Origin of the sequence: Paracoccus wurundjeri (assembly GCF_030678915.1) — a bacterium.
GTDB lineage: Bacteria > Pseudomonadota > Alphaproteobacteria > Rhodobacterales > Rhodobacteraceae > Paracoccus > Paracoccus onubensis_A.
On record NZ_JAUUTZ010000033.1, the window covers coordinates 1 to 44,361 of the forward strand.

Annotated in this window: 45 protein-coding genes and 4 pseudogenes; 20 read left to right on the forward strand and 29 right to left on the reverse strand. The window is 59.0% G+C overall.

All coding sequences use genetic code 11. The features are described from left to right. The first annotated feature begins 168 nt into the window (after positions 1-168). On the forward strand, positions 169-777 hold the full coding sequence (locus Q0601_RS21765) for an HpcH/HpaI aldolase family protein (RefSeq protein WP_305292059.1): 609 nt from the start codon (positions 169-171) through the stop codon (positions 775-777). Next, complete coding sequence (locus tag Q0601_RS21770; RefSeq protein ID WP_305292061.1) at positions 774-1,439, forward strand: RraA family protein; 666 nt, start codon at positions 774-776, stop codon at positions 1,437-1,439. Before Q0601_RS21765 ends, Q0601_RS21770 begins: the two co-directional genes overlap by 4 nt. 7 nt (positions 1,440-1,446) lie before the next feature. Here Q0601_RS21770 and Q0601_RS21775 read toward each other — a convergent pair whose 3' ends face one another. Then, positions 1,447-2,157, reverse strand: a complete 711-nt coding sequence (locus tag Q0601_RS21775) for a FadR/GntR family transcriptional regulator (protein WP_305292063.1) — start codon at positions 2,155-2,157, stop codon at positions 1,447-1,449. Between the two features lie 165 nt (positions 2,158-2,322). On the opposite strand from Q0601_RS21775, the gene kdgD reads away from it, so the two are divergent. Continuing rightward, complete coding sequence (kdgD, locus tag Q0601_RS21780; RefSeq protein WP_305292065.1) at positions 2,323-3,228, forward strand: 5-dehydro-4-deoxyglucarate dehydratase; 906 nt, start codon at positions 2,323-2,325, stop codon at positions 3,226-3,228. A gap of 282 nt (positions 3,229-3,510) precedes the next feature. On the opposite strand, the gene Q0601_RS21785 is transcribed toward kdgD, so the two are convergent. The 6 genes from Q0601_RS21785 to Q0601_RS21810 all read right to left on the reverse strand — a co-directional run bounded on the left by Q0601_RS21785 (position 3,511) and on the right by Q0601_RS21810 (position 9,024). Then, the gene (locus tag Q0601_RS21785; protein ID WP_305292066.1) at positions 3,511-5,067 is read right to left on the reverse strand and encodes an ABC transporter transmembrane domain-containing protein; all 1,557 of its coding nucleotides are present in this window, start codon (positions 5,065-5,067) and stop codon (positions 3,511-3,513) included. After that, a complete protein-coding gene (locus Q0601_RS21790) occupies positions 5,067-6,119 on the reverse strand; it encodes a P-loop NTPase family protein (RefSeq protein WP_305292068.1) in 1,053 nt (350 codons plus the stop codon). Before Q0601_RS21790 ends, Q0601_RS21785 begins: the two co-directional genes overlap by 1 nt. 35 nt (positions 6,120-6,154) lie before the next feature. After that, positions 6,155-6,997 carry an alpha/beta fold hydrolase gene (locus tag Q0601_RS21795; protein ID WP_305292069.1) on the reverse strand — a complete coding sequence of 281 codons (843 nt, stop codon included), beginning with the start codon at positions 6,995-6,997 and terminating at the stop codon, positions 6,155-6,157. A gap of 78 nt (positions 6,998-7,075) precedes the next feature. After that, a complete protein-coding gene (locus Q0601_RS21800; RefSeq protein ID WP_305292071.1) occupies positions 7,076-7,339 on the reverse strand; it encodes a hypothetical protein in 264 nt (87 codons plus the stop codon). A 299-nt stretch (positions 7,340-7,638) separates the two neighbouring features. Then, the gene (locus tag Q0601_RS21805) at positions 7,639-7,887 is read right to left on the reverse strand and encodes a hypothetical protein (protein WP_305292072.1); all 249 of its coding nucleotides are present in this window, start codon (positions 7,885-7,887) and stop codon (positions 7,639-7,641) included. Between the two features lie 318 nt (positions 7,888-8,205). After that, positions 8,206-9,024: an alpha/beta fold hydrolase gene (locus tag Q0601_RS21810; RefSeq protein ID WP_305292073.1), complete on the reverse strand. Its 819-nt coding sequence runs from the start codon at positions 9,022-9,024 to the stop codon at positions 8,206-8,208. Positions 9,025-9,099: 75 nt separating this feature from the next. Between Q0601_RS21810 and Q0601_RS21815 the strand changes: the two genes are divergently transcribed. Further along, positions 9,100-9,396: an ArsR/SmtB family transcription factor gene (locus Q0601_RS21815; protein ID WP_305292074.1), complete on the forward strand. Its 297-nt coding sequence runs from the start codon at positions 9,100-9,102 to the stop codon at positions 9,394-9,396. Here the strand turns inward: Q0601_RS21815 and Q0601_RS21820 are convergent. Continuing rightward, positions 9,338-9,616: pseudogene (locus tag Q0601_RS21820) on the reverse strand (site-specific integrase); the annotation flags it as partial. The gene Q0601_RS21815 and the pseudogene Q0601_RS21820 overlap by 59 nt on opposite strands. Continuing rightward, positions 9,603-10,247 carry a glutathione S-transferase family protein gene (locus tag Q0601_RS21825; RefSeq protein WP_305292075.1) on the reverse strand — a complete coding sequence of 215 codons (645 nt, stop codon included), beginning with the start codon at positions 10,245-10,247 and terminating at the stop codon, positions 9,603-9,605. The pseudogene Q0601_RS21820 and the gene Q0601_RS21825, both read right to left, overlap by 14 nt. 140 nt (positions 10,248-10,387) lie before the next feature. Between Q0601_RS21825 and Q0601_RS21830 the strand changes: the two genes are divergently transcribed. Then, complete coding sequence (locus Q0601_RS21830; RefSeq protein ID WP_305292076.1) at positions 10,388-11,290, forward strand: LysR family transcriptional regulator; 903 nt, start codon at positions 10,388-10,390, stop codon at positions 11,288-11,290. Between the two features lie 98 nt (positions 11,291-11,388). On the opposite strand, the gene xylA is transcribed toward Q0601_RS21830, so the two are convergent. The 11 genes from xylA to Q0601_RS21885 form a co-directional block, all read right to left on the reverse strand. Then, complete coding sequence (xylA, locus tag Q0601_RS21835; RefSeq protein WP_305292077.1) at positions 11,389-12,690, reverse strand: xylose isomerase; 1,302 nt, start codon at positions 12,688-12,690, stop codon at positions 11,389-11,391. Positions 12,691-12,742: 52 nt separating this feature from the next. Next, positions 12,743-13,390: a ThuA domain-containing protein gene (locus Q0601_RS21840; protein ID WP_305292078.1), complete on the reverse strand. Its 648-nt coding sequence runs from the start codon at positions 13,388-13,390 to the stop codon at positions 12,743-12,745. Beyond that, positions 13,387-14,496: a Gfo/Idh/MocA family protein gene (locus tag Q0601_RS21845; RefSeq protein ID WP_305292079.1), complete on the reverse strand. Its 1,110-nt coding sequence runs from the start codon at positions 14,494-14,496 to the stop codon at positions 13,387-13,389. The genes Q0601_RS21840 and Q0601_RS21845 overlap by 4 nt, the downstream gene beginning before the upstream one ends. Then, positions 14,493-15,503: an ABC transporter ATP-binding protein gene (locus Q0601_RS21850; protein ID WP_305292080.1), complete on the reverse strand. Its 1,011-nt coding sequence runs from the start codon at positions 15,501-15,503 to the stop codon at positions 14,493-14,495. Before Q0601_RS21850 ends, Q0601_RS21845 begins: the two co-directional genes overlap by 4 nt. Before the next feature lie 32 nt (positions 15,504-15,535). Next, positions 15,536-17,173 carry a glycoside hydrolase family 43 protein gene (locus tag Q0601_RS21855; protein WP_305292081.1) on the reverse strand — a complete coding sequence of 546 codons (1,638 nt, stop codon included), beginning with the start codon at positions 17,171-17,173 and terminating at the stop codon, positions 15,536-15,538. Positions 17,174-17,177: 4 nt separating this feature from the next. Next, positions 17,178-18,008, reverse strand: coding sequence for a carbohydrate ABC transporter permease (locus tag Q0601_RS21860; RefSeq protein WP_305292083.1), 831 nt, complete (start codon positions 18,006-18,008; stop codon positions 17,178-17,180). Continuing rightward, the gene (locus tag Q0601_RS21865) at positions 18,005-18,931 is read right to left on the reverse strand and encodes a carbohydrate ABC transporter permease (protein WP_305292084.1); all 927 of its coding nucleotides are present in this window, start codon (positions 18,929-18,931) and stop codon (positions 18,005-18,007) included. The genes Q0601_RS21860 and Q0601_RS21865 overlap by 4 nt, the downstream gene beginning before the upstream one ends. 83 nt (positions 18,932-19,014) lie before the next feature. Continuing rightward, a complete protein-coding gene (locus Q0601_RS21870) occupies positions 19,015-20,277 on the reverse strand; it encodes an ABC transporter substrate-binding protein (protein WP_305292085.1) in 1,263 nt (420 codons plus the stop codon). 126 nt (positions 20,278-20,403) lie between these two features. Then, complete coding sequence (locus Q0601_RS21875) at positions 20,404-21,426, reverse strand: LacI family DNA-binding transcriptional regulator (RefSeq protein ID WP_305292086.1); 1,023 nt, start codon at positions 21,424-21,426, stop codon at positions 20,404-20,406. Positions 21,427-21,539: 113 nt separating this feature from the next. Then, positions 21,540-22,583, reverse strand: a complete 1,044-nt coding sequence (locus tag Q0601_RS21880; RefSeq protein ID WP_305292087.1) for a LacI family DNA-binding transcriptional regulator — start codon at positions 22,581-22,583, stop codon at positions 21,540-21,542. Further along, complete coding sequence (locus Q0601_RS21885; protein WP_305292088.1) at positions 22,583-25,039, reverse strand: beta-mannosidase; 2,457 nt, start codon at positions 25,037-25,039, stop codon at positions 22,583-22,585. Before Q0601_RS21885 ends, Q0601_RS21880 begins: the two co-directional genes overlap by 1 nt. 294 nt (positions 25,040-25,333) lie before the next feature. Between Q0601_RS21885 and Q0601_RS21890 the strand changes: the two genes are divergently transcribed. The 7 genes from Q0601_RS21890 (at position 25,334) to Q0601_RS21920 (ending at position 32,684) form a co-directional block, all read left to right on the forward strand. Further along, on the forward strand, positions 25,334-26,563 hold the full coding sequence (locus Q0601_RS21890) for an ABC transporter substrate-binding protein (protein WP_305292089.1): 1,230 nt from the start codon (positions 25,334-25,336) through the stop codon (positions 26,561-26,563). Between the two features lie 109 nt (positions 26,564-26,672). Continuing rightward, complete coding sequence (locus Q0601_RS21895; protein ID WP_305292090.1) at positions 26,673-27,575, forward strand: carbohydrate ABC transporter permease; 903 nt, start codon at positions 26,673-26,675, stop codon at positions 27,573-27,575. After that, complete coding sequence (locus tag Q0601_RS21900; RefSeq protein ID WP_370656163.1) at positions 27,568-28,464, forward strand: carbohydrate ABC transporter permease; 897 nt, start codon at positions 27,568-27,570, stop codon at positions 28,462-28,464. Before Q0601_RS21895 ends, Q0601_RS21900 begins: the two co-directional genes overlap by 8 nt. Before the next feature lie 3 nt (positions 28,465-28,467). Beyond that, positions 28,468-29,556: an ABC transporter ATP-binding protein gene (locus tag Q0601_RS21905; protein WP_305292091.1), complete on the forward strand. Its 1,089-nt coding sequence runs from the start codon at positions 28,468-28,470 to the stop codon at positions 29,554-29,556. Between the two features lie 16 nt (positions 29,557-29,572). Further along, positions 29,573-30,325 (forward strand): sugar phosphate isomerase/epimerase family protein, encoded by a 753-nt coding sequence (locus tag Q0601_RS21910; RefSeq protein ID WP_305292092.1) that lies wholly within the window; start codon positions 29,573-29,575, stop codon positions 30,323-30,325. Between the two features lies 1 nt (position 30,326). Next, entirely contained in the window at positions 30,327-31,457 is a 1,131-nt protein-coding gene (locus tag Q0601_RS21915) for a Gfo/Idh/MocA family protein (protein WP_305292093.1), read from the forward strand. Between the two features lie 216 nt (positions 31,458-31,673). Beyond that, positions 31,674-32,684, forward strand: a complete 1,011-nt coding sequence (locus Q0601_RS21920) for a Gfo/Idh/MocA family protein (RefSeq protein WP_305292094.1) — start codon at positions 31,674-31,676, stop codon at positions 32,682-32,684. A 60-nt stretch (positions 32,685-32,744) separates the two neighbouring features. Here Q0601_RS21920 and Q0601_RS21925 read toward each other — a convergent pair. Next, positions 32,745-33,008: pseudogene (locus Q0601_RS21925) on the reverse strand (IS5/IS1182 family transposase); the annotation flags it as partial. A 112-nt stretch (positions 33,009-33,120) separates the two neighbouring features. Then, the gene (locus tag Q0601_RS21930) at positions 33,121-33,243 is read right to left on the reverse strand and encodes a hypothetical protein (protein ID WP_305292108.1); all 123 of its coding nucleotides are present in this window, start codon (positions 33,241-33,243) and stop codon (positions 33,121-33,123) included. 35 nt (positions 33,244-33,278) lie between these two features. Here Q0601_RS21930 and Q0601_RS21935 point away from each other — a divergent pair. Further along, positions 33,279-33,578 (forward strand): annotated as a pseudogene (locus Q0601_RS21935) (aldehyde dehydrogenase family protein); the annotation flags it as partial. Between the two features lie 565 nt (positions 33,579-34,143). Here the strand turns inward: Q0601_RS21935 and Q0601_RS21940 are convergent. The 5 genes from Q0601_RS21940 to Q0601_RS21960 form a co-directional block, all read right to left on the reverse strand. After that, complete coding sequence (locus tag Q0601_RS21940) at positions 34,144-35,166, reverse strand: ThuA domain-containing protein (RefSeq protein ID WP_305292095.1); 1,023 nt, start codon at positions 35,164-35,166, stop codon at positions 34,144-34,146. 64 nt (positions 35,167-35,230) lie between these two features. Next, positions 35,231-35,875 (reverse strand): cysteine hydrolase family protein, encoded by a 645-nt coding sequence (locus Q0601_RS21945; protein WP_305292096.1) that lies wholly within the window; start codon positions 35,873-35,875, stop codon positions 35,231-35,233. Between the two features lie 203 nt (positions 35,876-36,078). After that, on the reverse strand, positions 36,079-37,353 hold the full coding sequence (locus Q0601_RS21950) for a TRAP transporter large permease (RefSeq protein ID WP_305292097.1): 1,275 nt from the start codon (positions 37,351-37,353) through the stop codon (positions 36,079-36,081). A gap of 10 nt (positions 37,354-37,363) precedes the next feature. After that, positions 37,364-37,870, reverse strand: a complete 507-nt coding sequence (locus tag Q0601_RS21955) for a TRAP transporter small permease (RefSeq protein ID WP_305292098.1) — start codon at positions 37,868-37,870, stop codon at positions 37,364-37,366. A 79-nt stretch (positions 37,871-37,949) separates the two neighbouring features. Then, entirely contained in the window at positions 37,950-38,945 is a 996-nt protein-coding gene (locus Q0601_RS21960; RefSeq protein ID WP_305292099.1) for a TRAP transporter substrate-binding protein, read from the reverse strand. Positions 38,946-39,149: 204 nt separating this feature from the next. On the opposite strand from Q0601_RS21960, the gene Q0601_RS21965 reads away from it, so the two are divergent. The 7 genes and pseudogenes from Q0601_RS21965 (at position 39,150) to Q0601_RS24780 (ending at position 42,619) form a co-directional block, all read left to right on the forward strand. After that, complete coding sequence (locus Q0601_RS21965) at positions 39,150-39,443, forward strand: putative quinol monooxygenase (RefSeq protein WP_305292100.1); 294 nt, start codon at positions 39,150-39,152, stop codon at positions 39,441-39,443. 69 nt (positions 39,444-39,512) lie between these two features. Next, positions 39,513-40,391 (forward strand): HpcH/HpaI aldolase family protein, encoded by an 879-nt coding sequence (locus Q0601_RS21970; protein ID WP_305292101.1) that lies wholly within the window; start codon positions 39,513-39,515, stop codon positions 40,389-40,391. A gap of 105 nt (positions 40,392-40,496) precedes the next feature. Then, a complete protein-coding gene (locus tag Q0601_RS21975) occupies positions 40,497-41,369 on the forward strand; it encodes a 2-hydroxy-3-oxopropionate reductase (protein WP_305292102.1) in 873 nt (290 codons plus the stop codon). Between the two features lie 60 nt (positions 41,370-41,429). Beyond that, positions 41,430-41,624: a DUF4147 domain-containing protein gene (locus tag Q0601_RS24765; RefSeq protein WP_370656164.1), complete on the forward strand. Its 195-nt coding sequence runs from the start codon at positions 41,430-41,432 to the stop codon at positions 41,622-41,624. Next, a complete protein-coding gene (locus Q0601_RS24770; protein WP_370656166.1) occupies positions 41,611-41,949 on the forward strand; it encodes a DUF4147 domain-containing protein in 339 nt (112 codons plus the stop codon). The genes Q0601_RS24765 and Q0601_RS24770 overlap by 14 nt, the downstream gene beginning before the upstream one ends. Next, positions 41,940-42,452 (forward strand): annotated as a pseudogene (locus Q0601_RS24775) (MOFRL family protein); the annotation flags it as partial. The gene Q0601_RS24770 and the pseudogene Q0601_RS24775, both read left to right, overlap by 10 nt. A gap of 62 nt (positions 42,453-42,514) precedes the next feature. After that, the gene (locus Q0601_RS24780; RefSeq protein WP_370656167.1) at positions 42,515-42,619 is read left to right on the forward strand and encodes an MOFRL family protein; all 105 of its coding nucleotides are present in this window, start codon (positions 42,515-42,517) and stop codon (positions 42,617-42,619) included. A 27-nt stretch (positions 42,620-42,646) separates the two neighbouring features. On the opposite strand, the gene Q0601_RS21990 is transcribed toward Q0601_RS24780, so the two are convergent. Both Q0601_RS21990 and Q0601_RS21995 read right to left on the reverse strand, forming a co-directional pair. Beyond that, positions 42,647-43,450 carry a FadR/GntR family transcriptional regulator gene (locus tag Q0601_RS21990; RefSeq protein WP_305292103.1) on the reverse strand — a complete coding sequence of 268 codons (804 nt, stop codon included), beginning with the start codon at positions 43,448-43,450 and terminating at the stop codon, positions 42,647-42,649. Between the two features lie 99 nt (positions 43,451-43,549). After that, a complete protein-coding gene (locus Q0601_RS21995; RefSeq protein WP_370656165.1) occupies positions 43,550-44,017 on the reverse strand; it encodes a ribbon-helix-helix domain-containing protein in 468 nt (155 codons plus the stop codon). Between the last annotated feature and the right edge of the window lie 344 nt (positions 44,018-44,361).

Genomic DNA, 44,361 nt, shown 5'->3' on the forward strand with positions numbered 1-44,361 from the left:
GCCTGCCCGCTCCCTTCGAGATCTCCTGGCGCTGTGCGCTTGCGGCGGCAAGCGTGTTGCGCAATTCCTTCTCCATCTGCGTCAGCTCGTCTTCGGCGGCGGCGCGGCGGGGGGGGGGGGGGGGGGGCGGCCGGCCCCCCAAAACCGAGGGGGGGGGGAAATAGCGCAATGGGGGGGGGGGGCGCGCGGGGGGGGGGGGGCCCCCCCCGGGCGGCCACCGGGCTGCGCAAGGCGCTGGAGCTAGGCGCCGAAGGCGTAATCATCCCGCAGGTTCACGACGGCGCGCAGATGCGTGCCATCGTTGCCGCGACAAAGTTTCCACCCCTGGGCCAACGTGGCGGTGACAGCTCTGTCAGATCGGCAGGCTATGGTGGACCGGGATTCGACTGGACCGAATATGCCGCCCGCACAAACCGCGAAACGCTGCTGATCCCGATGGCTGAAAGCTCTGTGTTTTTTGAGAATATCGATGACATCCTGTCGGTGCCCGGGATCGATGCGGTCCATTTCGGTCCCGCCGATTATGCCCTGTCCTGCGGCATCCCCGTCGATTATTCGATGCGCCATCCGCAGGTCCGGCAAGCCATGCGCCTGCTGATCAAGGAATGCCATGCCCGCGAGATCAAGGTGATGCTACCCTGTTTCCCCTATGAGCCGGAACAGGTCGAAGAACTGCTGGCAGAAGGCGGTGACATGCTTCTGGTCGGCAATGACATGGCGTTCCTCAACGCAGGCTGTCGCAGAGCGGCAGAGCTTATCCGGGGTGTGCGCGCATGATTCGCCATCCACGCACGAATGCTACGGCGATCGATCCGGCCATTCTGGATCAAATGCGGGTAATCCAGCCCGCCTCGCTGGGCCATTACCTGACCAGCGGGATCGTGTCGCCGCAGGTCAGACCGCTAACCGGAGGCAAGCTGCTGGGGCGTGCGGTGACTGTGCGCCAATCGCTGCCCGATGCGATCCCCGTGCATCTGGTTCTGGATGATCTGCAACCCGACGATGTGCTGGTCATCGACCGGGCGGGTGATCGTCACATCGCCTGTGTCGGCGAAATGGTGGCCCGCGCCGCGTTGACCGCCGGGGCGGCGGGGATCGTCGTGGACGGCGTCGTCACCGATATCGAGGAATTGCGCGAACTTGGCCTGCCGATCTATGCGCGCGGGCTGAACGTCGTTACCACGCGTGTTCTGGACGTTCCGGGGGCCGAGTTATTCGGGCCTGTCCTCATTGGCAATGTGATCGTCCGAACCGGCGATCTGTTGTTTGGCGATGCGAACGGGTTGTTATGCCTCGACCCCGCCAATCCCGATCTGTCAGCACTGGTCCAGCGTGCCGTAGCCGACGAGGCACGCGAAGTCGAATGGCGCAAGCGGCTGGCGCAAGGAGAATCTTTGGCGAAGCTGAACGGATCCGACAAATACCGCAGCGGACCCTGAGCGCAGGTCAGGCGCTTCCCATCTGCATCGCGCGGTAGCGGCGCTGGCTGTGGGTCAGATGATCGCGCATGGCGCGGCGCGCGGCTTCGGGTTCGCGGTTCTGGATGGCCTGAACCACTGCGACATGCTCACCATCCAGCGCCGACAGATAAGCGGGGTCCATCTGCGCCGCATCACCCACCCGGCTGCGCGGGATCAGGTCTGCGCCGAACATGGTTAGCATGTCGACAAAGCGCGGATTCCCCGAAGCAGCGGCGATCGATTTGTGAAAGGCGAAGTCGGCCTCGACCGCGTTCTTGCCTGCCTGCACCTCGGCCCGAAGATGCGCCAAAGCTGCCAACATCGCCTCTTCCTGATCGGGGCTGCAACGCTGCGCGGCCAGTGCTGCGGCCTCTGTCTCAACCGCGATGCGCAGTTCCAGCAGCGACAGAACCGATGACAGCTTGCTGCGATCCACCTCGGTCAGCATGCCGCGTTCCGTCCGCGTGGGTGCCAGAACGAAGACCCCCGACCCTTGCCGCGATTGCAGCAGCCCATCGGATCGCAAGGCCGCCACCGCTTCGCGGATGACGGTGCGGCTGACGCCGAATTCAGCGGAAAGCTGCGGCTCGGTCGGAAGCTTGTCGCCCGGCTGCACCTGGCCGCTATCGATTCGCGTCCGCAGGGCCGCGACGATTTCCGTCACACGACTTGGTCTCATCTTGGCTGTGTCGGACAAGCGGCACTCCATTGCTAATGCCTCTTTCTACGCGCTTTTCGAAGAATGCAAAGCGGCTCAATACGTCAGATGATCAATCCATTAAATTCATCGTATGTATATTGCAAATCATCATGTGATGAATTACGGATACCGCAGTCCCCTGAGAACCTAAGGATGTCCCCGATGACCCCCGAAAAAATCAAATCCGCCCTTGGCTCTGGCCTGCTGTCCTTCCCGGTCACACATTTCGACGAAGAGGGAAAATTCGCCCCCGAAAGCTATAAGGCGCATGTCGAATGGCTGTCCGGCTTTGACGCGCCGGTACTGTTCGCGGCAGGCGGCACGGGCGAATTCTTTTCGCTGCAGCCGTCCGAAGTGCCGACCATCGTCGCCGCCGCCAAGGAAGCCGCTGGCAAAACCGCCATCGTGTCGGGCTGCGGCTATGGCACTGACATCTCTATCGAAATCGCGAAATCTGCGGAAAAGGCCGGTGCCGACGGCATCCTTCTGCTGCCGCATTATCTGATCGACGCGCCGCAAGCCGGGCTTTACGCGCATATCAAGGCGCTCTGCCAATCGGTCGGCATCGGTGTCATGGTCTATAACCGCGACAACTCGGTTCTCCAGGCCGACACGCTGATGCGGTTGTGTGACGAATGCCCGAACCTGATCGGCTTCAAGGACGGCACCGGCGATATCGGGCTGGTCCGGCAGATCACAGCGCGGGCGGGCGACCGGTTGATGTATCTGGGCGGGATGCCCACGGCAGAGCTGTTCGCCGAAGCCTATTTGGGCGCGGGCTTCACCACATATTCGTCTGCCGTCTTCAACTTCGTTCCGGCGCTGGCGAATGAATTCTACACCGCGCTGCGGTCAGGGGATCGGGCGACCTGTGACCGTCTGCTGCGGGATTTCTTCTATCCGTTCATGGATATCCGCAGCCGTCAGAAGGGCTATGCCGTTTCGGCCGTCAAGGCAGGGGTGCGCCTGCAAGGCTTCGCCGCAGGCAAGGTGCGCCCGCCGCTGACCGATCTGACGAAAGAGGAAGAGGCGATGATGGAAAAGCTGATCGGCGATTACCGTCGCTGATCGCCACAGATCAAGTCACAACAGCAGCCCTGCCTTTGCGCGGGGCTGTCCCACGTTCAGGAAAGAACGAACCGATGAGCTTTACCCCCAAAGGGCAACCTGATCACTGCCGAATGGCTAGCCGGTCCCCGCATTTTCGCCTCTAGCCTCGCGCATGGGCCTGCACATGATTTCGCCTGCGGTCCGGTCGAATTGGTCGATCGCGCGGTTCAGGCCGCCGAAGAGGCGTTCTGCCGCGACATCGACTGGCGTCGAGCGCCCGCAAACTGCCCGGCCTGACCGCTATTTCAGACGTGACCGAGCAATCTCAACGCCACGCTGGAACAAAAGCGTTGCGCCGCAATGGTTGACCCAATTCATTATTGGATCTCGCGCGCCTGAGTCGAGTGTTACGATCTGGCTTTCCACCAGGATCAGGCGGGGTTTCAACTGTCTTGCCCGTACCAGGCTGACCAGCGCGCGCTCGGAAAACAACAGGTTTTGCCCTCCCTCGGACAGCTTGCCATCCAAGCCGCCCAAACGGGACAGCGCGTCGCTCAGCCCGGATGCTCTGGCGAGCGCCTCAAGGCCCGCATCGTCCAGGCGCCGCGATACACCGAAGGTCAAAGCCCGGCGAAACGATCCCTGAAGGATCGGCGGCTTGGCACTGATGGTCACGACGCTTCGGCGCAAGCTGCCCCGGCTAAAACGTCTGAGGCATACACCCGAAAGGGTGACAACACCTTCAGGTATCTTTTCAAGACCATTCAATGCACTGAAAAGAAAAGAAGAGTCCAGATCGTTCAACTCTGTCGCGCCGACACTCGCCGCCGCCAGCTCAAGATCGAGCCGTTTACCCGAGGGCAAGGCGAGATCTGATATGGCGATAGTGGCCGCCCCGCCGGGAAATGAACATCTATCCGTATAGGTTTCACGCTGCTGCCGGGACAGCGCTGCATCTGCCTTGATCGCGGCCGAGCGCCAGGCCGAGTGGAGGTTCCATACCGTCGCCAGATCACGCACGGGCGAGATCATCAGCCCGAATGCCGCGAGCCCACCTGCGATCACGCCGGGACTCTCTCCGGTGCGAAACCCGCCGAGAATGATGAGCATCGCGGCCAGCCCGGCGATTGCATCGGGAACCGCCTTCAGCGCCTCGGCCAGCCGAAGCCGCGCGATGGCGGCCCGGATCATGCGGCCGATCCGGTGGTCGAGCTGCCCCATCTCGGTGCGCCGCCGGCCCAGCCTGTCCAGTTCAGGCGCAAGCGGCATGCGTTCGGCCATGTCGACGGCGATCCGGGCACGGCGCGCGCGCAACCGCCGGTGCAGTGGTCGCAGGCGCAATCCGCCAAGACCGATCAAAACAAGCGCCAGGGTGACCAGCGGTAATGTCAGCCACGCGAAAACCGGAGCGAGTGACCAGAGTACGGCCAGCGTCAGCGGGATCAGGATTGCACCTGCGACAAGCCGGGGAAGCCCCAGTCCGATCCAGTTGCGAAACGCGGTCATGTCCCCCACGAAACGCAGGCTCATATAACCGTTGCGCCGCCTGGCGACATCGCTTGCCGCCATCCCGGCAGCGTGCTCGAACAGTGCAAGGCGAATATCGCGCGTATAGGACTGCCCAAGCCACTCACCCATGACGCGTGCCGAAACACGTGTCGCGGCTATTACAAGGCCGGAGGCCGCCAGCGTCACCAGCAAGGCAGCTGGGAGAGAGGCGGCACCATGCAGGGCCTCGAACAGCCCGCGCGTGGCGAATGCGGCGGCGCCGGCGGCGGCACCTCCTGCGAGCGCCAGCGCACTGACCGCCAGCAAGCCTCTCCCCCGGCCATTCGATAGTAGCCCGGGCAGTGCCATCAGGCAGCACTCCGCCATTCCGCCCCTGACCGGAGCGCGAAGGCGTTGGCCTCTGCGGGATCGGAAAGGTCGTTTTTTCCAAGCACCGGAACCCCGGTCGCACCGAGCGCCTCGGCCGAAGCCATCGGAGAGCAACTTAGCATACCAGTCAGAACGTCCGGCACGACGCCGTGGCGCCGCATTTCGGCAACGCCTCCGGCGGCGGCAACCGCATCGCCGCAGGCAAAGACAAGCCCGGAAATACGCCGCTGGAAAGCCGGATCAGCCAGAAGCTGCGCCGTTTCGCGCTGAAACAGGCCATCGGCTATTTCGAGAACAGCGATCTCGCAGCCTGCATCCTCGGCATGCGCCAGCAATCGGTTGATACCGGCGCGGACGCGTTCGAGCGGTTCGCGATAGGTGGAAACCATGCCGGCATCCGTGAAATCGGCGACCACATGCGCGCCGGTATCCCGGTATTCGTTGAAATCGCCGAATGCGCCCGTGCCGGTGCCCTTGAGCGCGGCCACCCGCCATCCCGCACGCCGCAACCCCAGGGCAAGCTGTGCCGTCGCAACTGTCTTGCCCGAATTCATGGCGGTACCGAATACGGCAATTACCGGGATCCGATCGCCACGCGCCGATACCCGCACCGCAAAATCATCAAGATTCAGGGCCGCGCCATCCGCCCGCAAGAGCCGCCCCTCGGGAATAAGACGCGTCGCCTGCTTGATCCGCTCGTTTCGCGCCACCATCCGCCCGATGCAGCCGCCGCCTGCCAGAAGATCGGCGCTTTGGGGCAGTATCTCGGCAAGTCCTTCGAATTGATCGGGCGCATAGCGGGCCCCGCAGGCAAGGATCACTGCGTCGCCTGGGTAGATGTCAGAATGCCGTCCGGATTCAAGCTGCACCCGTCTGTGCTGCCCGATCTCGGAAACATACGCCAGTATTAGGTCACCGGGACGGGCTTTCTCGAATGCCATATCCATGCCAGCGACCAATGTGCGATCTACCCGGCGCGTGGAAAAGGTCCATTTGGCGCTCGCAAGTTGGGTTTCGAATGCAGTCGTCATGTCTTCTCTCCTTGAAATTATGGGATGCGCCGGTCTTATCCGGCCGCGGCAAGTGCCGGTGTCATGTCAGAGGTTTCGGCCACCATCCGCGCCAGTCCGGCTTCGGTGATCGCCAGCTCGAAATCATGGCCACAGCCCGGCAATTCGATCAGGGCGATATCCGCCACACGCCCGTGGCCGAGCGCAGCGGCGCGCACTGCATCCACATAGGTCCGAGCCCGGTCGTGACGGTTCCGCCCCTGCAGGTCGTCCAAAGCAGAAGAGACGCGCAGGGCGGGATCGCGCTCCGTGTCGCGCGATCCCACATAGACACGGATTTTCAGTCCGAGATAGGCTGCAAGACCCGTCTGCTTGCGCCGGATCCAAAGTGCCGCGCCACGGGCATTGCTTTCGCCCAGCCCATAAGGATAGGGCATGGACATGTCGGGCAGACAATACCAGCCGGCAGCAACAAGGCTTAGCCGGGCGATGCGCTGCGGGTAAAGCATCGCAGTACGGTGGGCAAGTTGCGCGCCGCCGGAATGACCGACAAGGTCCACGCGGCCTCCACAATCGGGAAAGCGAATGGCTAGTCTGTTCAAAAGCTCGACCAGGGCCTGGTCGGCACGTGCCGGATGCCCGGGACGCTGGAAATGCGGCCAATGCGAGGCCGTGAAATGGGGTAGGACGATGAGGCGCCCGCCGTGCTCGGCCTCGGCGCGGAAATGCCGCACCAGCGACCGGGCGTTACGTGAAATTCCATGCAATACGACCAACGGGCGTGATGATACCATCCGGCGGGGCGTAATGACGAATGTCGCAAGCGGTCCAGCCTGCGTCGCGATACTGATGCGCTCGACGGTGCTACCGGTGGTCGGGGTTTCGAGTTCGAGTTCCATGACGGTTCTCCTTGAGTCGTGTTCCACACCTATTACGCGGCAGCTTCCGGAGTATTCCCGCTGTCTTCAAATTTTCATTTATTCATCTTGCCAGTACGGCCTGCCCAGCAACGCTGGGTTCGGACAAAAACCTGAAGGATACTGGGGTACTCGGGTGAGAACGGGTTCGACTACTTCTTCCTGCTCGATAAGGTAGAATATCTGAACAATTTCCACCTGATCCTGCCGTTCCTGATCCTGATGTGCTTTTTGCTCCCCCACCCTCAGGAGCCCCAACAGAAACATTCGTGTGGGCAGCAGCAAGGCGTATCCTTCGCGGGTGCAGCGGAAGGCATGGCCCATTCTTGCCGTTCAGCGTCCTGTGCGATGCCGAAGTGCAGCTTCACTGAACCGGTCATTCATGCCGGTTGCAGCGTGACCGATCAGTCAAACTGGTAAAATGCGGGACGAAGTAGTCAGTCAAATAATGTCGTACTGTTTTAGGAGAGTTCGCTCATCGCCTGATACCCAGCCAAAAACCCTCGGCTCCCCATTCAACATCTGAACCAGATAGTGAACGTCAAAATCTATTGCCACGTCCGGTCGGTCCTTGCCGGTGTAGGTCGCGGTCCAAGCAACATGAGCCACACAATGAAGTTCATTTATGCGGAGAGGCGGATACTGCGTATCCGCATTTCCTTCGCTCCGGTGGCTCGATAATGGTCATAGCCCTGTGCCATCACCTTTTTGAATTGATCGCCATTCTTTCCGGTCCGCACTCCTGCCGGGGCAGCGCCTATGAACTCGGAAGAATACAGCGATGTGAGTTCTTCCATATCGACCTCGCCATAGAGAGCCCGATTGAAAAAGCGCTCGTATCGCTCGAACAGCTTCCGCACCTCAATTTCCATCATTCCCCCCCTGCCCGGCTCGACTAACTTCCACGACCATCGTGATAAAGCAGGTGACGGCCGCCAACGTCTGCAATTGGGCTTTAGCCTCCATGGCCTGTCCACGACTGGAACGCAGTTTTTGGTCGGGAATCTGACTGATAGCCAGAAATACCTAACAGACGATAGCTGTGAAATGCCAGCAGCTTTTGACCCACGGGGCGCTATATTGCAGGGCCTGACGGTCAGGACCGCCCTGCATTTCCACCCCAATCGCGAACCAAAGCTAACCCACTGTGCCTAAGAGCGTGCGGCTGCTCTGTGGGACAAAGCGGACGGTCAGTTGCAGCCAAGGATTTTCAGAACAGCGCCCACCAGGATCTCCGGGCGATCTTCCTGCAGCAGATGCCCGGCCTCGGGGACCGGAATCAGCGGGCGATCCGAAATCATCGTGGCGAGAACCTTGCCTTTCTCATAGGGAATCCAATCATCCTGCAGCCCCCAAAGAACGGTGACGGGACAATCCATCCGATCATACCGCGCTTCAACCTCATCCGTGAACCGCTGGTCCATCTGGGCAATTTGTCTGTAAAACGCGGCCTGACCAACTGTCCCAAGCCACGGTGCGCTGTAAACGGTCAGAGCTTCCTCCGACAACGGATTATACGCTGCCGTTTGCAAATAGGAGCGCACCAGTGCTTTGTGCATGTAGTCTGGCATCCCCGTGAACGCGGCTTCATGCCTGCGCACATGCTGGACGAAAGGCGAACCCCAAGGGGCGAGGGCTACCGCATCGAAAATCGTCAGCGAGGCATAGCGAATCCCGTTCAGATAATAGGCGCGCAGCGCAGTCGCACCACCGAAGTCATGCGCCAGAATATCCGGACGTTCGAGGCCCCATTCCGCAAAAAGCGCGGCAAGAACCTTATTCTGTACGGCGAGCGATACGTCTTGCCCCTCATGCATCTCGGACAATCCATAGCCAACCAAATCAAAGTAGTAGACCGTTCTTCGATCGGCAAATTGCGGCACGATCCGGCGCCAGACTTGCGAAGAAAAGGGGGTGCCGTGGATGGCGACAAGCGGTGGTCCGTCCCCGATCCGGCCCCAACGGACGGCATTGCCTTCGATAATCGTGGTATTCGGAAGTTCCAGCATTGCGCCGCCCGTATTGTCATTTAGCTGAATGACTATATGATGGAACCCATGGACCGATCAATACAAATCAGGGCAATGGCCAGCGAACAGCGCCTGAGGATTCTTCAGTTGCTGGCCGAGCCGGGCAAGCACTTCGGCCGGCAGTGGTCGGCGGATCCTGTACAGTCCGGTGTGTGCATGACGCTAATCGCCGAGGCGCTTGCCGTTACCCAGCCCACCGCCAGCAGACATCTGGACATTCTCAGACAAGCGGGCTTCATCACGGTACAGAAGCACCTGAAGTGGTCTTATTGCAAGCGGGATGAGGCCACGATCAGCGGCTATCTGAATTGGTTGGGCCGGGAAATTTCTGCGGCATCGACCGGCAGTTAAAGGCTCGAGGCCGCCTTGCGGCAGCGAGCCTGGCCATGTGTTTCGCAGAGGTGAACGCCCGGTTGAGCTGCCACGGCGAGAGCGGGTTGATCTTCGATTTGCCCGGGAACAGCCAGCCTTCCGGGCGCGCCTCGCGCCAGTTGTCGCGCAAGAACTCCAACAGCCCCGGCGACAGTATTGCCTTGCGGCCCCGGCTGCCCTTGCCGTCATCCACGTGGATCGGCAGAGCGAGCCATGCCCACGAACCCCGGGAGTGCCTCGATGCGGCCAAGCCAGGCCCGGATCGAGGGGTAGGAGGACAGACTAACCCCACCCTCGGGCGCGTGGGCGATATAGCTGTAGCCCGCAATATCGGCGAGCGTCGGATGCGCCGCCGCCAGCCAGTCGCGACCCGTCAGATGCGTCTCCATCACGGCAAAAAGGGTATGTGCCCTGACCTTCGCCGCCTCGTGGTCGAGATTGGCGCCGAACAGCGTGACGAGCCGCGCCGCACAAGGACCTGCCGCGATCTCTCCGGCCGCGATGGAGAGCCAACGCTGCACTTCCGCCTTTTCGACCGGGTCGGCGCCCCGCCAGGCGGCAGTATCGCCGTAGCGCTCGACCAGATAGGTGAGAATCGCGCTCGAGTCCGACAGGGGCACGCCGTTATCCTCGATCGCCGGAACCTGCCCGAGCGGGCTGATCCTGAGATATTCGGGCGCCTTGTGCGCCCCGTTCCCCATGTCGAGATCAATGGTCTTGTACGGAATGCCCAGCAGCGAGAGCATCAGTTCTACCCGGTGGCAATGGCCGGATTTCGGATTACGGTAGAGGGTCACGGGCGCGCCGCTGCGTGCATTCGTATCGGACATGGGAAACTCCCTTCAAATCGAAAGATGAAGCTGCCGACGCAGCGCGTATCGATGGACGCGAACTTAGAGACAGGATAAATGTGAAAGAATGATCTTCCTTTGAAGGTCAGTATTTTGATTTTTGCAATAATTGAGAACGCATGGATCGCTTGCAAAGCCTGAGAATATTCGTTGCGGTTGCGGAGGCCGAGAACTTTGCCGCCGGCGCCCGCGCCGTGGGGCTGAGCGCACCGTCCGCGACGCGCGGCATCAACGCGCTCGAGGCCGCGCTTGGTGTCCGCCTTTTCACGCGCACGACGCGGCAGGTAAGGCTGACGGATGTGGGGCAGGTCTATCTGCAGGACGTGCGCGAGGTCCTGGCTGGTCTTCAGGCTGCCGACGAAGCGGCCACCGGTGCGGCCCGGACACCTGTCGGGCAGCTTCGCATCACATGCCCGCAGGAATTCGGTCGGATCTATATCACTCCGATCCTGACAGAGTTCCTCGACCGTCACCCCGGCGTAAGCGCGGATGTGCTGATGATCGACCGGATCGTGAACATCGTGGAGGAAGGCTTCGATATCGCCCTGCGTATCGGTCCGCTGCCCTCGTCCGGGCTTGCCGCCATCCGGGTCGGGCAGGTTCGCCGCGTCCTCTGCGGTGCTCCGGGTTACTTCGCAAGGCGGGGCTGTCCGCAGGAGCCGGGCGAATTGATCTCTCATCGCCTCATATCAGTCGCACCGCTCGATGCGGGCCGGCAATGGCGCTTCGGACCAGGGGGCGAACAGATGATCAAAGTGGAGCCTCGGCTCAGCGTAAGCAGCATGGCTGCCGCCATTGAGACAGTGCGGCGTGGCTGGGGCATCTGCCGGCCGCTTTCCTACCAGATCGCCCCCGATCTGGAAGCCGGCACGCTGCGCACGGTGCTTGAAGACTGGGAGCCTGAGCCGTTGCCGATCCATCTGGTCCATATCGAGGGACGCCGCGCCGCACCAAAGGTCCGCGCGCTCATAGACTTCGCTGCAGAACGCCTGCGGCAAACTATAGGGCTGAACTGGAAATAACGATGGATGTAGCGCAAACGGCGTGTGAGCTGCAATTGTGATATATTGGCTATGAGATGCTGAGGCCGCAAGCTGACCCGAACCGAGCCAGCTTACAGTCACAGGAACCGGTTCACCCGGTTCTCGAGCCTCTCCTGCTGCCCGGAGCACGGCTGCGGATCAAGATTGCCGGCCTCGACCTGCGCCGCGATCTCTTCCAGCGGAAGGTCGAGCATGGCTTGTGCCTGCGGTGTCTCCCAACCTGCATAGCGCTCGCTGCGCGCCTTTTCCAGGAAACCGTCCTCCAGCATGGCCGCCGCAGCTTTCAATCCGCGCGCACAGACATCCATCGCCCCGACATGCGCCAGAACCAGATCCTCGGGATCGAGGGATTGCCGCCGTAGCTTGGAATCGTAATTCGTCCCGCCGGTGGTGAAGCCGCCCGCCTTCAGAACCTCGTAATAGGCCAGTGCCACCTCCGGCACGTTGTTCGGGAACTGATCCGTATCCCAGCCCGATTGGTAATCGTTGCGGTTCATGTCGATCGAGCCCAGCAGGCCAAGCGAGGCGGCAAGGGCCAGCTCATGCTCGAAACTGTGCCCGGCAAGGATAGCGTGCCCTTGCTCGATATTCAGCTTGACCTCGTTTTCCAGCCCGAAGCGTTTGAGGAAGCCATAGATCGTGCCGACATCGTAATCATATTGATGCTTGGTCGGTTCCTGCGGTTTTGGCTCGATCAGGATCGTACCCTTGAAACCGATCTTGTATTTGTATTCCACGACTTTGGTCAGAAAACGGCCGGCCTGCTCGGCCTCGCGGCCGAGATCGGTGTTCAACAGGGTTTCATAGCCTTCACGCCCCCCCCACATCACGTAATTCTCGCCGCGAAGACGGTGGGTCACATCCATGCAGGCCTTTACCGTCGCGGCGGCATAGGCGAACACATCGGGGTTTGGATTGGTCGCCGCTCCTGCCATCCAGCGGCGATGTGAGAACATATTCGCCGTTCCCCACAACAAACGCGTACCGGTCTGCTCCATCCTGGCGGCGAATATATCAGCAATCTCGTCGAGATTGCGGCGGCTTTCGACGAAACTAGCACCTTCCGGGCGAATATCGAGATCATGGAAGCAGAAATAGGGCTGTCCGAGGATCGCGAACAGTTCGAAGGCAATCTCTGCTTTCAGCTTCGCGGCCTCCATGCCGTCGCCGAACCATGGCCTGTCGAAGCTGCGCCCGCCGAAAGGATCCCCGCCTTCCCAGGCAAAGCTGTGCCAATAGGCCACCGCGAAGCGCAGATGATCCTCCATCCGTTTACCCATGACCATTTCATCCGGGTCGTAATGGCGGAAGGCGAATTCATTGTCGCTATCCGTGCCTTCATAACGAATGGGTGCGATGTCCTTGAAGAAATTGCTCATGATGATCCCTTTGATGGTAGAGGCGACCGTCCGGCGGTCGATATTTTGCGTGTCAGCGCGCGGCCCAGATCAGGCCACGGCGCAAGATTTCCCGCATCTGCGGCACCTCGAACTCGGTGGCGACATGGCCGAGCGAGGAATAGAACACCCGGGCGGCGCCGTATCGATGTTTCCAGACCACCGGCATCACGGTGTCCCTGGTCCAGGGGGCGTGGGCGCCATCGAATGCCGTGGTGGCGAGAACCTTGATCGACGGATCGACATGCATGAAGTACTGTTCGGAGCGGTAGTCGAAATCGCCGATTCCTGTGACAACTGGATCGTCGGGCTTCACGATCTCGACCCGGTAATCGACGATATTGCCGGGATGGGCGACCCATTGGCCCCCGACCATGAACTGATAGGCCGGCTCCATGCGAAAGGTGTCGCCCATCGCACCGTGAAAACCGCCAAGCCCGGTTCCGCCCTCGACAGCCGCGATCAGGTTCTGCAATTCCTCTTTTTCCACCTGCACCTGCGTCATCAAGGGTACGATCAGATCGAAGAGGTTCAGATCGCCTTCGGCAAGCACGCGGGTGCCTTCTTCGCGTCTCACGGTAAAGCCTTCTTTCACCAGCATTTTCTCGATGACCTGCGAACAGGTCTCCGGCTCGTGGCCCTGCCAACCGCCCCAGAAAATCAGTGCTGTCTTGTTGCTCATCTTACCTCCGAAATATCGATCTGCCCGAACCGGTCGCCCGGAGCGAGCGCCTTGGGCCTTTCGTAGCTTGTGGAAAGCGTCACTGCCTTGCCGCTGTCAGCCGAGGAAAGAAGCGACTCGATAACGTCCAGAGCGTGCAGGGCCAATTCGCCATTGGCCTGATGCGGCCGTCCCTCGGTGATGGCGGCGGCCATGTCGGCCAGACCCAGCCCCCGATAGTTGCCGTCACCATGGGCATGGAGCATCTGTTGCGCTTGCCAATCGCCGTCGAACAGTTCCACATCACCGTCGAAACGGTTCGGATCCGGGATCAGCAGAGAGCCGTCGGTGCCGTAGAGCTCTAGCGGAGAATGGCGATGTGCCCGCACATCGAAGCTGGTGACGATCTGCACAAGGGCGCGATTGGTGAATTCCATGACACCGGCGAGATGGGTGGCAGCCTCGACAGGCACGCTTTCGCCCGCGCGAGGGCCTTGCGCGATGATCCGGTGGTCGCGCCCGCGCGAGGCCAGGGCACTGACCCGGCGAACCGGCCCGAGCAGGTTCAGCATCGCGGTGATGTAATAGGGTCCCATGTCGCATAACGGCCCCGCGCCCGGTCCGGCATAGTAGAAATCGGGATTGGGGTGCCAGCGTTCATGTCCCGGCAGCATTAATATGGCAGTGCCTGCCGTTGCCCGGCCAATCCTGCCATCGTCGAGCAATGCCCGAGCCGTCTGATGGGCGCCCCCAAGGAAGGTATCGGGTGCGCAGCCAAGCCGCAGTCCCTTTTCTTCCGCGGCCGTGACAAGCTGGCGCGCCTCGCGGACGCTGCCCGCAAGCGGCTTTTCGGAATAAACATGCTTGCCTGCGTCGAGGGCGGCAAGACCAACCTCAACATGGGCGGTGGGGATGGTCAGGTTCAGGACGATGTCGATATCGTCGCGCGCCAGCAGTTCGGCAGGCGTCATAGCGGCGACGCCATAGGCATCCGCCTTTGCCTGCGCGGCTGCCGGGACAAGATCCGCGACGGCACGTAGCGAGAGTTGCGGGAATATCGCGGTGTTCTGCATGTAGATGTCGCTGATGACACCGCAGCCGATGACACCTATGCCCAGCCCGGTCATTGCACCGCTTCCATCCGCGCTCCGTCATGCCCGAAGAAATGCAGGTTCTCGCGGTCAGCGGTCAGGGAAAGGCGCTCGCCTGCTTTCAGACGAATATTCCCGGGCAGCCGCACGGTTACGTCGCCGATACGTTCGACCTTCGCGTAAATCACCGTATCCGCCCCCAATGTCTCAACCACCTGCGCAATGGCCGGCCAGTCGCCGCCCTCGCCGGTGACGGAGATATGTTCAGGGCGGATACCCACGGTCTTCACCCCTTCCCGCCCGATGGTCGAGCCGGGCAGAAGGTTCATTTTCGGTGACCCGATGAAACCAGCGACGAATTCGGTCTGCGGGCGATCATAGAGTTCCATCGGCGCGCCCACCTGTTCGATGCGGCCGGCATTCATCACCACGATCTGATCGGCCAGCGTCATGGCCTCGACCTGATCATGGGTGACGTAGATCATCGTCGCGTCAAGTGACTGATGCAGTTGCGCGAGTTCGACCCGCATCTGGGTGCGAAGCGCGGCGTCCAGGTTCGACAAGGGTTCGTCGAACAGAAAAACCTTGGGATGGCGGACGATGGAACGCCCGATGGCCACGCGCTGGCGCTGACCGCCCGAGAGCTGGCCGGGCTTGCGGTCGAGATAATCCTCGAGCGCGAGGATCCGGGCGGCCTCGGCCACGCGGGTCTCACGTTCGGCTGTCGGCATCTTGGCCAGCCGCAAGCCGAAATCGATATTCTGGGCCACCGTCATATGCGGATATAGCGCATAGGATTGGAACACCATCGAGATCCCGCGCTTTGACGGCTCTTCCAGGGTCACGTCCTGCCCCCCGATCAGCACATTGCCGCCGGTCGGCATCTCCAGACCCGAGATGATGCGCAGCAACGTCGACTTGCCACAGCCCGACGGCCCCACCAGGACCGTGAAAGAGCCATCCGGAACGGTCAGGTTCAGGTCGGGAATGACCTTCATCGCGCCAAAGGATTTGGTGACGTTCTTCAGTTGAACTTCGGACATGCGATCCTCGCCTGTTTGCTCGCCGGGCTCGATTACCGCGGCTCGTAAAGGAAACTCAGGAAATCGGCGTGCCGGCCACGCCCGGAACTGTCATGCGCGCAGATCCCGATGAACGCCCCGGTGAAATTGTTGCCGGGACCGTTTCCTGCCTCGTCCGAGATCGCCGACTGATCCAGTTCGACCCCCAGATCCCGCCAGTCGTCGCCCTCCGTGGCATAGCGAAAACGCAACACCGCGCCGTCCACATCGCAGCCCAGCCTGACCGTGCCGGTTTCCGGCAGCGGGATCGGCTGGATCGGGTATTCCACCTGTGCATCGGGCCAGTTGGCCGGGCAGCTATAGACCGTCAGGAGCCGCGCGCCCGCCTCATCGGCGGTAACGGCGAGGTAATGGAACTTGAAGCGGCCATACCACGAGATCAGCCCGGCAAAATGCTGATAGTCACCGGGGGACATATCGATCTTGGTTTCGGCGCGGAAAGCGAAATCCGTCTGCCTGCGGGCGACCAGCGCGTGCTCGAATTGCGAACCCGGCGATTCCCGCCCGAAAAGCCGCAGCGCGCCCGGACGTTCGGACAGAGAGAAAAGTCGTTCGGGCTCGGGTGTGCGCAGCCACTGGAAAGCGGATGACAGCCCACCGGGCGAAAAGTGGCTGAGCACAGGCTCGGGCTCGAAGGGATGTGGCGGCAGATCCGGTGCGGGAACGGTATCAGCAGGGGCGTTGCCGCCATGCGCCAGCCGCGGAAACTCGCCCGACTCCCAGATCAGCTTCTGGATCGCGGTCTCGCGGCCAAGGGGAGAGCGCCGGACGTCATCGGCATGGATATCCTTGCCGTCCACCGGGATGCCGCGCGTCGCGTCCAGCGGACGGGAACAGAGATGCACCATGTAATGCTCGCCGTTCTGCGTCTCGACGATATCGGCATGACCGGCGCGTTGCAAATAAGATTGCGTGCCTCTCGCCGTCAGCAGATGTTTCGCGGGATCGGTCTTGTAAGGGCCGAAAAGATCGCGGGAACGCGCCATGGTCACGGCATGATCGTAACCGGTGCCACCCTCGGCGGTGAGCAGGTAATACCAGCCATCACGGCGATAGAGGTGCGGACCTTCGGTGAATTTGCGGTCGGTGCCACGATAGATATTGCGGATCGGTCCGACGAGACGGCGCTCCACGACCGAATATTCCTGTATCACGATCCCGCCGAACTTGTCGCCACGGGTCCGGTTGTGGTTCCAGATCATGTTGAGCAGGTATTTCCGCCCGTCCTCGTCATGGAAAAGCGAGGGATCGAAACCCGACGAGTTCAGGTAGACCGGATCCGACCAAGGCCCCTCGATGGCGGGGGCGGTCACCAGATAGTTGTGGCTGTCTTTCCACGCTCCGTCGCGGCGCTTTACATCGGTGTAGATCAGCCAGAACACCCCGTCGGACCATGTCAGGCATGGTGCCCAGATGCCGCCGGAATCGGGGTCGCCGCGCATGTCCAGTTGCGATACGCGGTCGAGCGGACGCTTGACCAGCCGCCAGTTCACAAGATCGCGGGAGTGATGGATCTGAACGCCCGGATACCATTCGAAAGTCGATGTAGCGATGTAGTAATCATCACCCACCCGCAGGATCGAGGGATCGGGGTTGAAGCCGGGCAGGATCGGGTTGCGGATCTCTGTCATATGGTCATCCTTTCACGGCACCGCCGGTCAGTCCGGCGACGATGTATTTCTGGGCGGCAAGGAAAAAGACGATCGCGGGAACGATGGTCAGGGTCACGAAGGCCAGCGTGCGGTTCCACTGGGTGACGTATTCGCCCCGGAATTGCATCATGCCGAGCGGCCAGGTAAAGGCCTCGCGCGAGTTCAGTACGACCAGCGGCAGCAGGAAGTTGTTCCAGCTCTGGACGAAGACGAACACACCGACTGTCGCCAGGATCGGCGCGGACAGCGGCAGCGTGAAACGCCAGAAGAAGCGGACATAGCCGCAACCATCGATATAGGCGGCTTCGAACAGCTCCTTGGGCAATTGCTCGAAGAAAGTGCGGAAAAGCAGGATCGCCAGCGACAGGCTGAAGGCGGTCTGCGGCAGGATCACTGCCCACCACGTATCCAGAAGTCCGATATCGCGCACCTTGATGAACAGCGGCAGGATAGCGGTGGCGAAGGGAAACATCAGCCCCAAGAGCAGGTAGGAGAACAGCATGCGCGAGCCGAAGAAGCGGATCTGCGCAAAGACGTAGGCGGCGGCGGAACCGACAATCAGCGTCAGTATGACGGCGGCGGAAGAGATCAGCAGCGAATTGCCGAGATAACGCCAGAATGCCGGGTCCGAGACGATCGAGCCGTAGAATTCGAGGTTCCAGCTTTCGGGCAGCGACAGGGCGCTGGTGCGGATCTCCGCATTGCTCTTGAAACCGCCCAGCACGGTGGCCAGCATCGGCGCCAGAACGAAACTGGCAACAACGCACAGGAATGCCACGCGCAGGATATTGCGGATCAACTGGCCACGGGTCATGCCTGCTTTCCCCTCGTGAAGATGCGCTGATAAAACAGCGCGACGGTGATCGCGGCGATAAACAGGATCACGCCGACCGCGCTGCCAAAGCCGATATTCAGCCGGGTCAGGCCGAAGGTGTAAAGATAGGTGACGATGGTATGGGTCTGGTTCGATGGCCCGCCATTGGTCAGCGGAATGATCACGTCGAACACCTGCAGCGCGCCGATAATGGCGAAGAATGCGCTGACGATGATCGCGGGCTTGATATGCGGGATCTGCACGTAGCGGACGATCTGCAACCGCTTAGCGCCTTCGATCCGGGCCGCTTCGATCTGGTCTTCGGGCACGCTTTGCAGGGCGGCAATATAGATCATCATGTGAAAGCCGAAATATTTCCAGACGATCACCGTCATCACCGCAGCAAAAGCCCATTCCCGATCTGCGAGGATGAAGAAGCTATCGGCCCCGAAAAAGCCGGCAATCGAGGCAGTGATGCCGTAATTGCCGTCGAAGACAAAGCTCCAGATCAGCCCCGCCGCCACCTCGGCAAGGATATAGGGCAGAAAGAAGATGAGCCGGAACACAGCGTTGGTGGGCGTCTTGCGATGGATCAGAAGCGCCAGCAAAAGCGCCAGGGGCATCTGCAGGAACAATGAGACGGCGACGATCTTCAGTGTGTTGCCAACTGCCTTGTGAAAGATCGAATGTCCCGCGATCCGCTCGAAATTCTCCAGCCCGACGAACTCAGTGGGGGTGCCGTAGCCGTTCCAGTTGAAAAAGGAGTAATAGGCAGATTCCCCAAGCGGCAGCATCACGAACAGGCTGAACAGGATCAGCGCGGGCGGCAGCAGGACAAGCGCGGCAGTGACGCGCCCGTTAGAGAGGCTGCGGCGCAGGCGCTCGGACGCCGGAAGGCGCCGGTTGGCAGCGGCGATTGTCATGCCACACTCCGATCTGGCGAGGTAGAAGATGAAAACGGGTTCACGCTCCACTGCGATGGCGGCGCGTGAGCGTCAGTCAGGTATCAGCGAAAATCCCATGCTTCCTGTATCTGGGCCGCCGCATCTTCGGGCGTGGTCGCGCCCTGGGCGAGATCTGCCGAGGCGTCGTTGACGGTTGCGCCAACCGAGGCCCCAAGGAACTGGTCCAGGAAGATCTGGTGATAACTGCTGTTTCCGATATGTTCGGCGACCTTGGCGAAGAATGGGTTTTCCAACGCATCGCCCGCGCCTTTCACGATCGGAATGAACAATTCCTGCCGCCCCCCTTCGCGCTGGTTCTCGGCATTCAGCATGAAGGCCAGGAATTCGACGGCCTCCGGTTCGGCGGAATTCGAGACGGCCCATCCGTTGATCCCGCCAAGCGTGGCAGTTTCACCGCCGGGCGCGACCGGGTCGCTGATCGCGGGAAAGCTGATGATGGCAAGTTGTTCATCCGGCAGTCCCTCGCCGTTGGTGGAGCGTTCGCGCATCGGCAGATAATCCCAGTCCCCCATCAGGTGGAAGGCGCCCTCGCCGTCGGCGAACATGCCGCTGGCGGTTTCGTAGGTCGTGCCCATGAAGCCGGGCTGGAACGGCTCCATCTCGGTCAGCCGCTGGAATTCCTTGCCGGCTTCGATGAATGCCGCGTTCTCGAAACCGCCATCTTCGCCTGCCATCGCCTTTGCCACGGCATCCGGACCGCCTTCGCGCAGGGCCAGGTAGCTCCAGTAGAAATGCAGCGGCCATTTGTCCTGCCCACCCGCGATAATGGGCGTGATCCCGGCATCCCTGAGCGTCTGGACCGCGGCCAGGAAATCTTCCCAGCTTTTGATTGAGCCGATATCGATCCCGGCCTGTTCGGTCAGCGCGGTATTGGTCCAGAACACCACCTCGGTCGGGTATTGCGGCAGGCCGTAAAGCACATCATCGACCGAATAGGCCTGCAATCCCGCTTCGGGCATGGTTTCTGCGAAGCCCTCGGGCAGCAGATCCGAGATCGGCTGCAGGAAACCCGCCTCTGCCTGTTCCATCAGAGTCTGCCCGCCCCAGCTATAGAAGATGTCGGGTCGGGCATCCGATTGCAGCAATGTCGGCAGCTTGGATTTGTAAGCCTCGTTAGCGATGTATTCGAAGCTGATATCGACCCCTTCATGCTCGGCCTCGAAGGCCTGCGCGATCTGTTCGAAATAGGCTTCCTGCTCATCGTTCACCGCGACGCGCAGGACGTTGATCACCGTCTGCGCATTAGCGGCCTGAACACCTGCGGCGCCAATCAGCGCTGCGAATGCCGCAATTGCATGTTTCATGTATTCCTCCCTGATATCGGCTTCCCGGTCAGCACTCTGACTGACGAAGAATCGAGTTTATTGACGAACGTACGTCAAAAAATTCGATCATGCAATGGTGAACTCCACGGCAGCCGGCGAGGAATGTTACGGCAGGTTGTCGCGCAGATAGACCTCGACGCCGATCCGCTGCGCGTCCGGATCGATGGGCGAGCCGTCGATCAGCGCCTGCAGCAGTTCGACCGCAACCCTGATTTCCTGGGCCCGGTCCTGATGGATCACAGCATCAAAACTGCCGTCAAGCAGGGCTTCGCGGGAATAGGCAGTGAGTTCGTGAACCACGACGGACGGCCGCCGCTCGGCTGGCAGCGGGGCGATGGCGCGCGCAACGCCGCGATTGCCGGCACCGAGACTATATATCCCGACCACGTCGGGCGTGCCTGACAGCATATCCGTCAATCGGTCCCCGACGATTTCCTGATCGTCGAAACCTTCCAGCGGGGGAAGAACCTCCTGCTCGGGAAACTCCGATCTCAGCACCTGCTCGAAACCAAGCCGCCTCTCGGCATGGTCCCGCACCAGCATCGACCCCGCCACAAGGGCAATCCGCCCGGGCCGCCAGCGACAGAACCGCCCCAGCAGGCTGGCTGCGGTGCGCCCGGCCTGCACATTGTCGATGCCGACGAAACGCTGCCTTTGCGATGACGGCAGGTCCGATACGAGCGTGACCGCCGCGATACCCTTGCCGCGCAGTTCCGCCAATGCCGCGCGCACGATGGCGGAATCGGTCGCAACCAGCGCCACGCCATCCGTTCCCTGCGGATCAACCCGCCTGAGGGCGTCAGCCAGTGCGGCATCGTCGAAAGCGGGTACATTGGTGACGGAAATCGCGGTGAATTCCCAGGCATCCATCTGCGCGGCGATCTCCTGCTCCAGCCCGCGCATAAAACTGTTCCCGCCGCCCGGCAGGATGAAAAGCAGCCGATAACGCCGCTTCCGCGACAGATTGGCGGCCGCGATATTCCGTTCATAGCCGAGCTGCCTTATAGCCTCGGCAACCCGGTTTTGCGTCACGCTCTTGACGCCCTCACGTCCGTTCAGAACGCGATCCACCGTAGAAAGACTTACTCCGGCGACACGCGCCACATCATGGATGGTTGGTCGGGACATGGGATGCTCGATGCTTGAGGTATTGACTTGCCGCGTTTTGACGATCGTAAATCAAATCTTCGGGAATCAACAAGGTGTAATCAGGAACGGTCAAATTTCCGATTGCTGGCGGTTCATCGGATGATAGCCTCATTCTCGTTCCCGGTGGTAACAAGGCTTGTTCTTGCCAGATGCTGGCAATCGCGTGGATCCGCCCCGCCGATCCGTTTCAGCAGCAATTCCGCCAGAGCCCGCCCGGTGGATACATGCGAGAAATGCGAAGCGTGCACCTTGGTCGCCACATATTTGCCGATACTGGTTCCCGAGCGCAGGGCGAAACCGATTCGTTGGACATCATCACCGATCCGGTCCCGGACACCGGCGCGCGCACCAAGGAATGTCAACTCGTTGGAGCAAACGAAGCCGTCAGCTCCCTGTTCGAGAAGCGGACCGACAGCTGCACGTGCGACATCCGCAGCAAGCACGGAATGGTAGCGCAGGGCGCTATCGGGATCGACCCCATGCTCGCTCAAGGCGCGTTCATAGCCCCGCAGCCTTTGCCGGACATAGGTGTAGCGCGGATCCCCGTCGATCATAGCAACCCGCCTACAACCGTCACGCAGCAGGGCATCGGTGCTTTGCCAGGCCGCAAATTCGTTGTCGATGTCGAACCAGGCATGCTCGGAGAACAGCTCGGTGCGGCCATAGGTGACAAAGGAGAAATCTGCCTCCAGCAGATATTTTACCCGCGCGTCCTGCAATTCGGTGAGATCGAGGATCATCCCATCGGCAAGGCGGCCCCGGACGACCTCCCGGATACGCTCGATCGCCGATCCGTCGCGGGGGGCCGGAACCACCCGGACCGCGTAATCGGTGCCGGCAAGGCATTTGTGAAAACCGTTCAGGATGCCGACGGCGCCGGAATCCCCGATCTCTTCCTCTTCGGCGAAATCCAGGAATGCCATGGCGACCAGCGTCTTGCCGGTGCGCAGCTTGGCGCCCTCCAGGTTACGGACATAGCCGAGCCGGTCGGCGGTTTCGCGGACCTTTCGTACCGTTTCCGGTCCGACCTTGTAACCATCCTTCAATGCACGCGCGACGGTCGTCACCGATACGCCAAGCTCGTTGGCGATGGTTTTCAATGTTACGGGACTGCCGCTTGAGCCGGAACGCTCCATCACCAACCTTTCAAAGCCCTCAATTCTGGTGGCCGGATGGGCAGATCCGCGGGCCTCTGGCGAAGCGCCTTCAGAATCCGCCGCCGGCCGGGAAGCAGGGTCATGCAATTATCGGACCAGATCGTATCGCCGCCGAGGTCCCATGTCACCCAGAATGCTGGATAATCCGTGAAAAACGCGACCTGGGGCGCACCATCAGCCGCGACCCCGGCTTCAACAGTTATTTCCGGGGATCGAAGATCGTATTCCTTCGGCCGCTTCGGCAGGTAATCATTCTCACCACGATGACTCCCGTCAGCATCGCTCCAGTCGAAATGCAGGAATGCATCCTGCCCGAGGCTGTCGGGGGACAGGCGGGCGATCTCGGTCGCTCTATCCGCGGGGCATGGCTGTCTCCATTCGCCGAGCCCCCGCATCTCGCCCGTGATCCGGACCGAGCGGGCCGCGACAGTCAGCGAAGCCGGCTCATTCGTGTCATTGACCGCATAAAGCACGATCTCTCCCGTCTCGGCATCAGGCTGGGCCGTCACCATGACCGGCGCATAAAAGCGACGCGCCATGTAGTTAACCGCCTTCCAAGCACCGCCATATTCAAGGCTGGACCAGCTTGCCACCGGCCATGAGTCGTTAAGCTGCCAATACAGTGCACCCATGCAGCGCGGCTTGGCGGCGCGCCAGCTTTCGATTGCGGTCTTCATCGCCAGGCCCTGCGAGATCTGGCTCAACCAGATCATGTCGTCGAAGGAATCGGGGAACGGAAAGTAACGCGCGATCGTCTCGACGATGCGGCTGTTGCCGCCGGGGTTGCGCTGATGGACATCCATCACCCCGGAGGAAACATTCCGGTCCGCCGCTTCGGTAAAGCTTTCGATCACCCGCGCTGACGGGAAGGACTGAAAGCCGAATTCCGAGCAGAAGCGCGGCCGGACACTCCGGTAATGTTCGAAATCTTTGGCCGAGTGCCAGACATCCCAGAAATGCATGTCGCCGCTAGTGTCGTTATGCCAGCTATCGCCGAAATTCAGCGGCCCGACGGATGGCGAAGAGGGCCACCACGGAATGCCCGGGGCTTCGTCCTCGACGATCTCTTCCAGTGCATGGTTCAGCCGGTCATACATGGCAAGGTAGCGATCCCGGTCGGCCTTGCTTTCCGGGAACCAGCCGATCGCACCGATCAGTTCGTTGTCCCCGCACCAGAGCGCCATGCAGGGATGCACGGACAGGCGGCGGACCTGTTGCCGGGTCTCGTTTCGCACCATGTCGAGCCATTGCCGGTCGGCGGCAGGGTAGAGATTGCAGGCGAACATGAAATCCTGCCAGACCATCAGCCCACGTTCTGAGCACATTTCATAGAAGAAATCCGGCTCGTAGCAGCCGCCGCCCCAGACCCGGATCATGTTCATATTCGTCATCACCGCGCTGTCGAGCAGATCGGCGACGGTTTCCTCCGTCGCGCGGGCGGGCAGAGCGTCGGCTGGGACCCAGTTGGCGCCGCGCATGAATATCTCTCGCCCGTTCACCCGGAAGGCGAAGCGGTTGCCGATGCCGTCGGCATCGCTGAGAAGCTCCACCTCTCGCAGACCGATATGAAGCTTGCGGCTCTGATCCCCAATCCGCAGGTCGACATCGTACATTTCCTGCCCCCCGTGTCCGGCCGGCCACCACAGGCGCGGATTGTCGATCCAGATCGAGATGGTGCTGCGATTCCCGCCCGGCCAAAGCCGGAACCGCTCGACCACGGACTGCCCATCCATGCGGATCACCGCCTCTGTTTCCACCGACCGCGCCACTTCCGTCATCAGGTCGATCTCAATCCGCACGCGGCCGCCCTCGTGAAACTGCCGGAGCAGCACATCATCCAGCCGCAACGCATCGCTGCGCCGCAGGCGAATGCCGCCATGCACCCCGATCGGGCTGAGCGCAATATTCCAGTCCCATCCCGCGTCGCATTGCGGCTTTCGCAGGAAATTGTAATGCGGCAGCCGGTTGTTCCAATGGATATGGGGCACGGGGAAGGGAAAGGCACCGGCCTTGTCCCGCGCGATCCGGGTATTCGACAGGAAGCGGATGACAAGATGGTTGCTGCCCTCGACCACCGCCTCGGTCACGTCGAGGTCATGGCGCAGGAAACGGTTCCCCAGATGACCGATCTCGACCCCGTTCAGGCTCACGATCGCATGGCAATCGACCCCGTCCAGCGTCAGGGTGTGACGGCCATCGTGCAACACACCGAGATCAAAGCTGCGCTCGGCCAGCCATTCGCTTTCATGTATCCAGTCAAGCTCGGCCTCGCGGTCGCGCCAATAGGGATCCGCGATGACACCATGCGCCAGCAGGACGGAATGAATATCGTTCGGGAAGTCCATGGGCAACGAAGGCCCACCCCCTGCGCGAGCCAGCGTCCAGCCCTCGTCGAGCGAAAGATCCGGCAACACGGCTTCCATCTGCATATCCATCGAATGCGATCCTCCTGTTCGCGGGCAGGCGGAAAAGCGACATTTCCGGTCCACGCATATGGCGCTCAAACCCCTGCTCCTTCAGGTCGGGTGGAGCCTTAGGATATAAATAGGTATAACGATAAACCATACAAAAATCGTTACATCTAGCGTTGGTTTGACGTCAATGTAATCTTCGCAATATTTGGTAAGTTACCGCAATCATTCCGGAAAAATTTGTTGGTCGAATGGCAGGTATAAATTAACGTTAAACCTGTGCATTGATTCGATCGAACAGTTCCACAGGGAGGCGACATGTCCAAAAAATTCTTCTTCGCGGCGACGGCGGCGATCTTCGCCCTTGGCGCGGCCCAGGCAAAGGAGGTCGAGGTCACTCATTGGTGGACCTCGGGCGGGGAGGCTGCTGCCGTGGCAGAATTCGCGAAGGCATTCGATGCCACCGGCAACAAATGGGTGGACGGCGCGATCGCCGGATCGGGCAGTACGGCGCGCCCGGTCATGGTCAGCCGCATTACCGGCGGTGATCCGATGGGCGCGACACAGTTTAACCACGGCCAGCAGGCGCAGGAACTGGTCGAAGCCGGCCTGATGCGTTCGTTGGAAAATGTCGCCTCCGAAGACGGCTGGCGGGATATCGTGCATCCTTCCTCGATCCTCGAAAGCTGCGAGATCGACGGGGAGATCTACTGTGTTCCCGTGAATATCCATTCGCAGCTTTGGCTTTGGCTTTCCAACGATGCGTTCGAGAAGGCCGGGATCGAAGTGCCGACGGACTGGAACGCGTTTGTCGAGTCCGCACCGGCCTTGCGCGAGGCCGGCATTCAGCCGCTGGTCATCGGGCAGCAACCCTGGCAGGCGTCGCTTGTGCTTCAGAATGTCGCCGCCGCTATCGCGGGACCCGAGATCTATGCCAGGGTCTTCAACGAAAAGGATGTCGAGGCGGTAAACGGCCCCGAGATGGAGAAGGCGTTCGCCGCATTGGAAACGGCCCGCGAACTCGCGTCCGGTTCGAATGTCCAGGAATGGAACCAGGCGACGACCATGGTGATCAATGGCGAAGCCGGCGGGCAGGTGATGGGCGATTGGGCGCAAGGTGAATTTGCCGTGGCCGAAAAGGTCGCCGGTGAGGATTACACCTGCCTGCCGGGTCTTGGCCTTGCGGATATCGTATCGACCGGCGGCGACGCGTTCTATTTCCCCGCCGTCGACGATCCGGAAATGACCGCCGCGCAAGAGGAACTGGCCCGGGTCATGATCTCGCCCGAGGCGCAGGTCGCGTTCAACCTCAAGAAAGGCTCCATGCCGGTTCGCGGCGATGTCGATCTCGAGACGGCGAATGACTGCATGCGCAAGGGTTTGGACATCCTTGCCAACGGAACGGTCGTGGACGGGATGGACCAGGTCCTGTCGGCGGATGCGGGTAACCAGTTGGCCGATCTCATGATCCAGTTCTTCAATCAGCCGGAGATGTCGGTGGATGACGTGAAGGAAGGCCTGATCAGCATTCTCGAATACGACAGCTGAAGCCCTGCAATCGCGCGGGCGGTTCGGACCGTCCCCGCCCTGCCCCGGAATGTCACGGCCAAGATGACTGGCCCGATATAACCTTCACGCCAAATTCGGGAACGTATTCATGGCCAAAGCGAACGGCTCCGGACGTCCATCCCGGCTTTTCCGGAATCTCAACGCAAAGATCGCCGCGATTCCGATGATCCTTACGGCCATGGTGGTCTTTGTCGGCTTCTCGCTGTGGACGGTGGTCTATTCCTTCACCAAGTCCGGCCTTCTGCCGCGTCGCGATTTCATCGGGCTGACACAATACGAGCGGTTGTGGAGCAACGCCAAATGGCTGATTTCCATCCAGAACCTTGTCATTTTCGGCGCCTGTATGCTGATCTTTTCCTTCGTGATCGGGTTCGTGCTGGCTTGCCTGCTGGATCAGAAAGTCCGCTTTGAAGGCGTGTTCCGGACGGTTCTGCTCTATCCTTTCGCGCTCAGCTTTGTCGTCACCGGTGTCGTCTGGCAATGGATCCTGAATCCCGATTTCGGCTTTCAGTCGATCGTCAGGGCGACTGGCTGGGAAAGCTTCACCTTTGATCCGCTCAACAATGGCAAGATCGTCATGTTAGGCGTCGTGATCGCCGCGCTTTGGCAAGGCACCGGCTTCGTGATGGTCCTGCTGCTTGCAGGGCTGCGGGGCGTCGACGACGAGATCTGGAAGGCGACCAGGATCGATGGTGTGCCCGCCTGGAAGACCTATCTTTTCGTCGTCGTCCCCATGCTGCGCCCGGTCTTTATCACCGCGCTGGTCATCGTCACGGCTGGTATCGTCAAGGTTTATGACCTCGTGGTCGCCCAGACCAATGGCGGGCCGGGAATCTCGTCCGAGGTGCCTGCGAAATATGTCTATGACCAGATGTTCCTGAACCAGAATCTCGGTCAGGGCTTCGCCGCCTCGACAATGATGCTGGTGACGGTGGCGATCATCATCATTCCCTGGGCCTATCTGGAATTCGGAGGCAGGAAGCGTGGCTGATATCGCATTCGACGGCCCGCGTGGGTCAAAACCGCGTCACCGGCTTTCGGGCCGCAATATCATGATCTATGGCACGCTGATCGTCGTGGCGCTGTATTACCTTATACCGCTTTACGTCATGGTCATGACTTCCTTGAAGGGGCTGCCGGAAATCCGGGTCGGAAACATCTTCTCGCCCCCGGTCGAGGCGACATTCGAGCCTTGGGTCAAGGCGTGGTCGCAAGCCTGCACCGGCCTGAACTGCGAGGGGCTGCAGCGCGGTTTCTGGAACTCGGTGCGCATCACCGTCCCTTCGGTCTTCCTGTCGATCCTGATCGCGTCGATCAATGGTTATGCGCTTGCGAACTGGAGGTTCAGGGGGGCCGAGTTCTTCTTTGCCATCCTGATGATAGGCGCTTTCATCCCCTATCAGGTGATGATCTATCCGATGGTCATTTTGCTGCGCGAACTCGGACTTTACGGTTCCCTGACCGGTCTTGTCCTTGTCCATACAGTGTTCGGCATGCCGATCCTGACATTGCTGTTCCGCAACTATTTCGCGACCCTGCCGGAAGAACTGTTCAAGGCGGCGCGCGTCGATGGCACCGGGTTCTGGGGCATCTATTTCCGGATCATGCTGCCGTTGTCACTGCCGATCTTCGTTGTCGCCGTGATCCTGCAAGTCACTGGAATCTGGAATGATTTCTTGTTCGGCGTCGTCTACACGAAACCCGAATACTATCCGATGACGGTGCAGCTCAACAACATCGTCAACACCACCACAGGCGTCAGGGAATACAATGTGAACATGGCCGCGACCATTCTGACCGGCCTTGTCCCGCTTCTCATCTATTTCGTCTCAGGGCGGCTTTTTGTCCGCGGCATCGCCGCTGGTGCCGTGAAAGGATAAGTCATGCTGGATCAAACGCCGAATACATCCGAAACATCCCTGTCCATCAAGGGCCTACAACTTTCCTTTGGCGCCGTTCAGGTCCTGAAGGATGTCAACATGGAGATCCGGCAGGGCGAGTTCATCGTGCTGCTGGGCGGCTCCGGCTCGGGCAAGTCAACCATCCTCAACTGCATTGCCGGGCTGCTGGATGTCTCGGACGGGCAAATATTCATCAACGGTCGAAACGTCACCTGGGATGAGCCCAAGGATCGCGGCATCGGCATGGTGTTTCAATCCTATGCCCTTTATCCGCAGATGAGCGTGCGCGGCAATCTTGCTTTCGGCCTCAAGAACGCGCGGCTGCCCCGGAATGAGATCGCGAAGCGCATCGACCGGGCCGCCGGGATTCTGCAGATCGAGGACTATCTTGACCGCAAACCTGCGGCGCTGTCCGGCGGGCAGCGTCAGCGCGTCGCCATCGGGCGGGCCTTGGTGCGCGATGTTGACCTGTTCCTGTTCGACGAGCCGCTGTCCAATCTGGACGCCAAGCTGCGGGCGGAATTGCGGGTCGAGATCAAACGGCTGCATGAAACCCTTGACAACACGATGGTCTATGTCACCCATGACCAGATCGAGGCGATGACGCTGGCCGACCGGATCGCCCTGCTGCGCGAGGGCGTGATCCAGCAATTCGCCAGCCCGGATGAAATCTACAGAAAGCCGGTCAATCTCTATGTCGCCGGCTTCATCGGCTCTCCGTCGATGAATTTCATCTCCGGCGAGATCTCGGGTGGACAGTTCCGGTTCAATGGCCGCGCGACCAGCCTTGACGGATATGACGGCACCCCGCGAGACGGTGCTGCAATCCTTGGCGTCCGGCCCGAACATACCGATTTTCGCATCGATGGCCCGGAGTCCGGCATCGCGGCCACTGTCGAACTTCAGGAGCATATGGGCGCGGAAAGCGTGATCTACCTGCGGCTGGACGGTCAGCGCTTCGCACTGCGTACCCCGGACGACACCCACTATCCCGACGGCACCAGCCTGAACCTGTCCTTCGATATCGCCCGCGCATCGCTTTTCGATCCGCAAAGTGAACTTCGACTCTGAACCCAAGGAACGACGAATGCCTGTTCTGTCATATCAGCTTTATTCTTCCCGCAATTTTGCCGGGCTCGAGCAGACTTGCGCGATGCTGGCCCGGTTTGGCTATGAGGCGGTCGAGCCATTCGGCGGGCTTTTTGGCGACCCCGACGCACTTGTGCGGGCGGTCGAGGCGAATGGCCTGCATGCGCCGAGCGCGCATATCAACCTGGCCGATCTGGAAAGCGATCCGGCGCGTTTCGTCGATCTGGCAGGGCGGCTTGGCGTGCGGACCTATTACGCGCCTTTCATCCAGCCCGATCAGCGTCCCGGTGACGCCACCGGCTGGCATGATTTTGGCGCCCGCCTTAACCGCGCCGGAGCGCCGCTGCGCGAGGCCGGTCTTGGCTTTGGCTGGCATAACCATGATTTCGAGTTCAAGACGGAACCGGACGGCACCATTCCCATGCAGGCCATTCTTGATGGCGGTCCCGATCTTGAATGGGAAGCCGATATCGCCTGGATCACCCGTGGCGGCGCAGATCCTTTCGAATGGCTGGAAAGACACGCGCAACGGATTACCGCCGCGCATGTCAAGGATATCGCCTCCCAAGGCGAGAAACTTGACGAGGATGGATGGGCCGATCCGGGTTCCGGAACGCTGGACTGGGCCGCGCTTTACAAGGCATTGACGAATACAAGGGCGCAAATTTTCGTGATGGAGCATGACAATCCTTCCGATGACGCGCGTTTCGCCAAGGCCGGCGCAGCACTGCACGCCGGGCTGGGTGCATGACATGGACGATCTGAACATTGGCATCATGGGTGCGGGAACCATCTCGAAAACCTATTTCGAACTGTCCCCGCTGTTCAAAGGCATCCGGATCACGGCTGTTGCCGATCTGAACGCTGACGCGGCGGCGAAGGCAGGAGGGGAATGGCAGGTCAAAGCCCTTGCGCCCGAAGAGATGCTGGTCGATCCCGGAATCGACATCGTCGTCAACCTGACCGTTCCCGCCGCACATTTCGATGTTTCGAAAGCGGCGTTGCAGGCAGGCAAGCATGTCTATTCCGAAAAGCCCTTCGTCCTGTCGGTCGGGGAAGGCCGGAAGCTGGCAGAGATCGCCGCTGCGAAGGACCTTCGCGTCGGCTCGGCCCCCGACACCTTCCTTGGCGGCTCGCATCAGCAGGCACGGGCGCTGATCGACGCGGGAGAGATCGGCCAGGTGCACAGCGCCACCGCTCATGTCATGTCGCCCGGAATGGAGCATTGGCATCCGAACCCGGATTTCTTCTTTTTGCCGGGCGGCGGCCCGATTCTGGATCTGGGGCCCTATTACATCGCCAACTTCGTCAACCTGCTGGGGCCGGTCGCAAGGGTGACGGCACTTGCCGGCAAGGCCAGCGAGGAACGGATCATTACCTCCCAGCCCCGCGCCGGGGAACGGATTCCGGTCAGGACCCCCACGACGATCCATGCATTGCTTCAGTTCGTATCGGGGGCAATGGTGACATTGGGCGCATCGTGGGATGTGCATGGTCACAGGCACGGCAATATGGAGATCTATGGCAGCGAAGGCAGCCTGATCCTTACCGATCCCAATTTCTTCGGCGGCGGGCTCGAGATCGCCCGGCGTGGCGGGACTCTGACGGCCGTCGAGCCGTGGGATCATCCGTTCGGCCTCCCAAACCAGCCCCACGAGCAGGGCGACAGGGCGAATTACCGCACTGCCGGGCTGGCCGACATGGCGCGGGCCATACTCGATGGCGGGGACTTCCTGTGCGACCAGTCGCGGGCATTGCATGTGATCGATGTGATGACCTCGATCCTTCGGGCGGGTGAGACCGGCGAATGGATAACGCTGGCAACGACATGCCGCCGTCCTGATGCGATGGGGCCGGATGCCGCCCGGGCGCTGCTGCACTGATCCATGGATACGAAAGTGCAATTTGCGGCGGCTAACATCACCTTTGTCCATCAATACCAGCAACTGCATCTTTCAGGAGTTCAAGCCCAGTACTGGTTTGGACCGCGTTGAAAGGTGATATATGCTGCACCGCGAGACGGGAAGACTGAGGTCTATAGCCTGATGCAATGCCTCTCGTTTACGTCTTCCAATCACAACAAACCCGGAGAAATCGATATGGAACCCATTCGTTGGGGTGTTCTCAGCACGGCCGGAATAGGAATCAAGGCGATGCTTCCCGCATTACGCGTAGCAGCAGGTTGTGATTTACGTGCTATCGCCTCCAGGCAATTGGACCGTGCCGAGGGCGTGGCCCGTAACTTCGGGATCGAGCGCTCTTATGGCAGCTATGACGAATTGCTGGCCAATCCCGAAATCGATGCAGTTTACAATCCACTGCCCAATCACCTGCATGTGCCTGTTACACTGCAGGCGTTGCAGGCGGGAAAGCATGTGCTATGTGAAAAGCCACTGGCCATGACCCAGGCCGAGGCAAGGCAGGTCGCCAAAGCGGCATCGGCCGCAAACCGGCAGGTGGCCGAGGCATTTATGGTCTGCCACCATCCGCAATGGGTGCGGGCACGCGAGTTGTTGCGCGAGGGACGGATCGGCAAACCCTTGGCGATCCAGGTGCTGTTCAGCTATTCAAATACCGATCCCGATAATGTCCGCAATCAGGCCGATATCGGTGGCGGTGGACTTTATGATATCGGTTGCTATGCGGTTCGGGCCGGCCGCTGGCTTTTCGATTCCGAGCCCGAGGCAGTTTGTGCCGTGATGGATCGCGATCCAGAATTCGGAACCGACCGGCTGACAACCGGAGCAATCCGTTTTCCCAATGGCTCGCATCTGGGCTTTACTGTCGCAACGCAATCGGCATTGACGCAGCAGATGACAATCCTTGGTGCCGAGGGCTACATGCTTTTTGATGCGCCATTCAACTGCCCGTCGGATCACGCGGCTCGGTTGATCATCGATGAGGGTTCGGATTTGTTCGGCAAAGGGCGACAGATCGAGGTCCTACCGCCCGCTGACCAGTATCGGCTGCAGGTTGAGGAGTTCTCCCGCGCGATCGTCAGCGGTGAGACTCCACTCAATGGTCCCGAGGATACAATCCGCAACGCTTCCGCAATCGAGGCCCTGACACGCGCCTCTGTAAGCGAACGATGGGAGGCGATCATGCTCTGACGCGGCTCTGTTGCACAAATCGGATGATGGTCTGAGTTCTCGTTTCCGCGAACAGACCTGTCCCACGAGCTCTGTGACAGGTATGCCGAGTGCGGTGTAGCCGTTCAGGACAGCGATGCGGCCCTGGAGTTCTGCGATCCGGCGGTCGAAGTCCCGTGCCATGAGCCGCTGGCCCAGCAGTTTCACGCAGTGCATCTTTGCCTCGACGCGGCTCCGGCGGTGATATCGGCTCCATCGTCGCCACAACGCCCGGCCGAGGTATTTCGCTGCACGTAGCGCTTCATTTCTTGCGATAGCCCCGAGGGTGACGGTCTTCCATGGCTTGGGTGGGCGGACATTGCCAACCATCTCGGTCCGGAAATGTGGTGTGCTGGCCATCAAACCAGCCAGCATATGGGACTCAGGAAGTTCAGAACCCACCCCTGCATGATGCGTGTCAGGGCAGCGGATCCGATGAGGTTCGGTCACGATCCGGTTCGGACGAGATATCGTCCAGTGCAGCCAGCGTCAGCGGTTTGCGTGGAAGAAATTCGGGCAGGTAGCGGCGCAGATATCTCAATAGGGTCCGCCTCGGAAGAAGGTTCGCAAATGAGCCCGATCGTCAATAAGGCCCAATGGGACAAGATCCAGACGTTCATCCAGAAGGGGGATGATGAGGGCGCTCGGTTAGTCGTGGGCGGCTCGGGTCGTCCGGAGGGCGTTGATAAGGGATCTTTCGTTCGTCCCACTATTTTTGCGGATGCAAATAATCAGATGACGATCGCCCGTGAGGAAATTTTTGGTCCGGTGCTGACGGTGATCCCTTTTGAGACTGAGGAAGAAGCGGTCGCCATCGCCAACGACGCCCCTTACGGCTTGGTCAACTACGTCCAAACCAACGATGGGGAGCCGGCAACGTGCGAACAATTGTATCTGGCGCAAATCAAAGACATTCCATTAGTGGTTCGACGTCACTTCAGATCGAATCAGTCGAGCAATACCCTCCGCTGTCCCGGCTATTTTAAGCAGAACATTGGCTCGACTTGCCGCGACATAAATCAGCTCCGGATCAGTCAACCCGTCAAGATCAATTAGAAAAACGCACAGGCGGGATAGACCTTTAAGGCGCCTAACGGTATCAAATATGATACGGTTGGGGTCGCGGCACGCTATGAGCGATGCGGAGACATCTTCCTCAACGCCATCATCCTGGCCGCGATCATCATCTTCCGGATATGAAATTTATAGGGATGGGGCCTAGAAACTGGCCGCCGTCAGGCCAAGCGGCAGCCCCTCAGAAATGGCAGGAGGAGATCGGCGGCGCGCTTACGATAAACGCGGGGGCAACGTCAGAAAACCCCGCCCGGCCGAAGAGCGTTGAGAGAGTGGTCCGAGCATAGATTGCCTGGAGTGATTGGGAGTAGAAATCAAAAGGCCGGGGACAGCTTCTCTGCCCCGGCCTAAAGGAGAAAGCTTATAATCAGATGAAGATTTTTGTCGCGTTGGATCGTGCCCAGTCCTTCGCCTCTTGCGACGCCGCCCATTTGATCGCGTTCAGCATAAGCTGTTCATAGGCCGGATGCGACCAGGCGTTATTGTCGTGGCCGGGCTGAATGTAAACGACCGGTGAATTCTCGGCGCTCTTGTACCATCCGGCCAGATTGCTGCCCGGGGGGTGGCCGTCGCCAACATTCGCGCGGTTCGGCGCATGGGCGAATGATTCAACTTCGGCCTTGAAGTCGGTGGATAGCAACGGATGCACCGAATCTTCCAGAACGGGGCAGAGATAGGGCTCGTCCACGAGGTCGAAGTCGGTGATGCCCGCCGTGATGGGGTGATTTGTATCGACCACAGTGAAGCGCTGTTCGGTGCCCTGACGGTAGCCGGATTTCGGGTAGTCCACGCCTCGAACGTTCTTGATGTCATTGCCCCAGTCGGCAGCTGCACCCATCACTTCGATATAGGCGTTGGTCCCGCTGACGCCGGCAGGCCAAGTATGAACCCAAGATGCCAGCGAATGATGGAAGAAGACGAAGCCCTTGTCTCCATCGATCAGCAGCTGCTTCAGGTCAGCCTGAAGTTTTTCGGACGGGGCACGATATTCGTAAACTGGCTTGCCATCTGCATCGAGACCGGTTTGCTCGCGCCCAGCGAAAGCATCATAGAACAGAAATACATCATAAGCCTTGGCCAGTTCAGGGTCGAAAAAATGTTCAGCTGCGGGATGCTCGATATGAGTCCAGGTGATGTCTTCACCAAAGCGGTCGAGCATCCGAAACAAGTTTTCCCGGTCGAAGGCGTGGAACGCCGTGACGAACAGCACACGAATCGGGCCAACACCACCCTGCGTAGGCAGGTCAGTCGTTGAGGTGCTGTTGATCGGTGCGCCAACGCCAAGCGGCGAAGTGCCTTCGGCGCGAACGGCCAGAGGCAGAGCTGCGGTCGCAGCAGCGGTCGCAAAAAGTGCACGACGCGACAGGGTCGGTTTTTTGTCTTCGGACATCGGGCTTCCTCCTGATATTGGGCTGTGCCGGTAACGTTGCCTGTCACCAGCGCGGATCTTCGGGTCAGGCGCGGGCGTAGCCGCCACCTTCGGTTACGTTGACAGCACCGCCGGTCAGTTCGGCCAACCACTCGGTATGATCGAGAGGTCGCGAGAACATCGGGAAGTTTTTGGTACAGGCGTGAACCTGCTCCTCCTGACTGAGCGTAGCAGTGCAGTCGGTCAGGGTGACGACGTCATAACCCTTTTCGTAACCGCTGCGCATGGTCGATTCGACACAGCAGTTGGTCAGGAATCCACCAAGCGCGAATCCAGTGATGCCCCGGCTACGCAGGATGAAGTCAAGGTTGGTGCTTTCGAAACCGCACAGGCCACGCTTACCTTCGATGACAATATCACCATCCACAGGCTTCAGAGCGTCGACGATCTCGGCACCCCATTCGCCTTTGCGAAAGGATGAAGAATCAACAACTCCCTTCAGGATACCATATGGGTCTGCGCGCAATTCTTTGTACCCCTCGGCGAAGCTGATCGGCACGTGCACGATTTGCACACCCATTATGCGGGCTTCGGCCACAGTGTTGATGGTGTTTGTCAGCATGTTCGTGCTATCCATGACTGGCCTGACAGCATCGTGCAGCGTACCGCCCGGCGTGGTGAAATCGTTCTGGAATTCGATCAGAACTAATGCGTTTTTTTTGGGATTCATTTTTTCCTCCAGATTGAAATCTGTCCGTTATGCCGTTTTTTGGCGTGTCACTTCGCGATTTATTGGAAATAACCATAGCGCGAATGGGAAGCTTTCATCAATTACACGGGAAAAATTAAATCTTAATGATATAATAATATAAATACACATATTATTATAAGAAACTCCCCAAGATATTCTCATTTTTTACTTAATCCTGGCTGTTACTTGTAAATAAAATCTCGCATAAACAAAGAAATTTCCGGAACATAAGTAATAACGATCAGGCACAAGATCATCATACCAATCATCGGTATCAGACGCGGGACCACGTGATCGAACGGAATTTTTCCGACTGTACAGGCAGCAAAGACATTTACTGCCATAGGCGGTGTGACCATGCCGATGGCGAGGGCTACGATCATAATCAATCCCAAATGAACCGGATCAACACCTATCTGAATGGCAACAGGCGCGATAATCGGCGTCAGAACCAAAACCGCCGAGTTAGTTTCAAGGATCATTCCAATAAGCAGCAGGCCGATATTCAAGACGATCAAGAAGATCAGCTTGCTTTCGAAATGCTCTGTCAGAAAACGCCCAAGTTGATCGGGCACACCGGCGCGAGTGATCATATAGCTGAAAAGACCCGCACAAGCGATGATGATCATGATCATGGCAACCGAGATAACTGACTTGTGCAGGATGACGGGAATATCGCGGATCTTTACCTCGCGATATATCCCCATGCCAACGATCAGCGCGGCAAAGACGGCGATAATGGATGCCTCGGTCGGGGTGGTGATGCCGGTATAGATGCCGCCCAATATGATAATCGGCAACGACAATGCAGGCAGGGCTGCCAAGAATGCGTGCGCCACCGGCAGGCGGTCAACATGATCATTCTGGCCATAGCCTTTGTAGCGGCAATAAAGCAGCGTAAAGATTAACATCACGGTACCGACGAATAACCCCGGCCCAATCGCGGCGATGAAAAGTTGTCCGATCGAAACTTCGGCAGCGACACCGTAAAGGATCAACGGAATAGAGGGTGGTAAGATGATTCCCAGTTCAGCCGAAGTGGCTTGCAACGCCCCGGCATAGCCACGGGGATAGCCGTGTTTTACCAGTGCCGGGATCAGAATCGCACCAATGGCAAAGGTTGTCGCAATCGAGGATCCGGATACAGCCGCAAACATCATGCAGGTCAGCACGCAGGTCGCGGCCAGCCCGCCCGGCAATCCGCCGACCATCGCTTTTGCCAAGGCGACAAGGCGGCTGGAGATGCCGCCGCGCTCCATGATATTACCAGCCAGAATGAAGAACGGAATAGCTGCCAGTGGGAACTTGTCGATGGCCGAAAAGATTTCTTTCGGCAAGATCAACATGTTTGCGCCGCTCAGCCACAGACCCGCGATCCCCGCCAGCCCAAGCGCGGCGGCAACAGGCAGGGAAATGGCAAAGCCGATAAGAGTAACGGCCAACATAAGATAGGACATTCAGGTTCCCCTAGATCGTGTGCTCGAGTTCCGTGTCGGCTGAGTCTGCCGGAGGGTCAAAATAATGTGCAATCGTTGCAAACGCGGCGAACAGGCAACCGATGGGGATGGCCAGATAGGCCCAGAAGACGGTCATGAATTCCAGTCCGATGATCGCCTGTCTCGTGCTGCGGAGGGTGTAGTCCAGCCCCCACCAGCCCAGCATCGCCAGAAAGATAAGAGTCAGCATAAGAAGAACCACTTCATGGCTTTTCCGCCACCGAGCCGGCAATTTTCGACGCATGAGGTCCATGGTGATCATGCTGCCTGTGCGGAACAGTACCGCCATTCCCAGAAACACCATCCAGTTCAGGCTGATGCGAACCAGAACCTCGGTCCACTCAAAGGGGAACTTGAAGAAAAAGCGTGACGACACTTGCAAAAGACCAAGGCAGGCTGCCAGCGCGAGCAATGCTGAAGAAACGGCTGAAAGGACAGCGATGAAAGTTCTGTCCGCAAAGCGCAGAATGGCGATCATGTTCGATATAACTCCCGTCCGGGGTGATCAGGATAAGCGATCATCTGTGCGGATGTTCGCACATTATCTGCAGTGCGGATCAGTCCGACGGTTGCCAGTTGAGAATCCGGTCAAGGTCTTCCGAGCCGTTTTCGTCGATAAAGTCCTGCCGGGATTCGGCTAACCTCTCGATAAAGGCATCACGTTCGATGTCTTCGATGATTTCCATTCCGGCGGCGCGCATGGTATCCAGCGCGTTGGCTTCATCCTCGTCCACCCGGGCGCGGTTGGCAGCAGCCCCGACTTTGGCAGCTTCGACGAAAGCCACCTGATCTTCAGCTGGCAGAGAGTCGAACAGATCGAGATTCATCAAGAAGACACAGGGCGAAAACACATGCCCCGTCAGGGTCATATATTTCTGCACCTCCTGAAAGTTGTTGGATTCAATCACCGAAATGGGGTTTTCCTGACCGTCAACTACACCTTGCTGCAGCGCTGCGAAGACTTCGGTGAATGCCATCGGTGTGGGCAGGATTCCCAGCTCGCGATAGGCTGCGATGTGCACCGGATTTTCCATCGTGCGCAGCTTCATTCCGTCAAGATCGTCGGGCGACGTGATCGGACGGATGTTATTGGTCATATGGCGGAAGCCATTGTCTGCCCAGGCCAGCCCCTTGATGCCGGCGGTTTCAAACCGGGCCAGCAGTTCTTCACCTATTTCGCTGTCCAGGACGCCACGCGCATGTTCATAGTCGCGGAACAGGTAGGGGACGTCCAGAACTTCCAGTTCGGGCACAAAGTTCGGCACAGGTCCGGTTGATGTGAAGGTCACTTCCAGCGTGCCAAGCTGCACGCCTTCAATCGATTCGCGTTCCGCACCCAGTGCACCGGCATAGAAGGTCTGGACATCATACCGGTCGTCGGTCAGCCGTTCCAGTTCTTCTGCAAATGCGTCAATTGCCACGCCATGATGACCATTTTTCGGCATCGAAACATTAACACGAATAACTGTTTGCCCGACAGCTGCGCTGCCTATCATTATTACCCCTGCCGCGACCAGAGACAGTACGCCCAATTTCCTGTGATGTACTGACATTATGTACCCTCCCCAAGCAATGTCATTATAATAAGCTGGGTGCAGTGAAAGCCGTGGAGAGTTTAACCGCAAGAGAAATGATAAAATCTACCATTTAATAATATTATAAGATTATAGCATTAAGAAAAGTATTTAATAGGAAGATTTGACTAATATTATTCTGCATCCTAATCCTCATATTTATCAAAAGGGGGGCATCACTTCATGATTGTTATGACAGTCGAATACCACGTTAAACCCGGAAAAATGCAAGATGTCTTGCAAGGACTTAAAGAGATGAGCGTCTTGGTAAAGGCCGAAGAAATTGGCTGTCTTGGATATCAGGTTTTGCGCCCACATGGTGTAGAAAATCGCCTTCTTTTGGTTGAGTCGTATATTGATGAGGCGGCGCTCGAGGATCACCGGAAAACTGTGCATTTCAAGAATATTCTGGAAGTCAAGGTTGTTCCGCTGCTGGATGATCGGATTCGCAATTTCTACACAGCAGAGGTTATGTAATTCATCTTCATTATTTTGGAAATGAACAAATAACTTCTGTAATCCAGTTAAAATAGGAGGAGAACTAACATGAAACTCACAACGAAAGCGGCCCTTGCCGCCATAACAGCATCGGCTTTGGCGTTTCCAGCCCTTGCGCAAGATCCGGACTTTAAGGCCGCTGATTTCAAATATGGTCCAAGCTTCGATGTGGAGGGCGAGGTTGAAGTTTGGAACACCGCCAAGCAGAAAATTCTGGCTGGTGAGGACCTGGTCGGCGGCACTGTCCGTTCGGACAACCCGCGCATCTATTGCTCGATGGCAAATGCTGGCTATGACTTCGTTTGGGTTGAAATGCAGCACGATCAAACGAACTGGGCATCGCTCGCCTCGATGTATCGCGAATGTCACGATGCGCCGGCAGTTCCGGGCGTTCGTATTGCGGAAACGACCGAACGCGAAATCCAGCACGCGATGGACGCAGGCGCAATGGTTCTGGTCGTTCCGACCATCGACAGCGCAGAGGAAGCCCGTGAGGTCGTGAAATGGACCTACTTCCCGCCGGTAGGACGCCATAGCTCGGGCGGAGGTCAGTTCTCGGACTTCTACAAGGATGTTCCGAACGGATATCGTAATTCGTTCAACGAGAATATTGTGGTGATCACGATGATCGAAACGATGGAGGGCGTTGAGAACGTTGAAGAAATTGCCGAGGTAGAAGGTATAGACGCGCTGATGGTCGCGTCGGGTGATCTGGGCAACTTCTCCGGCTATTCAGAAGGTGATCCAGAGTATGAAGCCATTGTTGACCGTATTGTTGCTGCCGCTCAGGCCAACGGAAAGAAGGTTTGCGGCCCGTTGAAATGGCGCGCTGATCGTCAGGATTTCACCTGCTTTCAGGGTGGTGCGGACCTGAGCCTTGTTGCCGCAGGTGCGGCCGCTGAGTTGGAAGAAACGGCTCGTAATTAAGTGTTTTGTCCGGACGACTTCGGTCGTCCGGCTTACCACCCGTACCATGCTTCTGCAGGGCGGGCACAGCTTTCTATGGATGCAGGCATAGCGGACGGATTGAATATGAAGATTGGATTTATCGGAGTTGGGATCATGGGCGCGCCGATGGCGGGCCATTTACTGGCTGCCGGGCATGAACTGGCTATCTATGGTCGCAGCAAGCGTCCTGTGGCGCTTGGGGCGGCCACATTCTGCCTCAACTCGCGTGAGGTTACCGAAAAAAGCGACACGATTATCCTGATGTTGCCTAATACCCCTGACGTCGAGACTGCCCTGTTCGGTGCTGATGGCGTTGCCGAAGGGCTAACGCCCGGTAAGCTGGTCGTGGATATGAGCTCGATTTCTCCTGTCGCCACCAAAGCGTTTGCCGCGAAGCTGGCGGACTTGGGCTGCGATTTCGTCGATGCGCCGGTTTCGGGCGGTGAAGTCGGCGCAAAACAGGCGACGCTGTCGATCATGGCAGGCGGCGGTGCCGAGGCTTTTGCCCGCGCCCGGCCGCTGTTTGAACTGATGGGTAAGAACATCACCCATGTTGGCGATGCCGGTGCTGGGCAGGTGGCCAAAATCGCCAACCAAATGATCGTCGCGCTGAACATCGGTGCAGTTGCCGAGGCACTCGTTTTCGCTTCGCGAGCCGGTGCTGATCCTGCAAAGGTACGTGAAGCACTGATGGGCGGTTTTGCGACATCCCGGGTGTTGGAGGTACATGGCGAACGGATGATTGCCCGCACTTTTGATCCGGGATTCCGTATCGAACTGCACCAAAAGGATCTCAACAACGCGCTGGAATCTGCTCGTCAGATGGGATTGGCTTTGCCCGCCACGGCCACGGGACAGCAACTGTTCTCGGCCTGCGTTGCGCAGGGCGGAGCAGGCTGGGATCATTCGGCGCTGGTGCGGGCGATCGAAGTTATGGGCGCCCATGAAATCACCTGAAGCAGAGACGCTGGGAACCCCGGCGGGTGGCTTGCCCGGTTCGCCTGTCGTGCATACCAGGTGGACTGCAGAACCGTTCTGCACGATCTGTTCAGGGCGGCACTTGCGGCATATGGCCCAGAGGGCAAGTTTGACGGTATTCTTCCCTCTCGCCCAAGGGGACGGGTGATCGTGGTTGGGGCAGGAAAGGCGGCGGCCCGCATGGCCAATGCATTGAGACAGTCCCCTGTGCGGGCTGGTAATCACGCGCTATGATTATTCTTGTCCGACATGGATGATCGAAGTGCCAGAGGCCGCGCATCCGGTGCCGGATCAGGCCGGGCTTTCGGGGGCCTCGCGGATTGCAGACATTGTACGCAGTGCAGGAGCTGATGATTTGGTGGTGGTCCTGATGTCAGGGGACGCATCGTCATTTCTTGTCAGTCCGGGGTCGGGCGTCACGTTTGAAGATAAACGCAAGGTCAACCAGCAGCTTTTGCGCAGAGGGATCCCGATTGGCAGTATGAATTTGGTACGCAAGTCTCTTTCCGCAATCAAGGAGGAGAGTCGGCGTAATTTGTCACACCAACCAAGGTTGTAACTTATATCATTTCTGATGTGCCCCGAGACGATCCGGCAATCATCGGGTCCGGCCCGACGGTGATTGAGGATGTCTCGCCCGATGAAGTTTTGTCCATCATCCACCGTTATGGCGTTCATCTGCCTCCGGGCCCGCATGACGTTCTGACCTGGTCCCGGTCGAATACCGGGCTCCAGACCGGTCCCATCCAAGTGATTGCCAATTCACGGATGGCATTGCTCGCGGCAGCAGAAAAAGCTGTTGCCTTTGGTTTGCAGCCTCTGATTCTGGGTGAGGCTCGAGAGATGGGAATATCGCGTGCTGGTATAGCTCACTCTGCGCGGCGTTACGGAGTTCCAGTATCTGCTCCGGCTGTATTGCTCAGCGGCAGTGAAACGACGGTCACTGTGCGTTGTGACGGGCGGGGAGGACGTAATGCTGAATTTCTGCTGGCATTTGCAATTGTGATTGCGATGGAGGATGCCTCCTGCGCGACCATTGCCTCTGATACCGACGGAAGCGACGGCAGTGGTGATAAGCAGGCGCCTGGTTCGCCGAAAACCTGTCTCTGCGCGACGAAGGGAGCCTGCAACGCGAATATCTATCCCGGAATGATGTCTATAATTACTTCCAAGCAGTAGATCGGCTGATTTTCACCGTCCCAACGCTGACAAACGTGAATGATTTCTAGGCGATCCTACTGTGGTAGGCATCCAGATCAGGCAGAGGAAGCGAGCGGCAGAAAAATTTGGATTGGCTCCACGGCTCTGTCGATATGGGCGTTCTCAAGCCCTTCGGCGATGACTTCGGACATAGCGCGACTTGCCTTGGCGGGGTCACCGGTCTGGATCGCATCATAGACCATTTGGTGACGCTGGATCGATCTTGCGTGCCGCTCAGGCCGTTCAATGGGGGCAGAAATGCCGAAGGCAGATATGATTGAAGCTTCGATAATCGAACTGAAGGTTTGCAGGAATGGGTTATGCGACGCCAGCAGAATTTGCTGATGAAAGCCTAGGTCCGGCTCGGCATAACTGGTGGCGGTACGATGAGACGCGCTCATCTCCCGCAGATACCGGCGCAGGCGGACCAGATCTTCGGGTTTTCGCTGCGTTGCGGCCAAGGCCGCTGCTGCTGGCTCAAGCGCCTGGCGCACTTCAAACAGTTTAACCAGAAATTCGGTATCCACGCCGTTCTCCAGCCTCCAAGACAATACTTGCGGATCGTAGTAGTTCCAGAATGAGACAGGCAAGACACGTGTGCCGACCCGGGTCTTAGCCACAACCAACCCTTTGGCGGCCAGTGTCTTGAGTGCTTCGCGAAGAGCGGTGCGCGAAGCACGGAACTCGGCCATCAACTCAGATTCGCCGGGCAGGATTTCTCCCACGGCATAGTTTCCGCGCAAGATTCGGTAGGCAATTTCGCGTGTGATCAGATCATGCAATGATCGGATCCGATCGTTGCATGACAATCTGGGCATCTCAAGAGGCATGCTGGTTGGAATACCGGTCTGGATTCCCATATGTTTTCCTCCCCAATCCATATTGCTTCACTGGCGCGCAGATAATGCAATGCCATGTGGCTGCGGCCTCTCCCTGCCCGTAGCCCTTTCCTTTCAGGATCAGTTGATCCGAAGGTTCCGCCTAGCCTGTTCACGAGCAAGAATCTTTTTCGCAGGATGGTCCGCGATAGGTACGCTTAGATCAGGCGAGATTTCCCCTGCTGCGATCAAAGCATGATAGCGGGCACAGCAAACCCGCAGAAAGGATGTAAAGTTGCCCAGATCATGGTCCGCGTCCATAGATTCGTGCCAAAGTCGCGTGATCAGCTGTGACACCGTCATACCGTCGCGCTGACCGATTTCGGTAAGTGTAGACCAGAAATGATTCTCGATCCGGATCGATGTAACGACCCCATCAATTCGCAGGCTATGCGTTTGGCTCTGCCATTGCGAGGCGTCCGCCTCAATGAATAGTTGACACATCAAGGGTTCTCCCACGCCAAAGATGCCGATTGTCCGCCGCCCAAAGGGGATATCCGCATTGACAAGCAGGAATGCATGATAGGGCCAGATTGCCTTTGGATGCATTCAAAATAAAATCCACGAAAATCTTTTTTCCTGCAGCCTCATGCAGGTGGTTTCCGGGTGACAAAATCGCGTATTCATGTATTTCCCCCTGCCCTTGCCCCCTTTTGCCCAGTAGATGACAGTAAGCATGACACACTTCCGTTACGCTGGGTGTTAACCGGATACTACATAGGTCAGAAAGGCACCGTGATATTCTTGGTGGTATGACCACCGCTCACATAGGGTTTCTTCTCAATTAGGGTCAGGATCTGTAATTGCATAGCTCAGGCGGTGTTGATCCCTTGAGGGTTTCATGGATCTGTCCGCACTGACCGAGCCGAGGCTGGTCGTGCTGTATCGGGTCT

What these genes read in the sequence shown, in the direction of transcription:
- Q0601_RS21765 (WP_305292059.1), top strand. Translation starts at nt 169, where the DNA reads ATGGGGGGGGGGGGCGCGCGGGGGGGGGGGGGCCCCCCCCGGGCGGCC.
- Q0601_RS21770 (WP_305292061.1), top strand. Translation starts at nt 774, where the DNA reads ATGATTCGCCATCCACGCACGAATGCTACGGCGATCGATCCGGCCATT.
- kdgD (WP_305292065.1), top strand. Translation starts at nt 2,323, where the DNA reads ATGACCCCCGAAAAAATCAAATCCGCCCTTGGCTCTGGCCTGCTGTCC.
- Q0601_RS21785 (WP_305292066.1), bottom strand. Translation starts at nt 5,067, where the DNA reads ATGGCACTGCCCGGGCTACTATCGAATGGCCGGGGGAGAGGCTTGCTG.
- Q0601_RS21790 (WP_305292068.1), bottom strand. Translation starts at nt 6,119, where the DNA reads ATGACGACTGCATTCGAAACCCAACTTGCGAGCGCCAAATGGACCTTT.
- Q0601_RS21795 (WP_305292069.1), bottom strand. Translation starts at nt 6,997, where the DNA reads ATGGAACTCGAACTCGAAACCCCGACCACCGGTAGCACCGTCGAGCGC.
- Q0601_RS21800 (WP_305292071.1), bottom strand. Translation starts at nt 7,339, where the DNA reads ATGGGCCATGCCTTCCGCTGCACCCGCGAAGGATACGCCTTGCTGCTG.
- Q0601_RS21805 (WP_305292072.1), bottom strand. Translation starts at nt 7,887, where the DNA reads ATGGAAATTGAGGTGCGGAAGCTGTTCGAGCGATACGAGCGCTTTTTC.
- Q0601_RS21810 (WP_305292073.1), bottom strand. Translation starts at nt 9,024, where the DNA reads ATGCTGGAACTTCCGAATACCACGATTATCGAAGGCAATGCCGTCCGT.
- Q0601_RS21815 (WP_305292074.1), top strand. Translation starts at nt 9,100, where the DNA reads ATGGCCAGCGAACAGCGCCTGAGGATTCTTCAGTTGCTGGCCGAGCCG.
- Q0601_RS21825 (WP_305292075.1), bottom strand. Translation starts at nt 10,247, where the DNA reads ATGTCCGATACGAATGCACGCAGCGGCGCGCCCGTGACCCTCTACCGT.
- Q0601_RS21830 (WP_305292076.1), top strand. Translation starts at nt 10,388, where the DNA reads ATGGATCGCTTGCAAAGCCTGAGAATATTCGTTGCGGTTGCGGAGGCC.
- xylA (WP_305292077.1), bottom strand. Translation starts at nt 12,690, where the DNA reads ATGAGCAATTTCTTCAAGGACATCGCACCCATTCGTTATGAAGGCACG.
- Q0601_RS21840 (WP_305292078.1), bottom strand. Translation starts at nt 13,390, where the DNA reads ATGAGCAACAAGACAGCACTGATTTTCTGGGGCGGTTGGCAGGGCCAC.
- Q0601_RS21845 (WP_305292079.1), bottom strand. Translation starts at nt 14,496, where the DNA reads ATGACCGGGCTGGGCATAGGTGTCATCGGCTGCGGTGTCATCAGCGAC.
- Q0601_RS21850 (WP_305292080.1), bottom strand. Translation starts at nt 15,503, where the DNA reads ATGTCCGAAGTTCAACTGAAGAACGTCACCAAATCCTTTGGCGCGATG.
- Q0601_RS21855 (WP_305292081.1), bottom strand. Translation starts at nt 17,173, where the DNA reads ATGACAGAGATCCGCAACCCGATCCTGCCCGGCTTCAACCCCGATCCC.
- Q0601_RS21860 (WP_305292083.1), bottom strand. Translation starts at nt 18,008, where the DNA reads ATGACCCGTGGCCAGTTGATCCGCAATATCCTGCGCGTGGCATTCCTG.
- Q0601_RS21865 (WP_305292084.1), bottom strand. Translation starts at nt 18,931, where the DNA reads ATGACAATCGCCGCTGCCAACCGGCGCCTTCCGGCGTCCGAGCGCCTG.
- Q0601_RS21870 (WP_305292085.1), bottom strand. Translation starts at nt 20,277, where the DNA reads ATGAAACATGCAATTGCGGCATTCGCAGCGCTGATTGGCGCCGCAGGT.
- Q0601_RS21875 (WP_305292086.1), bottom strand. Translation starts at nt 21,426, where the DNA reads ATGTCCCGACCAACCATCCATGATGTGGCGCGTGTCGCCGGAGTAAGT.
- Q0601_RS21880 (WP_305292087.1), bottom strand. Translation starts at nt 22,583, where the DNA reads ATGGAGCGTTCCGGCTCAAGCGGCAGTCCCGTAACATTGAAAACCATC.
- Q0601_RS21885 (WP_305292088.1), bottom strand. Translation starts at nt 25,039, where the DNA reads ATGGATATGCAGATGGAAGCCGTGTTGCCGGATCTTTCGCTCGACGAG.
- Q0601_RS21890 (WP_305292089.1), top strand. Translation starts at nt 25,334, where the DNA reads ATGTCCAAAAAATTCTTCTTCGCGGCGACGGCGGCGATCTTCGCCCTT.
- Q0601_RS21895 (WP_305292090.1), top strand. Translation starts at nt 26,673, where the DNA reads ATGGCCAAAGCGAACGGCTCCGGACGTCCATCCCGGCTTTTCCGGAAT.
- Q0601_RS21905 (WP_305292091.1), top strand. Translation starts at nt 28,468, where the DNA reads ATGCTGGATCAAACGCCGAATACATCCGAAACATCCCTGTCCATCAAG.
- Q0601_RS21910 (WP_305292092.1), top strand. Translation starts at nt 29,573, where the DNA reads ATGCCTGTTCTGTCATATCAGCTTTATTCTTCCCGCAATTTTGCCGGG.
- Q0601_RS21915 (WP_305292093.1), top strand. Translation starts at nt 30,327, where the DNA reads ATGGACGATCTGAACATTGGCATCATGGGTGCGGGAACCATCTCGAAA.
- Q0601_RS21920 (WP_305292094.1), top strand. Translation starts at nt 31,674, where the DNA reads ATGGAACCCATTCGTTGGGGTGTTCTCAGCACGGCCGGAATAGGAATC.
- Q0601_RS21940 (WP_305292095.1), bottom strand. Translation starts at nt 35,166, where the DNA reads ATGTCCGAAGACAAAAAACCGACCCTGTCGCGTCGTGCACTTTTTGCG.
- Q0601_RS21945 (WP_305292096.1), bottom strand. Translation starts at nt 35,875, where the DNA reads ATGAATCCCAAAAAAAACGCATTAGTTCTGATCGAATTCCAGAACGAT.
- Q0601_RS21950 (WP_305292097.1), bottom strand. Translation starts at nt 37,353, where the DNA reads ATGTCCTATCTTATGTTGGCCGTTACTCTTATCGGCTTTGCCATTTCC.
- Q0601_RS21955 (WP_305292098.1), bottom strand. Translation starts at nt 37,870, where the DNA reads ATGATCGCCATTCTGCGCTTTGCGGACAGAACTTTCATCGCTGTCCTT.
- Q0601_RS21960 (WP_305292099.1), bottom strand. Translation starts at nt 38,945, where the DNA reads ATGTCAGTACATCACAGGAAATTGGGCGTACTGTCTCTGGTCGCGGCA.
- Q0601_RS21965 (WP_305292100.1), top strand. Translation starts at nt 39,150, where the DNA reads ATGATTGTTATGACAGTCGAATACCACGTTAAACCCGGAAAAATGCAA.
- Q0601_RS21970 (WP_305292101.1), top strand. Translation starts at nt 39,513, where the DNA reads ATGAAACTCACAACGAAAGCGGCCCTTGCCGCCATAACAGCATCGGCT.
- Q0601_RS21975 (WP_305292102.1), top strand. Translation starts at nt 40,497, where the DNA reads ATGAAGATTGGATTTATCGGAGTTGGGATCATGGGCGCGCCGATGGCG.
- Q0601_RS21990 (WP_305292103.1), bottom strand. Translation starts at nt 43,450, where the DNA reads ATGGGAATCCAGACCGGTATTCCAACCAGCATGCCTCTTGAGATGCCC.
- Q0601_RS21995 (WP_370656165.1), bottom strand. Translation starts at nt 44,017, where the DNA reads ATGCATCCAAAGGCAATCTGGCCCTATCATGCATTCCTGCTTGTCAAT.